This is a genomic window from Verrucomicrobiota bacterium (assembly GCA_016200005.1).
Lineage (GTDB): Bacteria > Verrucomicrobiota > Verrucomicrobiia > Limisphaerales > PALSA-1396 > PALSA-1396.
Map to the genome: position 1 here is coordinate 1 of JACQFP010000046.1, position 57,671 is coordinate 57,671.

Consider the following 57,671-nt stretch of genomic DNA (forward strand, 5'->3'; position numbering starts at 1 on the left):
TCCCCGCAGAGCCCTATCCTCCGCTGAAGCGAGGACACTTTGCGCCTCAGCAACGCACCCCTCAAGTAAAACAGCAGCGGCGCCCTCATCATTCCAGCTTTGCTCGCACAGCCCTCTCCAACTTTGCTCGCACCACGACAAACATCCCCATATCAGCCTTCGGCAACGGAGGCTGCTTTTTTATACGCAATCAAGAACTGGCCGCAACACGCCAAGCACACCCCGGTTTACAAAAAAGAACAAAGCCTTGACCCGGGGTTCCCGCGCCGTAACCTTCAAATGTTATGACCCAGGAAAGGCATTTCCAGGTTTGGTTTCCAAAAGTCAATCGCAGGGAAATCTTTCGATCTAAATGAATTGTTAGGCGCAAGTGCGAGCCTATGGCATTCACAATCAACGGAATCGGGACGACGTTTTACGGAAAGCGAGACTTTCGCACTGATGGCTCCTTTTTGACGACAGAGTGGGTGTCATTTCTTTACTTCCCCCTTTTTCCATTTCGCAGCCTTCGTGTTCGATATCAGGGGCCAGCAGAGCGTCGCTTTCCCATAGGCGTTGGGTCAGCCGAGAGTTACGCAATCTATGAGAAGACAGCACCAAATCGGAAGCAGGTGCTTTATATTTATGGCTACGCTTTCTTCGTAGTCGGTTGGATGCTGTCGGTTCTTACGCTTTGCGTTAGCACCAAAGAGGCGGCTCTGGCATTGACAGTGTTTTTCGTTGGCTCTTTGTTGCCCGTACCCATTCCTTGGATTTTGAGATATTATGCGAGACGAAAATTGTTCGCCTAAGAGGCTCGGTCGTTGATATGGCGTTCGGTTCTATGCGTTATCCTCATTGGCAGTTTTTTGAGTCGTTGGACGATGATCTGCATTCGCTCTCGCGCATAATCGAGTTCGACCGGAACAATTTCTCGACCCATTCGGTTCTGCTTGCTCGGCTGTATCTCTCCGTCTGTTCCGAGATCGACGTGGTCGCCAAGCTTCTTTGTGCGCGAATTGATCCCGCTAAGTCTCCAGCCAACATGGATGAATACAGGTCTTTGATTGCAGGCCGCTATCGCAATTTCTCAGTTCTCAAGATAGAGATGCCAGCGCACGAGTTGGATTTCCAACCATGGTCGACTTGGAGTTCAGGGACAAATCCACCGTGGTGGGGAAACTACAACAAGGTTAAGCATCAGCGGAACACGTACTATCGCGAGGCCAATCTTGGAAATGTCCTCGAATCAGCCAGCGGTTTGCTTGTCATGCTTACGTATTACTATCAACCGGAACTCTACGCGTTGAAGGCCCCGTTTCAGCCTCTTTTTAAATCTATGAGGATTGAGGCTCAGTACGCTCGCACTAATCGTTTGCCTACTTATTATTCGCTTCCGGACTTTGGCAAAGGTGCCACAGGATGAGAACCTGAATAGCTTGAAAGAATAAGTCAAAGTATCTCCCGCAAAGCCTTTCCAGTGTGGCTCGCCCGGCAAGCAACAATTTATCCGTCCTAGTGCCCGCTCATTCGCGAAGTTGCCATTTCCCTCTGTTCTGGTGATGATTCGCCATCGCATGAATACTTCGTCGCGCTGGTTCGCCACGTCAATGCTGGCCGCAACGTTCGCTGCCGCCGCTGCATGCGCCGCAGATTTTCCCGCCGTTTACAACAGTGAGCCGGACACAAACGCTGCGCCGCCTTCGCCAAAGGAATCGTTGGCGAAACTAAAACTCCCGCCCGGTTTCAAGGCCACCGTGTTTGCCGCCGAGCCGGATGTGCAAAATCCCATCGCCATGGCCTGGGATGCGCGGGGCCGGTTGTGGATCGCGGAGAATTACACCTACGCCGAGCGCGCCAAGAGGTTCGATCTGCACTTGCGCGACCGCATCCTCATCTTTGAGGACAAAAACGGCGATGGGCATTTCGATTCACGCAAAGTTTTCACGGACGAGGCGCAAATGCTCACCAGCGTCGAAGTCGGTCACGGCGGCGTGTGGGCAATGTGCCCGCCGCAGTTGTTGTTCATCCCCGACAAGGATGGCGACGGAGTTCCGGACGGCCCGGCCGAAGTCGTGTTGGACGGTTTCACCGTGCCCGCGAACAATTATCATAACTTTGCTAACGGCCTGCATTGGGGGCCGGATGGCTGGCTCTATGGGCGCTGTGGCGCGTCAGCGCCCGGCAAAATCGGCGTCCCCGGCACGCCGGACAGCGCGCGGTTGCCGGTCCCGGGAGCGATCTGGCGCTATCATCCGAAGCGAAAAGTTGTGGAGGTGCTCACTTCCGGTCCGATGAATTCCTGGGGCCACGATTGGGACGCCTATGGCGAAGCCTTCTGCATCAATACGGTCAACGGCCATCTCTGGCACGTCATTCCCGGCACGCATTATCTCGTCGGGCACACGATTGATCCCAACCCGCACACTTACGAGTTGATGGACATGCACGCCGACCATTGGCACTTCGACACGGCAAAAGGCTGGTCGAGATCGCGCGATGGTTCGTCGGATTCTCTCGGTGGCGGCCACGCGCACGTCGGGGCGATGATTTATCTCGGCGACAACTGGCCCGCTGAATATCGCGGTCATCTCTTCACGCTGAATTTGCACGGTCACCGCGTGAATCAGGAAATTCTCGAACGCTCCGGCTCCGGCTACGTGGGCAAGCACGGCGACGACTGTTTCTTTTTCGGCGACGGCTGGTTTCGCGGGCTGGAACTGGGCTACGGTCCTGACGGCGGCGTGTTCGTGCTCGACTGGAGCGACACCGGCGAATGTCACGAAGCCGACGGCGTCCATCGCACGTCGGGCCGCATCTACAAGATTACTTACGGCGATCCGAAGCCGTCACCGGTCACAGACCTCACGAAGCTGAGTGTGAGCGAGTTGGTGAAGTTGCAGTTGCATCCGAATGAATGGTTCGTCCGTCAGGCGTGCTTGCAACTCGCCGAACGCGCAACTGCTGGTCGCGAATTCGAAACCGCCAAGATGCAACTTCGCGAAATGTTCGCGCGTCAGACGAATTCGGTGATGCAACTCCGCGCGATGTGGGCGCTTTACACCATCGGCGCGGCGGATGAAGATTTTCTCCGTGCCCAACTGCGTCATCCGGACGAGCACGTTCGCACCTGGGCCATCCGCCTGCTCACAGACTTCTGGCCGCTGGACACCGTGATGTCCACGCGCGCAGTCGGTAGGGCCGACCTGCCGGTCGGCCAGACTTTGAAGGAGTTTACTCGCCTCGCGAAAACCGATTCATCTGCCCTGATCCGTCTCGCTTTGGCCACCGTGCTGCAACGCCTGCCCGTGGCGCAGCGCGCTGAACTTGCCGCGCCGTTGCTCGCTCACGTCGAAGATGCGAATGATCACAATCTGCCATTGATGATTTGGTATGGCCTGATTCCCGTCGGCGACGCCGCGCCGGCTACGCTAGCTGCTCTGGCTGCGGATTGCCAGTTACCGCTGACGTTAAAATATATCGCCCGCCGGCTCGGCGAGGACATTGAGAAAAATCCCGCGCCGCTGAACGACTTGTTGAAGTTGACCGCAAGCAAACCGGAGCAATTTCAAACCGACATCCTGGCCGGCTTGTCTGAAGCGTTGCGCGGTTGGAGCAAGGCGCGGAAACCGGCGTCGTGGGAGGCGTTGCAAAGGGAATTGGCCGAGCCGCCAAACACTCGCCTGCGCAATCAAACCCGGGATCTCAGTGTTCTCTTTGGCGATGGCCGCGCGTTGGACGAAGTCAAGCGCGTCGCGCTGGATCGCAAAGCCGACCTCGCTTTCCGCCGTTCAGCGTTGCAGACGCTGATTGAGAACAAGCCCGCCGACTTGCGAGCCATCTGCGAGGAATTGTTGAAGGTGAGGTTTCTCAACTCGACCGCGGTTCGCGGTTTGGCCCTCTTTGACGATCCGGTGATCGGCGAAAAGCTGGCCGAGAGTTACCAGGAGTTTCATCCCTCGGAACGCGGGGCGGTCATGGACACGCTGGTTTCCCGCCCGTCGTTCGCGCGGCCGTTGCTCGAAGAAATGGCCGCCCGGCGAATTCCGCGCGCGGACATGACGCCGTTTCACGCCCGGCAGGTGCGCAGCTTCAATGACGCAACGCTCAGCAAACGACTCGCTGAAGTTTGGGGCGAACTGCGCGACAGCCCCGCCGATAAGAAGCAATTCATCGCGCAGTTGAAAACGAGACTCACGCCTGCCGCTCTCGCCGCTGCCGACAAGAGCGCGGGCCGCCAGGTGTTCAATACCGCGTGCGCCGCGTGCCACACGCTTTACGGCCACGGCGGACAAACCGGTCCAGACCTCACCGGCTCGGGCCGCGACAATCTGGATTACCTGCTCGATAACATCGTTGATCCGAGCGCGGTCGTGAACGCGGATTTCCGCATGTCGGTCCTCGATCTCAAGGATGGCCGCACGCTCAATGGCCTGATCGCCGCAAACACCGAGCGCACGCTCACACTGAAGACTTTGACCGAAACCTTGACACTGGAGCGCGCCGGGGTTCAAAGCGTTCAGCAATCTTCGCTTTCCCTGATGCCCGAAGGTTTGCTCGAAGCCTTGAACGAGACGCAGGTGCGCGATCTCATCGCCTACCTCATGCATCGGACCCAGGTGCCGTGAGGCGGATCGGCATTGAATTTTGCAAGCGCACGTCGCGAAGCGCGCTGGTCTTCTGTCGCAGGTCATCCTGTGACGCGGCGACGACTAACGGAATTAGAGCCTTGGCGGCGCCGGTTTGTTTGGCACATCCCAAGCGTTCGCGCCTCTGACTTTTAGTTTCCGCTTGAAGACTTTGTCGCCGCACGTGGCGAAGAGCGTGTCGAAGTTCTCGCCGCCGAAGCAGAGGTTCGCGATTCTTCCGTTCGGTGTCGGGATGATGCAGTTCACGCGGCCCGCCTGGTCGCAAACCTGGATGCCCATGCGCGTGGCGACGTAGAGGCGACCATCTCGGTCCACCTTCATGCCGTCGGCGCCGCTGTCGTCGGCAGTGTCGGGCACGTGCAGATGAAAGTATTGCTGCTTGTGGGCGAGTGAACCGTCGGACTGGATTTGGTAGCTGTAAACCCAGTGCGAGCGACTGTCAGCGACGTAGAGCAGCGTCTGGTCGGGCGAGAGTGTGAGGCCGTTCGAGAAGCGCAGGCCGCTGTCCACTTCCTTCTTTGTGCCGTCAGGCTTGATGTGCCAGACGCGGCTGGTGTTGGTGTTCGCGCCGGTCCAGTTGGGATTGGTGGCGTAAATGTCGCCGTTGCGTGCCACAACGATGTCATTGCCACGAAATCCTTCCGCCATGACCGTCGCTTTGGCACTGGCGTCGTATGCGAGAACTTTTTCCTCGCCGCCCGTGATTGTGTAGAGACGACCATCCGGTCCGAATGCCTGGCCACTCCCGCTACGGGTCTGCTCGGCAAAAACCGACACCGTGCCATCAAGACTGATTTTGTGGATGCGGTTGTTAGGAATGTCCGTGAAGAAAATTTCGCCTTTCGCGTTGACCGCCGGGCCTTCGGTGAATTTGTAACCTTCAGCAACCAGTTGCCAACTCTCGCCGGGCAACAGGATTTCCTTGAGTTGCGGTGAGCCGGCGCCCGCTTTGACCGGCGTGGGCCAGTCCTTCCAAAGCCAGCGCACCGCGTCGGGGAAAATGGCGGCGGCGTGTTTGCCGTTGTGACCGCCGTCGCCCCAGACGTGATTGACTTCATAACCGGCGAACGTGAGCGCGCGTTCCATCTCTTGATTCGCCATCCACCAGTCACCGGCATAGATGTTTTGATCAGCGCTGCCGTCTTGAAGAAACACACGGATGGGCTTCGGCTCGAATTTGCGAATGAGCGTCGGGTAATTATTTCCACCGCGCAGGCCGACGAACGTGCCGACGGTGCTGAAAACGCGACTGAACGCATCGGATCGCTCCCACGCCGCGGTGAACGCGCAAATCGCGCCGCTGCTCGAACCGCCAATGGCGCGGTCGTTGCCATTCTTTGACAAACGAATCGGTCGTCCATCGGAAGTCGTCTTCTTCTCGACCTCCGGCAGGACTTCTTCGAGCACGAAGCGGGCGTAATTGTCGCCGAGGCCATCATATTCGTAGCTGCGATTGAAGCGGTCGAGCGCGTTAGTGGACGGTGCTTTCACGCGCCCGTGCATTATGAAGACGCCGATGGTCACGGGCATTTCCTTTTTGTGGATGAGATTGTCGAAGACGACCGGCGCGTTATATTGCACGCCGTCCTGATTCACGTAAACGCACGCCGGCGTGGCGGGATCGTATTGCTTCGGTACATAGATCCAGTAATCCCGCACCGCGCCAGGAAAGATTTTGCTGTGCTCGAACGTGAATTTCGTCACCTCGCCCTTGGGCACGCCGGGTTGTTCCTTCGAGTCGGGGCCGGGCTGGTAGTCATCGGCTGCGCGGGAAGAAATGCTTTGAGAGAGTAGCCAAAGGATTACCGTGCCGCAACGGGTGAAGGAATAAAGTGATTTCATTGGCTGAGGTTTTTATTCGTTGGCGAGCGGGATGTCAAAGTCAGTCAACGTGCCCGTCGTGTTCGTAGCGGTCGGCCAGGAGCGCGGACAGCCTTGTCCGCGAGTCTTGTTGATGGCTTCGCGTTTTCGCGGACAAGGCTGTCCGCGCTCCTGTTTGTGCGCAGTTGCGGTCAGTCTTGATTACACCTTTCTAGCGACAAACACCATTAGTGCCTCGACTAAATCATCCAGTTGCTTCCGGCTGTGCTCGCTGGAAATGGTGAAGCGGAAGTAGCCATTCTTCGGTCCTCCCGGATAGCGAATGAACGACGGGAAAATTCTGTGGGCTAGAAGTTGCCTCTTGAGGCGGACGCCATCGGCGGCGCGGCGCGGGATGATTGCGACGATTGGACTGTGAGTTTCCCCAACTGGAAGCCCGACTTTACGCAGCGCCAATTTCACATACTGAGTATTGGTTGCAAGACGCCGAAGCAAACTTCGATCGGTTCTGAGAATCTCCAATGATTCCAGTGCCGCGTTTGCGAGCGGCAAGGGCAGGGGAGTGTTGCCGACAACCACACGGCTACGGGCGACGATCTTCTTCCTTAGCGCAGTCGTTCCCAACACCGCGCCGCCGTAAACACCAAATGCCTTGCTCAACGTGATTGTTTGAATGATTCGGTCTGTGGCAATGCCCGCGTGCTCCGCTGTCCCGCGTCCGTTCTTGCCGAGAACTCCCGCGCCGTGCGCGTCGTCCACCAGCAAGGCGGCGTTGGCGGGGAGCGTGTCCAAATAGGATTTGAGCGGGGCGATGCTGCCGTTGTGAGAAAACATTCCATCGGTCAGCATGATCAGCTTGGTGTTCTTTCCTAGCCGACGAACGTGTCGCGCGACATCGTTTGCATCGCGATGTTTGAATTTCACGATGGGGCAATCGAGAAACTGAGCGGCATCAACCAGCGAGCCATGCGCCAGTTCATCAATCAATGCATGAGAAAATTCTCCGGCCAGCGCTTGCGCGACCATCAGGTTGGGCAGATAACCGTTCGAGGCGAGCAGGGCGCTTTCAACACCGAAGAATTGTGCGAGCTTCGCTTCCAGCAATTCGTAAAGGCGATGGTTGCCGGTGGTCAGGCGCGAGGCCGCCACGTTTAATCCGTAGCGCTGCAATCCCCCGCGCAGCGCGGCCAGCACTGCCGGATGACTGCCAAGCCGGAAATAATCGCAGCCGCCGAAATACGACAGCGTGCGTCCGCGCTGACAGACGTAGGTGCGGTTGACCTGCTGGAGAGGCGCGGGTTCGGTCATGCACGACTACTTTAGCCGCGTTGTAGCAGATGAGGCGAGGAAAGTTTGGATAGACGCGAGACAGTGGACTAGGCGCGAACAATTGCAGCCTATCTCTATATCAGGCCATCGTCTCAATGTGCACATTCTTCAACTCGGACAAATGGTCGTGAATCGGGTACATCTTCCAAGAATCCCTCGGCATCGTATGACAGTTTATCCTCCTTCCGGAAGAGGACATCCTCGATTGGTATGGAATAACAAATTACGACGCGATCATCCCCCGGCAGAAAGTGTCTTAGTTTGATGTTCAACGCCGCCTCCTGACAGGAGACCCAACACTCAAACCCGATGTATTTCAGGCGAAACCGACGCTCCGAGCCGTCCGGAAGGATGTAATAATAATCTTCGCGATCATCTCGCATGCCGACTAGCGGTCCAGCCACGAAGTGATCAGGCTCAGTTGATGTTCTGACGCGGCTACCGGCGGCAGGCCAGAGGCTATGAGAGCCTACAAATCCACGATACAGCCACAACTTGCTTTCGTAGGAAAAAGTGAACTCGATTCCCAAGCGCCCCTGAACTTCGTGATGGAATACTCCAAATGGCCATGTCGAAGCAAAAAGACGCAAGTCTCCTGTCAAGGAAGTTCCCTTTCTCAGAATGAAATTTCGGCGGATCTGATTTTGGAACGAATGGTCCCGCTCTAACTTCAGCATGATGTTCATAGGGTGTTGACCTACTTTAGATCAGTTGCGGGATTTGCGGCCTAACATCTTTCACGGTTGAAGCGTATTCTGGACGTAAGTTTCTGTCCAGCGCAGTCTTCATTACAGCATGAGCCTCGCACAGTCACCGACAAAGGCGGCAAACTATCTGCACGATAACTGAACCCTCAGCCGGACGAAATGTATTGACTCACTGCTGAATCTCAATCGTATCGCCTGGCTCCAACGGCGGGTCTTCTCTGCCTTTGAGCAACTGCTTGACGTTGACCTGAAATCGCTGGCCATTCCGAATGATGGTGATCACACGCGGGTCCGAAAACCCCTGGTATTCGGCCGCCACCAACGCTTTGGTCAGGGTCATTTCTTCGGACCACGGAACAATCCGGTTCCTGGCCATTCCCACGAAGTTTACGACCGGACCCTGTTGCTGTTGGGCGAGCGCTTGTTGTTGTCCAAGCAGGAAGGCGGTGCGCGCTTGAGCTTTCGCCTTCGAGTTGGTCGTGCAGCCGGAAGCAGCCAGCACAAACAGCAATATACCGGGAACGAGCGTTCCAAAAATCACCGCGTAATTCTCCATGAACATAAGAAGTTCCGCAAGGTTTTGGACTGCGGCAGTCCCCTGCCGCTTTCCCACCGGTGGCGCACTCCCAAAAGCGGCAGAGGACTGCCGCAGTCCAAGACGCTGTCGCGCTGTTCGAAGCTCTCTGGCTTCGAGGGCTCAAGGGGCGAAACCATGTTTGGGAGAAATTTCTTGCGTCGGAAGTGGAGGGGGCTGGGCGAAGGCCGGGTGAGGGGTAATTCGCTTTTCTTTCTGAAACACTTTCATGGCAATCACTCTCGTGCCCACGGTCAATGCTCCGGCTTTTTCAGAATTTTTCCGAACTCGGCCACCGGCTCGATCTCGATTCGTCGCTCACGAGAATCTGCGGGAGTTGGACTCGTCTTCTTTTCCGCGCCTTTGATTTCAGTTGTCTTGGTAGCGGACAACGGCGGCAAGTTGGAAGAAGCAGTTGGCGGAACGGTCGCGGGTTCTTCTGCGGGCAATTCGGACTTTTGCGGTGGGACGTAAAAGTTTTTCCGTTTTTGCAGGTACGTCTGATAGCGCTGGAACGTCCACATGCCGTGGTCTGCGCCGGTTTCGAGCAGAGACGGGATTTTGAAGAACTCGCGGTTGCGCACGAAGTTTTTGACGGGATGCGTGGAGACGAGCACTTCACATTCAGGCACGCGAATGTTCAGATCGGCGCGAAACTGAAACCGTTGGGCGATGACGGCAACAAGACAATCCGCGAGTTCAGCCGCAACGCTGCTCTGGATTTCCGAGGGGAATGCCGAAACGATGCGTTGCAGCGCCTCGGCGCAATTCGAGGAGTGGACGGTGGCGAGAACGAGATGGCCGGTTTCGGCGGCGTTCAAAGTCAACCGCATCGTCTCCGGCTCGCGCATTTCGCCGACCATCAGCACGTCCGGGTCTTCGCGGAGCGCGTCGAGGAGCGCCTGTTCAAAACTCGGCGTGTCGCGTCCGACTTCACGCTGGCGGATGTACGCGCGGCGCGGTCGGAAGGAATACTCGATGGGACTTTCGATGGTCACGATGTGGCGCGGCTCGGCTAGATTTATTTCCTGGATCAATGCCGCCAAGGTCGAGGTTTTCCCGCTGCCGGTCGGCCCGCTGACCAGAATGAGTCCGTTGGTATGGGCGATGAACTTCTTGAAATCGGGATGGAGATTCTGTGTTTCCAGTGTGGCTTCGGAGGTCGAGAGCAGCCGGATCGCGAAGCCGACGCCGCGCGAACTCTGAAGAATGTTGATCCGGCAACGCACGCCTTGAATGACTTTGGAGAGGTCGAACGAACGGCGCTCCAGAAACTGCGGCCATAGGTCGTGATCAATCACGCCGCGCGCGAAGCCGAGGATGGTTTCGGCGGCAACCGGTTCACCGATGGTCCGGAGCACGCCGCGGACGCGCAGCGCGGCAGGGAGGCCGGCTTCGAGATGGAGGTCGCTCGCGCCGCTTTCCTTGGCGGTGGTTATCAATGATTCCAAAGTCATAGGTTGAGAGTTTTTACCGAGAGTGAATGATTCTCAGGCGATTCAATTGTTCCCTCACCTGGTGCCCGGCCTGCGCGACAGCGTTTGTAGTACGGTGACTTGTCACCGTTGTTGAAAGCGCCGACAAGTCGGCGCACCCCAAACGCTCCGCGCGGTGCAGAGCATTCTCCGAAGTGATAGCATCGCTTCTGTCTTGGTACATGGGCACGCAAAGGTGAGGGGTCGCCTCTTGACAGCAAAGTTGTGATTGTGCTGGCTATCATCTCAAATCGAATTAAACATGCTTTCCGTCGTTCAGTTCCTTTGACAACGAATGTTCCCGGTCGTTAGCAACTTGTCGGTACTTCCTGCAAAACCTCGACGCAATGCGGAATCGCGCCGACGACGAAGCCGAGGCATTCAACGGCACCGCTCGGTTTGCCGGGCAGACAGATCACCAGCGTCTTATCGACGACGACGGCGAGATTGCGCGACAGAATGGCGTTCTTGGTGATCTTCATGGATTCGATGCGCATGATTTCGCCGAAACCGGGCAGTTCACGGACAGCAATTTCGCGGACGGCTTCCGGCGTCACATCGCGCAGCGCCACGCCGGTGCCGCCGGTGGTCAGAATCAACTCGCAGCCCTTGGTGATCTGTTCGCGGACGGCGCGTTGGATGTCCTTCTTCTCGTCCGGCACCAGCGACTCGGCGGCGACCTTCCAGCCGTAACCTTCCGCCGCCTTCTTCAGCGCTGGCCCGCCGAGGTCGTCGTAGAGCCCTTTCGACGCGCGATCCGAAACCGTGATGATTCCGACTTGAATTTGCATAAATGAATGAAAATCCGAGTGAATCCTAATTACCGTGCTTCTCTTTAGGAATACTTGGGCGAAAGAAAAGTCGTTTTAGTGCATGAGGTTCTACCTTGGGGTCCAATTCGACAAATCGAAGCTCTGTTGGCGATGCCTCCAAATAGCATTTGTAACCAGACCCACTTTCAAACACCCACCGGCCTTCGTGTTTGTAGTATCTGCCCATCTCATTTCGAACGTCAGGTGTCACTAACCAGACACGCCCCTTGTCGAATTCCATATAAGAAAACCACAAGTGCGCAACTTTAGGTTCATCAAATATTCCGTCAGGTGTGGAGTAACGGGCGATTAGCGCCCCTAGAAGAAGGAGCACACCAAAGAAGAGGCACGCAACTAAGAGCTTTTTTCTCGTCATCACTTTTTCGTCTTGGAAACTAGCTTAATGTCAGTGATTCGCATCTTCTTGTCCACCGCTTTGCACATATCGTAAATGGTCAGAGCTGCAACACTGACTGCCGTGAGCGCTTCCATTTCGACGCCGGTCTGGGCGGCGATTTTCGCCGAGGCGGTGATGAGAACGCGATCCTGACTGTTCGGAATCTCAAACTTCACCTCGCAATGGTTGATGGGAAGTGGATGACAGAGCGGAATCAGTTCGCCGGTTTTCTTCGCAGCCAAAATGCCGGCCAATCGCGCGGCAGCAAAAACGTTTCCCTTGGCGATCTTGTTCCTTTGAATCAAGTGGATTGTGTCGCGGTGCAGACGGATTTCGCCGGAGGCCACGGCTTCACGCAACTGCGTCGGCTTGGCGGAGACATCCACCATCCGGGCTTCGCCTCGATCGTCAATGTGAGTGAGTTTTTTCACTGGTTGAATTGCCGAACATTAAATCGATTTTTTCCACTCGACAAACACGTCGCGCATCAGCTCGGCGGAGTTGAGCCTGGGTTTCACGAACCCGGGCGTGAACCACGGAAACGTCCCGATCAAATCCTGCGTGACCAGAATCTGCCCGTCGCAATCCGGTCCGGAGCCAATACCGATGGTTGGTATGGGGATGCGTCGGGAAATCTCCCCGGCGACGGGAGCAGTGACGAGTTCGAGCACCAGGGCAAATGCGCCCGCCTCAGCCAGCGCGACGGCGTCGTTGAGCAGCTCTGCATGGCCTGCGTCATCGCGGCCTTTGATGCGGTATTTGCCGCCTTCTTCGAGCACGTGCTGCGGCAACATGCCGAGATGTCCGCAATAGGGAATGCCTGCCGCGACGATCGCGCGGACTTGATCGAGAATCACACGGCCACCCTCGGCTTTGACCGACTCCGCGCCGGCGGCGATTAATTTTCTGGCGTTGACCACGGCGGAGTCAACGGAGTCATAGCTGTGAAAGGGCAGGTCTGCGCAGACGAGCGCGCGGGGTTGTGCTCGTGCCACCGCGCGGACGTGATGCTCCATCTCTTGCATCGTGACGTGCGTGGTGTCGGGATAGCCGAGCACGACCATGCCCAGCGTATCGCCGACGTGAATGAAAGGGATGCCCGCTTCATCAAGCAACTTCGCCATCGGAAAATCGTAGGCCGTCAGCGCGGCGATTTTTTCGCCACGCGCTTTCATGGCGCGAATGGTGTCGGCGGTGATTTTGGAAGAATTCATTTTGAAACCTCGGTCAATGAATCGGCGAACGTTGGAGTTCACGCTTTAGCGTGCCGGCCGGACAAGCTGAAGCCCTGTCTATGCAGTCAGAAACATTGTCCGCCCTCACCCTCTCCCCCAGGAGAGGGAAATCACAGCCGCCAGGCGGGAAAAAGTCACTGGACGAGGAACATTTTCCAGTGCTGAAAAAGTCTCTCCCTCTCCTTGGGGGAGAGGGCCGGGGTGAGGGCGAACGTTTCATTTTACTGAATTATTACGGCTAAAGCTTGAACTTCAACAAGTTCGTGCAATTCGCGGATGAAAACCATGTTCATCGGTGACGAAAACTCGCCAACAATTCCTCCGGTGCCACCGTGGCCGTGCCAACTTTGCCGACCACGATGCCAGCGGCGTGGTTGGAAATGATGGCGGCCTCGACCGGTGACGCGCCGGCGGCAGTGGCCATCGTGAACGTCGCAATCACGGTGTCGCCTGCGCCCGAAACGTCGAACACTTCCTGCGCGACAGTGGGAATGTGGAAAGGCTTTTGTCCGCGCTGACAGAGCAACATACCTTGCTCGCCAAGGGTGACGAGCAGCAACGCCGGACGCAATTTATTGAGCAATCGATCCACCGCGCGCAACAGATTGACATCCGCCAGCGGACTGGTGTCGCGGGTTTCATCGGGCAGGTTTGCCAGTTCAAACGTCTCCTTCCGATTGGGCGTAATCAACGAAAGGCCGGTGAGATTGAGTTGATGCACTGGCTTGGGATCGAGACTCAACCAGACACCATGCTGCCGGCAGAATTGTTTGATCTCATCGAGCAACGATTGAGTGACGACTCCCTTCCCGTAGTCGCCGATAATGACAGCACCCGCCGACGCAATTTTGGGTTCCAGCGAGGCGAGAAGTCGACGGGTCGTCGCGGCGTCCAATCCGGTCCGGGTTTCACGGTCAACGCGCACCATCTGTTGCTTGTGGGCCACGATCCGGGTCTTGACGCTGGTTTGTCGCGACGAATGCGGCAGCAAGCCGTCGCAACCGATTCTCTGTTCACGCAACAATTGTTTTAATTGCCTGGCTGCGCCGTCCCGACCCGTCACACTGAACAGTTCCGTGGGGATGTCGAAGGCGGTCAAATTGCGCGCCACGTTGGCAGCGCCACCGGGCATGAAACTTTCGCGTTCCAAATCCACGACCGGCACCGGGGCTTCCGGAGAAATCCGACCGACCTGTCCCCAAATGAAATGGTCCAGCATTACGTCGCCGATGACGAGCACGCGGGCTTTACGCGCCGCCGCCAGCAACCGGTGAACGCGCGGCCTGGAAATCGTTTTGTGGTTCATACTTGATTGAGGAACGCGGTTAGCGGACTCGTCGGACTCGCGGCTTCCTGTGGCACCGCCAAGCCGGATTCATACGCCGCGCGGCCGGCTTCCACTGCCATCTTGAACGCCACGGCCATTCGATTGGGATCGCTCGACACGGCGATGGCGGTATTCACGAGGACTGCATCTGCACCCATCTCCATCGCTTCCGCCGCGTGGCTCGGCGCGCCGAGTCCGGCATCCACGACCACGGGCACCGTGGCTTGTTCGATGATGAGGCGAATCTGGTCGCGCGTCTGGATGCCACGATTCGACCCGATGGGCGAACCGAGCGGCATTACGGTGGCGACGCCGACGTCCTGCAAGCGTTTCGCCAGGACCGGATCGGCATTGATATAAGGAAGCACAGTAAAACCTTCCTTCACCAAAATTTCCGCGGCTTTGAACGTCTCCACTGGATCGGGCAGCAGATAGCGCGGATCAGGATGGATTTCGAGCTTCACCCATTTGGGCAAGCCGGCGGCGACGGCGAGGCGGGCGAGTCGGACGGCTTCCTCAGCGTTCATTGCGCCGCTGGTATTCGGCAGCAACAGATATTTCTCCGGGTCGATGAATTCCAGGATGTTGGCGAATGGGTCTTTCTTGCCAGTGAGATCGGCGCGACGCAGCGCAACCGTCACCAGTTCCGTCTCGCTGGCGGCGAGGGCGTCGCGCATCGCTTCCGGGGAAGAAAACTTGCCCGTACCCAGAATGAGCCGCGAGTGAAATGTGCGCCCGGCGATGACCAATGGACGATTCGCTAATAACATCGCCGGCAGTCTAGCTGGGAAGGCAGGGTCTTGTCGAGCCAAGCGGGAGTGCAAAAGGCGGCTGGGTTCAGCGATACACGTCACGCCGGTTTCCCACTGTAACGATCAAAATCTGTTGAGCCCGATCATGGATTTCGTAAATCACGCGATAATCGCCGACCCGGATTCTCCATGCGCTGCGGCCTTTGAGCTTTTTTACGTCGGGCGGGCGGGGATTGGATTCGAGTGCGTCCAAGCGCGCCAAGACGCGGCTCTCGATGTCATCCGGCAGGTGGTCTAATTCTTTCTGGACCGATTTCGGCAGGATGACGCCGTATTTCATTTTGATTTTCGCGTGCGGATGGCGTGGTATTTCGCCAAAGACACAAAACGGCCGCCTTCGACTTCCGCTTGCACGGCCGGCCGCGCGGAATCGTAGGCGCGAACATCCGCCAACTCTTCTTCGGCCTCGCGCAGGCGCTCGTATGTTTTCAAGTCGAGAAGCACACCCACGCGTTTCCCATTTCCATTTGTGATGAACTGTTCTTCCTTCAATGTCGCCGTCTTCATGACTAGGAATATGACGGTGTCTTGATAGATTCGCAACGTGAAAGAAAAACCTGCACCTGATCAGTGCCACTGGCATCAAGAATATCGGGCCTGTCTCCAAAATCCATCGGGAGCGAAACGTGCGCCCGGCAATGACCAATGGACGATTCGCTAATAACCTTGTCGCCAGCTTAGGCGGGGAGGGGGCGGTTTGTCGAGAGTCGAGGGATGTCCTCGGCAGGGCAAACGGTGCCCTCACTAATCCAGCCGCAGATCAAGCTTCAAATGTGAATTGACTTTCCGCCATCGACCACGGCTTGATGGAATGGCTGAACGACAGATTATGTGATGAATGTGGGTGGAAGTGTCGTCAAAGATTCGATCCGACAATTTCTATGGCTAAACTTAAAGGTGACCTGACTCTCTCGAAACTCATTTGTTGTCTGGTTTTCGCGTTTCTGGCGGCAGCGGATGCGCCGGCGTTGACTCTCAAAGTGGGCGACATCTTTGTGGCGAATTTCGGCGGCAACAACATCCTCAAGGTCGATCCCAAGTCTGGCGCGTTGCAAAATTGGGGTGCGGTGGCTCAACCCACCGACGTGGCACCGTCTTCCGACGGGTTTATTTACATCACCAGCCTCAACAACACGGTCAGCAAACTGTGCATCGGCAATGGTTCGGTCACGCCGCTGAGTTCCGGCGGGTTGTTGAACCAGCCCTACGGCATTGTACTGGGGCCGTCCGGGGATTTGTTTGTCACGTCGTTTGCCAATAGTGTGGTGGTGCAGGTGGATCACGTCACGGGCGCGCAGACACTCGTGGCTTCCGGTGGGTCCTTGTCTGGCCCGCTCGGTATCGCGTTCAACGCGGCAGGCAATCTGGTGGTGGCCAATTACAACACCAGTTCGATTCTGCAAATCAACCCGACCAACGGGACGCAAACGGTCATTCTCTCCGGCAACGGTTTGAATCATCCGCACCACCTGATTCTTGATGCTTCGGGTGCGATCTTTGTTGGCAACGACGTGCTCAATGCCGGGAACATCATTCAAAGGGTCACCCCGGGGAGCACCACGGTTACGAACATTTCCGTCGGCGGCAAATTAAAATCCCCCAGAGGCATCGCCATCTCCGGGAGCGGCAAACTGATTTCTGCGCAGTTCGACAACCGGCAGATCGTAAGTGTGGATTCCACCAACGGCATCCAAACAGGCATTACTTCCGTCGGCGGGTTGTTAAACCAGCCCTATGGCGTGGCGGTTTACAACTTCCCCGCCGTGCCGCCGGATGTGTGCAGTCCGGATTTAAACATCGCTCAAGGTGGGCCAAACGTGGTCCTCTCCTGGCCAACCAATTCAATGGGGTTCACTTTGCAGACCACCATGGATCTTTTGTCACCTGATAGCTGGACGAGCGTCACCAACGCGGTCCAGGTTGCCGGGACAAATTATTTGGTCACGGTGGATGCGAGCGGCGGTCCCAGTTTCTTTCGGTTGAGAAAGTGACGGCGGCCGCGTGGCCTCGCACCATTCGGTTCCGGTTTGAATAGCACTCGACACCCGCGGCGCGACGCTCGACAATTCCACCATGTTCAGACCGTGCATCGATCTCCACGAGGGGAAGGTAAAACAAATCGTCGGCGGCACGTTGAGCGACGATCCGAAGACCCTGCGCACGAATTTTGTCTCCGAGCGTCCGGCGGCCTGGTTTGCGGAGCTTTACCGGCGCGATGGTTTGAAAGGCGGTCACGTGGTTATGCTTGGACCGGGCAACGAAGCGGTGGCCCGGTCGGCGTTGGCCACCTTTCCCGGCGGCCTGCAGATTGGCGGCGGCATCAACATCGACAACGCGCGCGCCTGGCTGGAGGCTGGGGCTTCGCATGTCATTGTGACTTCCTGGGTGTTTTCGGCAGGACGTGTGAATTGGGAGCGGCTCGAAAAACTGGTGGCAGCGGTCGGGCGGAATCGGTTGGTGCTGGATCTGAGCTGCCGCCGTCGCGGTCAAGAGCATGTCGTTGTCACGGATCGCTGGCAAAAATTCACGGAGTTAACCATCAGCCGCCAGACTTTGAAAATGCTGGCCGACCATTGTTCGGAGTTCCTGGTTCACGCGGCGGATGTGGAAGGACTCTGCAAAGGGATGGATCTGGAACTGATCGAAAAACTCGCGCAATGCTCGCCGCTGCCGACCACTTATGCCGGCGGCGCACGCTCGCTGGCCGATCTCGAAGAGGTGACCCGAATCGGGCACGGAAAAATTGACCTGACGATTGGGTCGGCGCTCGACATTTTCGGCGGCGATGGCGTACAGTACGCGCAAGTCGTCGCTTTCAATCGCCGACCATCCGTCGGCGGTGCGAAGCAGGCGACCCGTGGGTTTGGGGTGACGGACACCAACAACTGAACTGAATCAATCCATGAACGTCCGCGGCTGGCTGCAACGACATTCACTGAGACTGCTGGCGATTGCCGATACTCCGAATGCCATCGCGGGCGGGGTGGCGATAGGGATTTTCTTTGGCTTCACGCCGTTGTTTGGACTCAAGACGCTGCTGTCCATTTTCTTTGCCTGGCTGATGCGCTGCAACATTCTTGCGGCGGTCATCGCGGTGACGTTGCATGACATCGCCATTCCCTTCATGCCGGTGCTGTACCGCTGGGAATACAAAGTGGGTTACTGGATCTTGAGCGACCCACACGAATGGCCGCCGTCGCTGGCTCAAACGCACTGGGATTTCCATGCGTGGCGAAGCTGGACGAAGTTTTTTACCGTTGGCAAACCGCTGTTGGTGGGGTCGCTGGTCATGGGTGCGCCAGTGGCGTTGCTGGTGTTCAGCCTGACAAAGGGCTTCATCATCCGCCATCGGAAAAAAGTGCACGCGCGGGAGCACCCGACACCCGACTACGATCAGTTGTCCGATTGATTCCGGTTCAGACCGGCGCTGGAACGGGACGTTGACCCGTGTCACCGGAGGAATGCTCAGGGCACTTTCTGAATCCGAAAGTATTGTCTGGGCAAAGCGCTGTTGAAGAATCCCGTGGCCGTACCCGTGGAAGTGGTAGGCAGGATGGGATTGAGCACGCGCGTCCAGGTCGTCAGGTTCGTGGAGCCCTGCAATTCGTAGAGTTCGTACGGCTTGGCTTGCCACTGGAGTGAATTGGAACTTAACAAAGTGATGCGTTGGGCGGAACTCCCGGAAGTCGGGTCCATGCCGGCGATGTATTCCTGCAGATTGGTCAATCGGTCGCCGTCGTTGTCCTGATTTGCGCCGCGATTGGCGCCGGCGGCTGGATCAGGGTTGCCGAAATAGGTACTCATCCAGTTGTCTGGAACGCCGTCGCTGGTTGGGAACGGATGGCTGTCCGCGTTGAAAGAAAGAATGCGCACAGATACATACGGGGAGGCGTTCGTTCCGTCACTGTAGCGAAAATCTATTTGATCCCAATAACTGCTGCCGGCTGGGTCAAGACGACCGGAGTCAGAGAAGAACCCCGACGGCGTATATTGAAGGCGGTTCCCCGCCCTGGCAAAGGTGCCGTTGCTCGCCGTGTCGTTGGTCGTGGCTAGGCTCAGGTTGGTCGTCTGCAAATCGTAGCCACGTGGCTCGACTTCGTTAATGCCTTCGACGCTCGGCGTCGTGCTGGCTGAGGTGATGTCCAAGACTCGCGGGTAGGTGTAAGGCGGCGTATTGGCCTGCGGATGCGCCTGTTGAATGACAGGCGGATCGTAGCTGCCCAATGTTGCGCCGCGCCCGTCGGCATGCGCCAGATAATACATGATGGACTCATACAGCGGCGAGCCCGTGGGTTCATTCGGGTCTTCGCTGGAATGCGCCATCCCCAGCGAGTGGCCGATCTCATGGCACAGCACTTCCGTGAACGTCGAGAGCGTTTGCATGGCGGTGTTCGTGCGTTCCAATACGACAAATCCTTTGGTCGTCAGATGGAATTCTTCGCCGTCCACATTTCCGCCTCTGCCCCAACCGGCTGTGGCGAGCAACGGCCCGGAAGTGCTCTGACCGCCAATCCCCAACGTGCTCGAACTGTTGATGAAATTGTAATTGTCATGAAGCTGGATATACAAACGCCCATCCTTGTTCGTCAGGTTGGCCGCCGCCACGCCGAAACTTTGCAGGCCATCAAAGCTGTACTTGAGGCTCGTCACCGCCGTCCAGGCCGCGAGGGCATTTTGCACGGCTGTGACTGCCTGGGTTTGAGTGATGCCGGCAGGCAGTGAATCCGCATCAATCACATAGTGGATCGGTTCGCCTCGGTCGCATTGGATGAATCGTGCCGGCACGCCGCTGCCATCGACGATCAACCCGCTGACGCTCGCGATGTGGATGTAGTCGCCACCTTGAGGTTTGACGCGCGCGCCTGCCGATGTGTCCGCGGCCTGGTCTGTGACGTCACTTCCTCCAAGCGTATCGCCCTGCGTCAACCGGAGCACTTCCGCCAGCAGGAAACGATGCCGCGGTATGAAGTCGGCAGTCCCGTCCTTGGTGATGGAACCGTTCGCACTGGCGCGTTGCAACTTGATCGCGCTGGTGCCGCCCTGTGTTGCGAACAGAGTTCCGTCGCTCCGCCGTGACACGAACAGCAAGCGCTCCTCGCCCACTTGGAATTGCGGCGCAGAACTGATTGTTTCACCTTCATCGTCCACCGTGCCGCCGCGATGAACCAGTTTGACGGCGGGTGGGAGCTTTCCCTTGAACGTCTCGTCAACCCGGACGACGGTGCGCGTATAAATCTGGCCATCTGCGGGATTCCGGTAGGAAGACACATTCACGACCGTTCCACGAAAAACTGCAGCAGACGCCTTTATATGCTCCTCCGTTGTCAGCGGAAGAACTGAAGAGGCAAGCACTGGAGTGCCCCGAGCGAGCGCAAGCGAGACCATCAATGTCAACAGACTGAATTTAGTCATAAGCTTTGGCCTTCAGCGTTTGAATCCGAAATGTTTCCTAATTGCTCTTGATTGAATTCAACCTGACACAAACAGTTTTGGAATGAAAGGGAGAAAAGGCTTCCGCGAATTGATTTCCCCGCCGCACAATCCGGTCTTGATTCAAAACTCCGGGTTCACTCCTCCGCGTCCGGATTTTCCCATTCCGGATAGACTTCTGGCTTGAGCTGGCCGCGACGAATCAACTCCTGCAAATCGCGGATAATGGTGCGGCGCGCCACGGCAAATTCCCGGGCCAATGCGGAAATGTTCGGACGCTCCTTGGATCGGGCGAGCGACTGACGGATTTGATTCTGACGGCTCAACCGGTCGGTGGAACGGCTGAATAATTCCTGGGCGTCGATGCGTTTGGAGCGTTCCAACGCCTCGAACTGGCGAACGACTTCGGCTTCGCCGCATTCTTTGAGCGCGGTGGCCACGGTTTGTTTCAGTTCGCGCACATCCACCGGCTTGGTAATGCAATAATGAGCGCGCCGCGGCCCTTGCAAGGCATGAATCTGCTGGTGCACCTCCAGCGCACCGGAAACCACGATGATGGGAACGAAAGGCAGAAGTTCCTTGAACTGCGGCAAAAAATCCAAACCGCGCTCACCTTCGGCCAGCACGTGATCGAGAATCACCACGTCCGGCGGATTTTTGGCGATGAGGTCGAGCGCCTTACTGCCAGTCTGGGCGCGCACCAGTTTGTGTCTGGCCAGCGCCTCCTCGTAAATCTCGTATTGCAGATCGTCGTCTTCGATGATGAGGATTTGTTTCTCTTTCATGCGTGGCCTCGGGTCACAATTAAACTCATCAGAGGCCGGGTTTCAAGGAGTCGCCTCGGGCGCCAAATCGCGGATGGGAATCAGGATCGTGAACGTACTGCCTTTGCCCACGACGGATTCCACGGTCAACCCGCAACCCGTTTTCCGCGCCAGTTCATAGACCATGGACAGACCCAAGCCCGTGCCGCGGCGCGCGGAAAACCCTTTTGTCGTGAAAAATGGTTCGAAGATGCGTGGCATGATCTCTGGCGCGATGCCGCAACCAAAATCCGTCACCGCAATAAAAAGGTAATCCGTTGCTTGAGCCGGCGACAAAGTCAGATTGCCGGGCAAGCGCGCCAGTTTTCCAGTCCGCAGAATGATTCTGCCCGGGCCGGCAGAGGCGTCGGCGGCATTGAAGATGAAGTTCAGCAGCATTTGCTGGATGAAATCCTTGACGGTGGGAATCTCCGGGAGGCCGGGTGTCGGTTCAAAGTGAATCTGCACTTCGCGTTGAAAACGGTCGCCCAACAATTTAATGGTATCCTCCACCACCGCATTGAGGTCGCAGAGCGTCGGCTTCTGGTCGGACGTGCGGCTGAAACCGAGCATCGCCTTGACGATGCCCGCGCCCTGGTCCACGACGGTTTTGATGCGGTCGATGCGGGTCTGGATTTTTTCGCGGTTCTCCAAATTGTCTTCGATGATCTGGGCCGAGCCTTTGATGATGGACAGGATACTGTTGAAGTCATGGGCGATGCCGGCGGTCAACGTGCCGAGCGCGGTCATCTTCTGACTCTGCATCAATTCCTGGTTGGCCTTCTCCAATTGGCCGGTTCGCAGCGCCACGATTTTTTCCACTTCCGCGTAGCTTCGGGACAGTTGACGATGGCGGTTGAACGCGAGCACGGCAAAGAACAACGCGATCCCCATGCCCGCGGCCGAGATGAGCACGAGCCGGGTTTCCTTGTACCAGGGCAACGCAATGGCAAATTCCCGGAGCGCGGGGTTGGGATCCACGTTGCCGTTGCGATCCATCGCGCGCACCTGGAAATAATGCCGGCCCGGCTTCAACTCATTTAAGGTAACGCTGGTTTCGGCCTGGTAGGGTGACCAGTCCTGCTTTTCGAGGCGATATGAATAAAGCAGCCGTTCCGTCGGCGTAAATCGCCACTTGTCCCGTCCGCCGAAAACCAGCGTGACGGTTGGTTCGGTGGAGGCGTCCTTTTCGTTGATTACTTTTCGGATGAAAGAGCGCGGCGGATCGACATCCGCTTCGGGATGGTAAAGGCTCACCCCCCGCGACGTGCCGGCCCAGATGCGTCCGTGTCGGTCTTCGTAGATTTCGCTGACGGTCGCGCCGGGCAGGCCCTCCTCAACGGAGTTCAGAATCCATTCGCCCTTGTGATAGCGGTGCACCCCATTGTTGTCAGCCGCCCAGATGTCACCATCCCGGCTTTTGCGCAGGGTGTTCACCACGTCAAAATCAAACCCGACGATGGACCATTTTTTACCGTCGAATTCCCGGACTGTTTTTCGTCCACCGCACCAGATTTTCCCTTCTTCTATCTCGGCGATGCAAAACGCGCCGTCCGGCGGACTCCCCTCCAAACGATCAAAGGTCCGCCATTGTGCGTCATGAAAGCAAGCCACGCCGCCGCCGCCGCCCAGCCAGAGATCTCCGTTGCGGGCGGTGAACAGGGAAAAAAGTTCGCGACCGAGATCCAGGTCGGCAGTCGGGTGAGGAAACGGTCGAAAATGTTTGCCATCATAAACCTCCAGATGGTAGGCCGCGCTGTTTGCTTCGCGAGGAAAAGTCCGCACGCACACGGTTCCGTCATCGAGCTGGCCAATCAATTTGAGCTGTTCCGCCATCGGGTGCGCCACTTGGCCGAATATTTCCGTCCGCGGATCGAATCGCATCATCTTCCCTCCGCCCTCGAAGATCAACGTTCCATCGGGAAGACTGAAGAGGGCGTCGGTCGCCTGAAAACTGAATTCCAAATTCTCCGGTATGCGATGGACCTTCCAGCGGTCGTCCTCCAGTGCAATCAGCGAATTTGCATTGGCAAACCAGAGACGACCCGCGCGATCTTCCCGAATTGAATGCACGAGCGAATTCAGATGGCGAACGGCGACCGGCGTGCGCCAGGCCAGGGGCGCATAGCGAAACAGCCCCTCGGAAGTCGCCAGCCAGAAAATGCCGCCCGGCTCCGTGGCCACGTCGAAATACGAACCAGCCGAGATTTCCTCATCCTCGATGACTTGCGAGCTGTCAGGTTCGAAGTGGAACAGTGAATTGATGGTGGCAAAACGAAACAGGCCATCCGCATCGCGCCAGGCATGACGAATCCTTTCCCCGCGCCCTTCGCGGATCGTCCACTGCCGTCCGTCGAAATACGCCACCGCCTTTTTGCGACTGACCGTCGATTCAGCGACGGCAGTAATGCCGCCCTGATCATCTTCAGTCAGCGCTTGCAAATCCCGGACCGGGAGCTGGGCGTCCAGAAGGTGTTCCTGCCATTCCGTTTCCGGTTTTACCACACGCCCGGTGACGGGTACGCGCGCCAGGCCGTTGGCGCCGCTGACCCAGATGGCGCCGTCCCGCGCCGCAATCACGTCCCAGAATTTTCCAAGGCCGGTTTGGCGTACCTGGCGGATGACATTGATCTGCGTTTGAAACTCATTGTCGAATTCCATCAAACGATCCGTGAGCAGGAACAGCACGTGTCCCTGTTTCATCGGCACCAACGGAATCGGCCAGGTCTGCCGCAGCGCGTTGGTTTGATACTCGGCGCGAATTTCCCGGATCGGATGACGAATCCACTCGCCATCGCGATATTCCTGCAAGCCTTCCGGATAAACCGTCCAGATTTGTCCGGCGCGCCCTTCGTAAACCCGGTAATTGCCCACGCCCGGCGAGGGGATGGATTTTACGTCGTAGCCATCAAGCCAGTTGATCGAGTTCGCCTCGAAATGCTTCGCCCAGACGTGGCCGCGCGGACTGACCATGACGGAAGTCGTGAACGATTCGGCCAGGCCATCAGCGGCTTTGAAGGAGCGCCAGTTCGATGCCTTCTGCGCCCAACTCAATTCCGGCCTGAGCAAGAGCGCAACCAGCAACATCGGAAACCAGCGTGCAGGCGACATTTATTTAGCGAGGTTAGGACAACCGTTCAGTGATAAAACGATTGCCTGAGCGGGGGCCAACATCAAGTCTGCTTTTGACTGTGCGACCAGACGCACAGGGTGTGCCTCCAGACGCACACTTCCCGCACCCTCGCTTTGGTGTCATCTTCCATCCATCAAGCAAACCAGCGTCGAGGAATTACACTCGGCGCCTGGGAAATTTCGAAATGCTTTCAAAGCAACAAGAATTTACGGCCGCTGACAATCAACGCTTGCTTTCGGTGCGCGCAGGAATACGGAAACCCCGCTTCAACTTCAGTCGCGCGTCATTCTCACGCAACTTGCGTGAAGATTGCGCACAAATCGCTGACAGACATCTGCGACTTCGTGGAAACAGCCGGACAATCGACGCGGCATGGTCATTGCTGACCAGTTTCCCAGTCAGCTTGATTATTGTGGAAGGTGGTCAACCGTCGTCCGGTGTTGTGCCGAAAGACGATGTGCAATTTCGGAAGGGTTAAGCTTTTGTAACGAACGGAGAAGAGAATCATGAAGACGAACCTTAGTTTCCGTCGGTTGATGATCTTATTGATCGCGGTCTTGGCCGTTTGCTTTCTATTCTTAACGCATTCTCATCTTTCACCTGCGGATCATCACCCCACCACGATTCCACAAACGGCGGCCATGCCATCTGCAAAGGTCGGGGTGGTGGCCGTACGAAAAGAAACGATCAACTCATCCAGCGGGTCGGCCGCGCCCCGGCGTTTCAGTTCAAGTTCGCAGCGCACGTTTCATTGCTGGCAACACCCCGAAGACGCGCCCACCTGGACTGTGGCTTACGGGAAGGAATTTTGGCGGCAACGCCAAACCCAAAATCTTCGGTTGCAACCCTCGACGAAGGCGACAGAGGCTGCGATCAAACTTCCGTCGTCCGTCAATTTGGGTGATGTAATTGAGCGCGTATCCCACGCTTTGGCTGCGGACGCGGACGAAGGCTATCCGCACGTCCGGGCAAAAACATACGCGGCCAGCTTCGACGAGCATGGTTTGCGCTTTTCCCCTTACCGCTCCGCGACCACCTCTGGCGAAAAAGCCCCATTTGCCCGCGGCTTTCCTGAGCCAGACTCATCAACCGAGGCTGTGTTCAGAACCGTTTCCATTCACCGAGAGAATCAGTCGTTCTATTCTCCGGGCGCATCAACGCTGGACTGGTCAGTGCTGGGCAACACGGCGCAGGCGTTGCTCGAACCTGGCTTGGATTTGGTCGAGCACTTCGAGGCCCGCAGCGAAGGCGTGGCGGTCACCTGGGTGGTATCGAAACCCCTGGCGGGAACAGGGCCGTTGCTCGTGGAAGCAGAACTCAAAGGGCTGGACTACTGCGGCCAAACGGAAAGCGGTCACCACTTTGCCGACGCGACCGGGACCGCGCGCTTGCGCGTGGGCAACGTAAAAGTCGTGGATGCGGCGGGAGCAAGTTGGGACGCGGCAATGGAGGTAAACGAAAATCAACTTCGTTTTACTGTGCCGGAAGCCATCCTAGCCCAGGCCACTTATCCGTTGGCGATTGATCCGGTGATTGGAACTGAATTCGGTATTGACGCTCCGGTGTTCGTTCCAGCGGCGGGCAATCAATCAACGCCTGCGGTGGCCAGTAATGGGAGCGATTATTTGGTGGTGTGGCAAAACGTTCCCACTCGTACGTTTATCCTCCAAGGGTCGCGAGTGAACAGCGTTGGAACTCCTCTTGATCCCGCCGGCATAACGATCAGCAGCACTGCCACTGTCAGTCAGGAGGCGTCTCTTGGCGTTGCTGCCAATGGGAGCGACTATTTGGTGGTGTGGCAGGACTCGCGGAATATTTCCACCAACAGCCAGGACATCTATGGTGCCCGAGTGAGCAGTACTGGACTACTGCTCGATACAAACGGAATCGCGATCAGCCGGGCGATGAATACTCAGAGTTATCCCGCTGTGGCTGCCAGTGGGAATGGTTATTTGGTCGTGTGGCAGGACGCGCGCAATGGTTTTTCCAATACGGACGTTTACGGAGCAAGAGTGACAGCATCGGGCGTTTTGGTTGAGACCAACGGGATCGTGATCAGCAATGCACCCAACAACCAAAATGCTCCTGCCGTCGCCGCGAATGGCGGTGATTTCCTGGTGGTGTGGGAAGACTGGCGCAACTTCGCATCGAGATCGGACATCTACGGCGCGCGCGTCAACAATTCAGGTCTAGTGCTTGAGTCCAACGGGATCGCGATCAGTCAGTCGCCGGTCTTTCAAAGTGTTCCTGCGGTGGCGGCCAATGGAACCGACTATTTGGTGGTTTGGCAGGATTATCGGAACCTAAACAATTATGACATTCACGGTGCGCGTGTAACCGCCTCTGGAGACGTAGTGGAGACAAATGGAATCGCCATCAGTCGGGCGGCAAGTGCTCAACTCGCCCCGGCTGTCGCGGCCAGCGGAACGGACTATTTGGTGGTCTGGCAGGACTTACGCAATGGTGTCCCAGACGTTTATGGAACACGGATAACGAATGCCGGAATAGTAGTCGAAACCAACGGGACTGCCATCAGCCGGGCGATCAACACGCAAAGCGCTCCCGCGGTGGCCGCTAATGGAAGTGGTTATTTGGTCGTGTGGCAGGACGCGCGCAATGGTGAAGCCAACACTGAAATCTTCGGTGCGCGGTTGACTCCCTCCGGCGCGTTGATCGAAACAAATGGTCTCGTGATCAGTTCCATCGTAAACAACGAGGCAGTTCCCGCTGTGGCTTTCAACGGAACCAACTATTTGGTGGTATGGACGGACTCACGAAATTGGACGAATAAACTCTTCAACCTCGACATTTACGGCGCACGGGTGAGCAACGCCGGAACAGTATTCGACCCGAACGGCATTGCGATTTGTCGCGCGACAGCCGATCAAGCAGCTCCCGCCGTCGCAACCGATGGCAGCAATTTTCTCGTCGTCTGGCAGGACTTGCGCAATCAGTCCACGACGGCTACGGATGTTTACGGTGCGAGGGTGACTGGCACGGGCGCCCTGATGGAAACTAATGGGATTGCAATCAGCCGGGCTGCCAATAATCAAACTTCTCCAAGTGTGGCTGCGAGCCGGAGTGGGTTTTTGGTGGTATGGCAGGACATGCGGAACGCTTCCATTGGCTCTGATATCTATGGTGCACGCTTGACCACTGCAGGGGCAGTACTTGATTCGGGCGGGATTCCCATCAACAGAGCGAAGGATGACCAACGTTTTCCCGCCGCGGCGTTCAACGGCAATAACTTTCTGGTGGTTTGGGAAGACTGGCGAAATTCCAAGCCCGCAACCACGAACGGTGCTGACATTTACGGGACGCTCATCACCATGGCCGGCACAACGGTCGACACGAATGGTTTTGCCATCAGTCGGACGGAAAAGAATCAATTGTTTCCTGCGATCGCTGCGAACGGTCTGCCCTCTAATATGAACGGGTACCTTGTTGTTTGGCAAGACGCTCGCAATACATCTACAAGTGGGTACGACATCTATGGTGCGCGCGTGAGTTTGGCAGGCGATATTCTCGACACCAACGGGATCGCTATCAGCACCGCGACCAACGACCAGACGTTTCCGTCTGTTGCCAGTGATGGCAACGATTATCTCGTAGCCTGGCAGGACGCTACTTATTCAGGTACTACGAGAGCAGTTACCAATCTAAACATCTATGGTACACGCGTGACCAGTGGCGGAATTGTGTTGGATAAATCTGGCTTGGCAATAAACACCAACGCCTTCAACCAACAACTTCCCGTGATTGCTTTTGGCGGCGGCGAACAATTTCTGGTGGTCAATCAAGGCACGCGCTTCGGAACGAACCGCACCGTGGGTAATTTTGTTTTCCTCAATGTTCCGCCCGTGGCTCAGTCGCAGTCGCTCTCCGTCAATGAGGACACGCCACTAACCATCACGCTCACTGCCTCCGATGCGGATGGTGACCCGTTGACCTACTCAGTCGTGACTCCGCCGACCCACGGAACGTTGACCGGCACACCACCCAACCTGATCTACCTCGGCTTCACCAACTACAATGGCACGGACAGCTTCACGTTCAAAGCTAACGACGGCAAAGTCGATTCTGGCATCGCCACGATTCACATCACCGTCCTTCCGGTGAATGATCCGCCTGTGGCAGTGGCCAGAGCCTTCCCGTTGATATCGCTCTCGCCTGACGACACGAACGACTTTGTGATTTCGCGGAACAATACCAACGCGGTCGTCTATTTCGACGGCTCGCTTTCCACGGACGTGGAAAATGATCCGCTGCAATTCTTCTGGTTCGAGGATGGCGCGACCACGTCCTTCGCGACCAGTGTGGTGGCGAGCAATATTCTCAGCGTTGGCTCGCATACTATCATGCTGGTCGTGAGCGACGGAATGGACGCGGGCACCAACCGCATCGTGGTGAACGTGATTGCCGCCAGCGAAGCCGTGCAGAAACTGATCGACCTCGTCAATGGTTCTCGCCTTCCGCACCAGGACACTCATCCATTGATTGTTACTTTGAACGCGGCGAGCAACTCGTTTGACCGCGGCAACGGGACGGCGGGCATCAACCAACTGGAGGCGTTTCAAAACAAAGTGCGCGCCCAGATCAGCCCGGATGATCCAGCGCTGGCGGATTTGCTCATTCAAGCCGCGCAGAACATCATCGACGCTTTCGGGGAGTCGAGCGAACAGCCGGGAATCGTCCGATTGGGCCGCCAGTCTTTGGGAGGCTTCCACCTCCAGATTGCCGGCAACCGCGGCCGGGTTCATCTGCTTCAGGCCTCGACCAACCTTGTCGATTGGGAAACGGTGGGAGTGGCGCGTGACACTGGGAATGGGAAGTATGAATTTGAAGACCCGGAGGCGAGTCGTTTCGTCAGTCGCTTTTACCGCGTGGTATCGCCTTGAGCGGGACCATCAAATCTTCATCACTTCCATTCCCACCAGGCAGACGTCGTCATCAAATTCCCGCTTGAGGGCGAAACGTTGGATTTCTTCCAGCAGCTCATCGAACAATTGCGAGGCGGGTTGATGGATGCGTTTGGTCACGGCCGGCAGCATTCTTTCCTGCCCGAAGAATTCCTGATTTGGGCCTTCCACTTCGTAAAGACCATCGGTGTAGAGCATGATGAGATCGTTAGCGGTAAGTGGGCATTGGGACGTCGTATAGACTGAATCCTCGATCAAGCCGAGCGCCGGGCGGGATTTGCGCTCCGTATTTTCCAGGAGTTCCACCTGGCCGGTGCTGCGGCGCAGGAGCAAGGGTTTCGGATGACCGGCGTTGGCAAAGCGCAGCGTGCGGGTTTTCAGATCGGCCACGAGATAAAACGCGCTGGCGAACATCGGCGAGCCGGTTTGTTTGAGGATGGCATTCAGATCATGATTGATTTGCGTCAGCAATGCGCCGGGGTCCTGGGCGAGGTGAATCAATTCTTCCACCAGCGCGCGCATCATGGCGGTGATCAACGCCGAGCGCACCCCGTGGCCCATCACGTCGCTGATGAACACGCCGGCCTGCGTGTCGGACAACGCCAGCACGTTGAAAAAATCGCCGCCCACCGTTCCGGCGGGCAGATAGCGATGGCAAAAGCTCAACGCGCTTTGTTTGGCATCGACGCCCGTCGGGAAGGTCGGGTATTGCTGGGGAAGGAAGGCCAGTTGAATTTCGCGCGCCATTCGGAGACTTTCCTCCATCTGGTCGTTCTTTTTGCGAAGCTCCGCCTGACTGCGGGCCAGTTCGGCTGTGGCCAGACGTTCGCGTTCCTCAGCTTGTTTGCGCGCGGTGATGTCCCAGAAGATTCCTTGCAGCCCGATGATTTTGCCCTGGGCGTCGTAGATCGGTGTCTTCATGACTTGAACGTACAGCTTCTCCTTGCCGGGGGGCTGATGTTCTTCCACCGTCTCAAACATTTTTCCGGTGGCGATGACTTGCCGGTCGTCCTGTTGATATTTTGCGGCCAGTTCGGGCGGGAAAAAGTCATAGTCGGTCTTGCCGATGATCTCCTCCAATGGCCGCCCAAGCGTCTGGCAAAAACGTTGATTGGCGAAAGTGAACCGTTCGGACAAGTCCTTGCGTAGAATGTTTTGCGGGAGATTTTCCACCAGGGAATGATAAAGCGACTCTGAATCACGCAGGCGTTCTTCGGCCCGCTTGCGTTCAGTGATGTCCTCGACGGTGCCCTCATAATACAACAAGCGGCCCTGAGCATCGCGCACGACGCGGACGTTTTCAGAAATCCAGATCACCTTCCCGTCTTTGCGATTTACCTGGGACTCGAAACCGGTGACGATCTGGTTTTCCTGCATGAGGCGCACGAATTCTGCGCGCCGGTTCGGGTCCACGTACAAACTTCGCGCGATGTCCGTGATGGCCCGCATCAACTCCTCCGGTGAATCGTAGCCGTAGATGCGGGCCAGCGCGGAGTTGGCGCTCAGGTAATGGCCATCCGCCGTTGTCTGAAAAATGCCCTCGACCGTGTTCTCAAAAATGCTGCGATATTTTTCCTCGGCCTGCAGCAGCGCCAGTTCCGCGCGTTTGCGTTCGATCGCGTAGCGAATGGTGCGAAAAAACAGATGCTTGTCCGTTTGTCCCTTGACCAGATAATCCTGCGCGCCGGCCGCCAGCGCCTCTACTTCGAGCGTCTCATCATCAACTCCGCTCAAGACGATGATCGGCAATTGCGGCACTTGGGTCTGGACTTTTACGACGGTGTCCAGCCCGTCGCTATCGGACAAGTAGAGATCCAGCAGCACCAGGTCGATGCCACCCGCCGCCAGCCGCGTCAGCGCCGCCGCCAGGCTCGCCGCGGATTCACATTCGAAACGATGTCGTTTCGTCGCCCGCAGCATGTCGGCCACGGCGTCGGCGAATTGCGGCTCGTCCTCGACGATCAGCACCTTGACTGGTTTCTCATCCATGGTATGCCACCGGCGAAAATGTAACCAACACAACCGCCAGCGCCAGCCCAAACGTCGCGCCGCAAAAATCCAATCGACGATCAGAGGAAATCCGGTAAGGTTTCATCACGTTGCCCACTGTGAAACTATGAAACAGAAATCTGCGTTCGCCCTCGCACTCCTGCTTTCCCTCCTCTCTCTTCCCGCCCAACCCGGCAAACCGCTGCGCATCTTCATCCGCGCCGGTGAGAAAACGCACGGTCCCGCCGGCAATGGGCAGCACGATGGACCCTTATTTCTCAAGGAATGGAAGGCGATGCTCAATCAACGCGGCGCAACGTGCGATGGCGCGATTGGTTTCCCCACCGCCGAACAGCTTGAGAACACGGACGTGCTGTTGATGTATTCAGCCGAAGGGGGAACGATCAAGCCAGAAGACCGCGCGAACCTTGACAAGTTTCTGAAGCGCGGCGGCGGCGTTGCGGCTTTGCACGATTCGGTTTGTGGCAATGACCCGCAGTGGTTCAAGACCATCATCGGCGGCGCGTGGGAGCACGGACATTCCAAATGGTTCGAAGGCGACATCTCCTTTTACTACCTTGATCAAGAACATCCCATCACCGACGGCTGTTCGAACTTCGATTTCGATGACGAAGTCTATTGGGACCTGCACCTGATGCCGGAGGCCAAAATCCTTGCGGCGTCCTGGTCGCCGGACAAACGGAACACCAAGAGCGGACGACCGTTCCCGCACATTTACGATGTCATCCCGCAAATGTGGACTTACGAAAAAGACAATTACCGCGCGTTCGTCTGCATCCCCGGCCACAATTACAAATCCTTTGGCCTCCCACATTTTCGCGCGGTCATTCTGCGCGGCATTGCGTGGGCCGGCAAACGCGACGTTAATTCACTTTGCAACCAGGAAGAACTGGCGAGCCTGCGTTATCCCGAAGGCGGCCCGACGGCTCCGGAGAAAGCCGCTGCGAAACTGGAAGTTCATCCCGACTTCACCATCAAACTGGTCGCCGCCGAGCCGCTCATCAACAAACCCATCGCACTCGACTGGGACGCCGCCGGACGTTTGTGGGTCGCCGAGACGCCGGAATATCCCAATGGCCGCCGTGGCATCAAACCCGACCAGAGCGCGGCGGCGTGGAAGGATCACGGTGGACTGTACGACACGCCCGGCAGGCAGGAACGTCCCGCCCATGACCGCATCAGCATCCTCCGCGACACGAACGGCGATGGACGCATGGACAAAAAGGACGTTTTCTACGAGGGGTTGGAACTGGTCACCGGCTTTGTCTTTTACCGCGATGGAGTGATCGTGTCGCAAGCGCCCGACATCCTTTGGTTGCGCGATACGAACGGTGATGGCAAGGCCGACAAGGTTGAGAAACTTTACACTGGTCTTGGCACGTTCGACACCCACGCCGTGATCAACAACTTGCGCTGGGGTTACGACGGCTGGATTTACGCGACGCACGGTTACAGCGGCAGCGACCACGTGAGGAACGGCGTGGGCGACAAGGATTTAGGCCGCATCAACTCCGGCGTCGTGCGCTTCAAGCCGGACGGCAGCGCGTTCGAGCAGTATTGCTCGAAGGGCGGCAACACGTGGGGGCTGGACTTCGGCTGGGACAACGAACTTTTTTTCACCCAGCCAACCAGCGGCGATTTGCTCATGAACGTCGTCCTGCCGGAAAGCGTCTTGGCGCGTGGGAAAGTCGGCAACACAACGAGTTTCAAGGTGGTGAAGAAAAGTCCGAAATCCTTTCCTTTGATGAAATCGGAGAACCTGGCTTATGTGCAGATTGATTTCGTCGGTTCGTTCACGGCGGCAGCCGGTTGCGCGATCTACGATGGCGGCACGTGGCCGGATGAGTGGCGCTACAGCTATTTCACGACCGAGCCGACCATCAACATCGTCCACCACGAAGTCGTGACGCCGGAGGGCGTGAGCTATACCGCGAACAAAACCCGCGAGGCGGAGTTCATTGGCTCGCACGATCTCTGGTTTCGCCCGATTGAGACACGCATCGGGCTGGACGGCGCGCTTTACATCCTGGACTTCTATAATCAGGCCGTCATCCACAACGACACGCGCGGGCCGAAGCACAACAACGTCAACGCCGCCGTGCGCCCGGACCGCGACCATTACTTCGGACGCATCTGGCGCGTGGACCACAAGCTGGCGAAGACGATTTCGGTTCCACGCCTAGATAAACAGGCCATTGGCCAGTTGATTGGAAGCCTTGCGCATCCCAACAGGAGCGTCCGCGGCACTGCCGCTCGCCTGCTGCGTGAGAAGGGTGTTGGTGAAAAATTGGTTGCCTTCAAAGGGATGACGAAAGCATCCAGTCAAGGTCCGCACGCCCAGATAGCTGCGCTGAACACGCTCGGCGTTCTCGGCAAACTGGATGCCGAACAACTCATCGCAGCGATGAATGACAACGATCCGATGGTGCGAAAGAATGCCCTCCAGATTGCTGCTGAGAATTCCACTCGGTTTGTAGATGCCTCCAAACTTACGCTGTCGATCTTTGGACACTTGAAGGATCCGGATCATCGAACACGTCTGGCGGCAATCACGGCTCTCGCTGCGTTCCCAGTGACCTATGAAATCGCGCAAAAGCTTATCGGCATCTACCCGGAATTGGAAGACCCGTGGTCGCAATCTGCGGTGGTCGCCGCTGCCTTCAAATCCCCCGTCGAATTCATCGACGCAGCAATGGCGGTAACCAATCCTGACGCGATAAAGAGCTTGGTGGTCGAGTTGAGCCGGCAAGTTGCCGCGAAACAGGACGCTGAGCTTGCCGCACAACTGGTGCTCTTGATGGCCAACAAGCCGCCGTCTGCCGACGCGCTCAAGGCATCCGTGTTCGAGACTCTCGTCAAAGGTTTGAAAGCGGAAACAGTGCCCGCGTGGACTTCGGAATTGCAGAAGGCGTTCCAATCCTTGCTGGCTTCGGGCAATCCCACGGTGCCGGGCGCCGCGCTGCCGCTCGTTGCCCGCTGGGACAGGAACGGCGCGCTGGCGGGCGATGTGAAATCGCTCGTCGCGAAGCTTACTTCCCAGTTAAACGACTCCGGGCAACCGGATGAACAACGCGCCCAAGTCGTCACCAGTTTGCTGGCCGTGCGTCAAATGAACGCGGAAGTTCTGCCATCGGTTGTCAAAATTCTCGGCTCGTCCAGTTCGCCGGCGCTGCAACGCCGGGTCATTGAATCGCTCGGCGCCACTGCTGATCCGTCGGTTGGCTCATTGCTCGTCGAGGCTTATCCGAAACTGGCGACCGCGGAGCAGGATGCCGTGTTCGGCCAGTTGATCAAACGCGCCGATTGGTCGGTGGCGCTGGTCGAAGCACTGAAGAAAGGGGAAATCAATCTTGCCACGCTTGGCCCGGCAGCCATTCACCGGTTGCGGACGCATAGCGACAATGCGGTAGCGCAACGTGCCAACGCCGTCATTGACGAATTGCGCGGGCCAGAAGTGAAAGAGAAGAATGAACTCATCGCGAAATTCACGCCGCTGGTTGAGAAGCCCGGCAATGTCGAGAACGGCCACAAACTGTTCACGCAAAACTGCGCGACCTGTCACAAGTTCAATGGCGAAGGCAAAGACGTCGCGCCCGATCTGACGGGGATGGGTGCTCACGGTGCGGCGGAGTTGCTTGTCCACGTGCTCGATCCAAATCGCGTGGTCGAGCCGACGTTCATTTCTTACAGCGTCGAGACGAAGGACGGCGAATCGTTCGACGGCATCATTGCGCGCGAGAACAAGACAGCCGTGATGCTCCGTAACGCCAGCGGCGACGTGGAAGTCAAGACCACCGACATCAAATCGCGCCGCAACACCGGGCTCTCGCTCATGCCGAACGGATTCGAGGCGCTGGGCGGTGACGGGTTGCGCGACCTGCTTGGTTACATCTGCGCTGGTGAATCGAAATATCGCTTGCTCGATCTCAAGCCCGCGTTCACCGCCGACAGCCGGAAAGGCATTTACATCACGCAGGAAAGCCTGGCCGAAACGCTGGAGTTCAGAAAATTTGGATTGATCAAGGTCGGCGATGTTCCGTTTGAGATCGTCAACCCGGCCAAAACCACGACCGGCAATAACGTCATCGTTCTCAAAGGCGGCAGTGGTTTCGCCAAGACGCTGGCCCAGAAAGTTGAAATTTCGAATGTCGGCCTCAAAGCGAGCAAGTTGCATTTTCTCGGCGGCGTCGGTGGCTGGGCGTGGCCGTGTTGTGGCGACAGCAAGAATGAGAATGTTCCAGTTGCCAAAGTTGAAGTTCAATATGCCGATGGCCAGAGGGAGGAGATCATTTTGAAAAACGGTGTGGAGTTCGTGGATTATATCAACGCGAGCTACGAAGTGCCGGGCTCCAAGCTGGTGCCCGACCTCGTAACGCACGGCCAGGTGCGGTGGTTTACGAAGCCGCTGCAGCATCCGGCTATCATCCAGAAAATCACGCTGGAAAGTTTTGACAACATTGTCGCGCCGACGTTTGTGGGAATTACGGCGGAAGTGAGCGATGCAGCCCCCGACGTGAGGAGGGGGAAAACGTCGGAGTCTGCGGTTGAACCCACCCGCCTCGTCACCTCGGCGGCTACGAGCGGAAATAACATTCGCGTCCTCCTCGTGGGCGGGGGGAGTTCGCACGATTTTGGCAAATGGTTTAATCAAGCCGACACCGCCACGTTGGCTGCGAACGGAAGCACGTCGGTTAACTACACGGAACAAATTCCGACGGTTTTATCCATGCTCAAAGACCTGGATGTACTTTACCTAAGCAACAATCAACCGATGGCCGATCCCGCGCTGCGAAAAGGAATCTTCGACTTTGCCGACTCAGGGAAAGGCCTGCTGCTGGTTCATCCGGCGCTTTGGTACAATTGGAACGATTGGCCGGAGTACAACCGCGTGCTGGTTGGCGGTGGCGCGCGAGGCCACGATAAGTATGGCGAGTTCGAGGTGACGGTGACTGAACCTGATCATGCACTGATGGCGGGGGTGCCGAAGAATTTCAAAATCGCCGACGAACTTTACAACTTCATTCCAGACGAGCAGGGGACGCCCATTCAAGTTCTGGCGACGGGCACAAGCCCGATCTCGGGCAAAACTTTTCCTGTCGTTTGGATTACAAAGCATTCCAAGGCGCGCATTGTTTGCATCACACTTGGCCACGATGGCAAGGCGCACGAACATCCCACTTACAAAGCTCTTCTAAAGAACAGCCTGAAGTGGGCGGCGGGAAGGTAACCATTAACAAATAACTCTCCTGCGTCCCGCCGGCAGAGGCCAAAGAAAACAAAGGGAGATTTGAAATTCCAGCTTAGCGTTTAACGCTTGTTCGTTCCCAGAGCCAGTTGAAATCCTGCCTTCCCAAAGCGTCGAACCCCGGTCCGCCAGAATAAGCGCGATTTGGAATCTGCTTGATGGTGGGGAAATTGATCCAGCCACCGCGCCATTTGTGGATTTCAGAATGGCCGTCGGCGAATGAAATGCCGCAGGCGCCGTCGTGGTAGGTGGCGGGCGAGTCGCCCCAACCACCCGAGTTCCCGGATGTGTTAAGATAAAAACCATCGTTGATGCTGTTAGGGTGCTCGTCCAGCATCACGAAGATTTTCACCGGTTGAGGAATGAGGGCGACTTTACGGAACTGGCGATAACCGCTATCGAAAGTGTTGACGGTGGCTTGTTGATCGGCAGCCGAGGGTGAGAACGGCCCCATGTAAGCATTCATCGACAGACTCCGCGTGCGTTCCTTCCAACCGGCCGCCCTCTGGCTCGGATCGAGGAAATGATCTGCCGGACATTTGTAAATGCCGAGGTTTCGGGAACTGTACGGAGCGATCAGGCCGTTCTTGATCAGATCGGTATTGGTAACCGATTGATCCAGGCTCCAACTCATATTGTTGTTGACCCAATTGCGATAAGTCTTGCCGGCGATCTCGGCAGCGGTTTCGCTGACGCCGAAGTTGTTGACGCATTTGTCGTTGTTGTCGTCGGCGTAGAGCAGCCAGGCGAGCATCAATTGTTTGCCGTTGCTCATGCACAAGGTGGCTTGCGCCTTGATCTTGGCCTTGCCGAGCGCAGGCAACAACAAGCCAGCTAGAATGGCAATGATGGCAATGACGACGAGCAGTTCAATCAAAGTAAATCCGTGCCGCTTGGCTGCGACGCAGTAATTTTCCGTGGCAGCAGTTCTTGAGTGTTCTTTCATAACGTTCGGCTGGATGCTTTTCCTTCCGTCCGGCACACAACCGGAGTCCAGCATCTGCCTGAGCGTAGTACGGTGATCAGACCCGGTCAACTGTGCGTCTGACTGCACAGGTTCAGGGTGCGCCTGGACCAACATGCAAGACTTGACGGTGCCAAGGAAAAACCAAACACTTTCCGCACTATGCAACCAACACGACTGTTCATCCTATTCGTCACGGCATTTTCTCTCGCCGCCAACGCCCAGTTCCTTGAGCAGAAACCCAACGATCCGTATTTCGCGAAATTCAACCCTAGGTCCGGGCCGCAACCATCGCGTCGCGTGCTACAACTGGGAGATCGCCTTGCGATCTGCGGCGATTCCATCACGGAGCAGAAAATGTATTCACGGATCATGGAAACCTACCTGACCGTTTGCGAGCCAGATTTGGCTGTTACCGTCCGCCAATACGGCTGGGGTGGTGAGACGATGCCGGGCTTTCTGGCGCGCATGACGAATGATTGTTTGCGTTTCAGACCAACCATCGCCACGACTTGTTATGGCATGAACGATCACGGCTACCGTGCTTACGCCCCGGAGATCGGCCAGCGCTATCGCGAAGCTTCCCTTGCCGTCGTTCGCGCGCTCAAACACGCGGGCGCGAGGGTGGTACTCGGTTCGCCGGGTTGCGTCGGACCAAAGGTGCCATGGGCCAAGGGGTCAGCGGAGGAGTTGAATTTGAACCTGGCTGAACTGCGCAACATCGACATTGAAATCGCGATTGCTGAGAAGATCGGGTTTGCCGATGTCTTTTGGCCGATGTTCAAGACTGAATTTGCCGCGCACAAAAAATACGGGCCGGATTATTTGATCGCGGGCAAGGATGCCGTCCATCCCAATTGGGCTGGTCATCTTGTCATGGCTTACGCGTTCCTGAAAGCGTTCGGTCTGAATGGCGACATCGGCACCATCACGGTTAAACTCGATGTTGACAGGGCAAGCGTCTCGCGCGGGCACGAACTCCTGGCGTTCAACAATGGCGTGGCTCAGATCAAGAGCCGTCGCTATCCGTTTTGCGCCGCCGGTGGCGACTTGTCGAAAGATGACAACATCCGTTCCGCCATGACGTTGATTCCATTCAATCAGGATCTGAACCGGTTTACTCTGGTGGCGAAAGGAGGCATGGCGAAGAACTACAAGGTGACCTGGGGCGAAGAAACCAAATCGTATTCCGCCGAGCAATTGGAAAAGGGTGTAAACCTGGCCGATGACTTCCCGATAAACCCGTTCTCCGAAGCGTTCGCCAAAGTGGATGCTGCTGTGGCTGCCAAGCAAGCCTACGAAACGAAGCAAATCAAGCAATTGTTTCACGGCGAGGAGGGCAGGGCGGACATGGCGGCAACGGTGGCGTTGACGGAGAAAGCTCGCGCTCCTTTGGCCGCTGCTATTCGGATCAACTTCGTGCCCGTGAACCACACGATCAAGATCGTTGCCGAGTGATTACCAATCGCGGGTAAACATCGGTGGAAGAAAGACGACCCCTCACCCGGAATTCGTTCTCCCTCTCCCCATCCGATGGGGAGAGGGATGGGGTGAGGGGTGTTCGACTCATTTTACCAACTATCACGGGCAATTACTCTATTCGTACCGCAGCGCCTGAATGGGATCGAGCTTCGCGGCTTTGAAGGCAGGGAACAAACCGGCGATGATTCCGACGCCCGCGCTGAAGAGCATCGCAATAATCATGACATCCGGCGTGATGACCGGGGCGTTTTGCGACGGTGCCATCAAGGTCACAAAGTCCACGACGTTGTAGGAAGCGACCAATCCGAGCAAAGCACCCACCACGGCTATCACCACCGCCTCCACGAGGATTTGCAGGAAGATGGCGGTGCCCGTCGCGCCCACCGCTTTGCAGATGCCGATTTCCCGGATGCGTTCGTTGATGCTGGCCAGCATGATGTTCATGATGCCGATGCCGCCCACCAACAGGCTGATTCCCGCGATGATGCCGCCGCTCCATCGCGCCTTGTGAATCTGCGCGTTGATGTTTTCGATCTGATTTTCCTGCGTGCGAAAACTGAAATCCTCGATCCCTTTGTGCGTGACGAGGAGTACGTTGCGCACCTGTTGCAAGGCCGGCTCCAACAAGTCCAGACTGGCGACCTTCATATCGATGTCCGTCAAGCGTGGATCGGGAATGCTGGTGCTGCCGGTGGCGGAACGAAATTTGATCCACATCGTGTTGAGCGGAATATAAATCGTGTAATTCTTGGAATAAAACGCCCAACCACCGCGCCCGCCGCCCCAACCGCGTTTGCGCGCCGGGCCGGAACGTTTTTCCTCCGCCCGGACTTTCTTCGACAGTTCGCGCTCCTTCCTTTCCTGTTCCCCTTCATAATGAGTAAACATGCCGACAATCGTGAACGGTTGACCATTGATGTTGATGATTTCGCCGATGGGCACGATTTCCTGCCCGGTTTTTTCCGGTGAGCCGAACAATTCGTCGCGGATGCCGGTGCCGATCACGCATACGCTGTTGGCATTCTCCTCGTCAATCTCGTTGAAGAAGCGGCCGTGCTCCACCGTGTGCAGATTCATGTCGAGCACCGCCGGCCAGACGCCGACGCATTCGGAGGGATTGACCATTTTGTCGCTATGCGTGAGCGTGACATTGTCTTGCAACGCCATTTCCGGCGAGATCAGACGGAGGAGCGGCGCGCTTTTGCGCAACGCCTGCACATCCGTCATCGTGCGTCCGGACGCCTGGTCGGCCAGATGTTCCTGGTAAGCGGGCACCGGCTGTTGATCCAGCAGCACCTTGTCCGCGCCTCCCATGGCGATCATGGTTTCCTTCATGCCCCGCTCCATTCCCTTGACGACCGCCGCCATGGCGACGAGGCTCGCCACGCCCAGGATGATGCCCTGCATCGTCAGCAGGGAGCGAAACTTGTGCGCCCAGACTTCCTTGAACCCGATCACAATGGTGTTCAGAAGATTCACAATCTGAGCTTACCAGCGGAATTGACTCCGTGCCAAACAGATTCTATGCAAAGCACGGCACTCTCTTCTCAACGCGCCGACTTCTTTAAAAAAGGTTCGGCGCGGACAAAGAGTAATCGAGGCGGCGCCCCTTGTGCCGATTCAGTATTTCGTAAAGAGGTTAATCTCCCGATACAAGGATTTCTCGATTGACAAGGATTGTTGCGGGGAGATGCTCGCGTGCATGGCAATGAAATGATCACAGCGGGTTACACCGCCAACAGTGTGCGCCTTAGATGAGAAAGGAAAATAATGCAAAGTGCGGGACTGACCCCTTTACGGTCACGAACAAGTGGAAGAGCGAGTTTACGTATGACGGCAAAATGCGGAGACGGATTCGCAAGGAGTACACCTGGAATGGTAGCTGGGTGCAAACCAATGAAGTTCGTTATATCTACCAAGGCAACGTTGTCATTCAGGAGCGCGATGCCAGCAATCTGCCGACGGTGAGCTACACCCTCGGACGCCGTCTGCGGGGCGGCAGTAGCGGCTTGCTGGCGCGCACCGATCACGGAACACAACTCACCGCTTACTATTATGCCGATGGAAATGGAAATATTACCGTCTTGGTCAACGCGCAACAACTCATAGTCGCGAAATATCTTTATGATTCTTTCGGGAACATTCTCTCCATGGCTGGGCCGCTGGCGGATGCCAACCTCTATCGCTTTAGCTCCAAAGAATGTCATCCGAGCTCCGGGCTGATTTACTTTGGACGCCGCTTTTACGATCCGAACTTGCAACGGTGGATCAACCGCGACCCCATCGCGGAAAAGGGCGGTGCCAATCTTTACGCCTACGTGGGCAACAATCCCATCAAAGTGAGCGGCAACCAACAGCAAGGCAAATGCCTCCTGTTTCAATAACGATTCCAGACGAGCTTCTTGGAGTTCGCGGCCTTGCAACGCGGCAGGTGCGCCATCTCATGTATTCATCCGAACGCCCCAAGACACGGGCCACCCACATCCAGTCCTGTCCAGGTCAACCACGGAAACTCCATCGCGGGCTCTTTCACCGTGGAGCTTCCGGCCAACCGAGTTAGAGGCGCGACTACATCCGGTTCTGTAAACAATTTATCCCGCAAGCTCAGTTTGTCTGTCAATTACTCTATTCATATCTCAGGGCCACAATCGGATTGAGTCTGGCGGCTTTGAAGGCGGGAAACAAACCGGCGAGGATGCCGATGCAAACGCTGAAGCTGAACGCCACCGTCATGGCTGTGACCGTGATGACGGGATCGTTGCCCGAAGGCGAAAACGAACTCATTGATCGCACCAGCCCATACGAAGTCATCAGTCCAACCAGTCCGCCCACCACTGCGATTACCACACTCTCAATGAGGATTTGAATGAAAACGTCGCTTGTGCCGGCGCCCACCGCCTTGCGAATGCCGATTTCGCGAATGCGCCCGGAAATACTGGCCAGCATGATGTTCATGATGCCAATCCCGCCCACCAATAAACTGATGCCGGCGATGATGCCGCCACTCATCCGGGCGTTGTGGATGAAGATGTTGATGTTCTCCGCCCACTCCTCCTGGGTGCGAAAGGAAAAATCTTCGATGCCCTTATGCGTGCTCATCAGCACATTGCGGATTTGTTGCAGCGCGGGGTTCATTTGTTCGACCTCGGCGATTTTCACATCCAAGCCGGACAAGCGCGGATCGGATGGACTGACCATGGCGCCCCAACCCCCCTGGGCGGCACCGCCGCCGGCGCGGAATTTGATCCACATCGTGTTGAGCGGAATGAAGACCGTGGCGTTCTTGAGTCGGAAGGCCCAATTCCGGTTGTTGCCGCCCCAACCACGGCTGCGCACGACACTGGTCTTGTTGGTCTGCGTTTTTTGGGCGGCCAGTTCGCGTTCCTTCCGATCCTGTTCGCTCTCGTAATGTTGAAACATGCCGATGATCGTGAGCGCCTGGCCGTTGAGGTTGATGGTTTCGCCCAGTGGAATGATTTCGTGGCCAACCTGTTCCGGTGAACCAAACAGTTCATCGCGCACGTCCGTGCCGATGACACAGACGCTGCGCGCCATCTCGTCATCAATTTCATTGAACATGCGACCGTGTTCGACAACGTGTTCGTACATCTCCAGCGCCACCGGCCAGACGCCGGTGCAATTCCACGGACGATACGTCTTCGTGTTCGCCGAAACGGTCGCGCCGTATAACCGCATTTCGGGAGAAACGCGCGCCGCCAGCGGGGCGCTGGACTGCAAGGCATAAACGTCGTTGATGGTCACGCCCACGGCCTGGTCCAGCAAGTGCCGTTGATAGATGGGAACTTTCTGTGGCTCGACCCGGATTTTTTGCAGCCCGCCAATGGCGACCAACGCCTCCTTCGCGCCATTCTCCATGCCTTTGATCATGGCCGACATGGCGACCAGGCTCGAGACGCCGAGAATGATCCCCAACATCGTCAACAACGAGCGGAATTTGTGCGCCCAGATTTCCTTGAACCCGATGACAATGGCGTTCCAAAAATTCATGCGACCTGCGGGGTAACGGCGACCGCCCGATCGAGTCCAGCCAACCGGGGATCAACTTTCTCAGCAATCTTGCCGTCGCGGATTTCAATGCGACGCGGTGTGACGGCGGCGATTTCCGGATCGTGCGTGACGAGGATGACGGTGCTGCCTTCGCCACTCAACTTGCAGAATAATTGGAGAATGGCTTCGCCCGTGTTCGTATCGAGATTGCCGGTCGGTTCATCGGCGAAAATGATTTTGGGTGAGTTCACGAGGGCGCGGGCGATGGCCACCCGCTGCTGTTGCCCGCCCGAAAGTTGCGAGGGGCGGTGCTTGCTGCGGTTTTCCAAATCGACCATCTTAAGCGCAGCCATGGAGCGCTCGCGTCGTTCGCGGCCGGACACGCCGCTGTAAACCATCGGCAGTTCCACGTTCTGCAGGACGTTCAGTTTCGGCAGCAGATTGAAGAACTGGAAAACGAAACCAATCTTGCGGTTGCGAATGCCGGCCAGTTCACGCGGCGACGCTCCTTGGATCATGGTGCCGTCCAGTTTGATCGTGCCCTTGGTCGGCGTGTCGAGACAACCGAGAATGTGCATCAAAGTGGATTTGCCGCTGCCGGAAGGGCCGATGATGGAAATGAACTCGCCGGTTTCAATGTCGAGGGAGACATCGTCCAGCGCGCGAATTTCCTCCCCGCCGAGCAGGTAAATTTTGCTGACGTTGCGAAGTTCGACCAGTGCCATAAGTCAACGGGCGTGTCAGCGGGTGCGAGGAACCGTGGCGGGAGCGGCCTTGCCCGTGCCGCCGGTTTTTGAAGTGCTCTCCGACTTGCCGGCGCTGGCTTCAACCTTGTTCGTGTTGACGCCCAGCGGCGACTTGACGAGCCGGGCCAGTTCTTCCTTGGGCAATTCCAACGCGACGACTTCACCGGACGACAACCCCTTTTCCACCTCCGCATAAAAAAAATCAGACACACCAATAAGGACGGGCCGGCGTTCATAACTCTCATTCTTCACCACGTAAACAAACCTCTCGTTCTGTTGGGTCTCCTCATTCAGCTCGGTGAAAACGGCTGACAAAGGCACCGCCAAAACATTGTCGGCGGCGGCAACGGGAATCTTGATGTTCGCGGTCATGCCGGGCCGGATGCGCTTATCGACATCTTTCAGCAGGATGCGAGTGGCAAAACCTTTGATGTTGTTTTTGATCGTGGCCTGCGGCGCGATGCGTTCCACCTTGCCGTTCACTCTCAGCCCGGGCACCGCTTCCACCTGCACTTCGACTTGCTGTTGCGCTTTCAGCCGGGCGACGTCCGCCTGGTTGATGTGGGCGTTGATGACCATCTCGTTGAGGTTGGCGATGGTCAAAACCTCCGTGCCGCCGGCAACCCCGCCGGAGCCGGACACTGCCTGTCCGACTGAAACCGGGCGCGTCAGAATTGTGCAATCAAATGGGGCGAGGATTTTTGTCTTCGTCAGTTGATATTCCACCAAGCCGAGATCCTTCTCGACTTTTTGGAGAGTGTTCTTGGCGAGGTCGTATTCGGTCTTGGTATCATCGAACAACTCCTGGGAAATCAGCTTGTCGTTGTAGAGTTGCACGCTGCGTTCATAGTCGCGCTTGGTTTTCTCCAGATTCAGGCGCGCCGCCTCGATGGAGATGAGCGTCAAGGAACGTTGCGTCTGCAGGTCTTGATCGTCGAGTCCAAACAACACGCTGCCCTTCTTGACCTGATCGCCAAGGTCCACCAACAAAGAATTGATCTTGCCATTGATTTCCGGGCGCACGGAGACCTGGTCGGCCGGTCCGATTTCACCGGCGGCGTTGACCGCAAAATGGATGTCGCGGGATTCAACAATGGCGGTGGTTGGTCGTCCGGGGTTCCCGTTCGTGTGGTTGGTCTTGTCCAAACCTTTCCAAACATAAACGCCGCCGCCACCCACTGCCACAACTGCCATTACCACAAAGAAAGTTTTCATTAATCAACAACCTGCAGAGTATTCTTTCCGAAAGCCGCGTGCAAATGCGAACTTCAGGCGAAAAAGCGAACACGCTTCAGCCATTTAAACGATTTGAGGCAGGCCAAAGTTACCTTTGGCGCAAGAAACCACGCGCCAACGGTGGCGCGTGGAATGTACAGAGATCGCTCTTGAGTCGGATTTGTGAAACAAACCTCGTCACTTCTTGGCCGTCTTCGGCACAAAGGTGTAAGGCAAAACGTCGGGGACCACGCTCACTTGCGTTGTGAATTTAAACGGGGCCGGTCCGCCATTCTTGTAGGTCAATTCAACAAAAAATGCCGTCCAGCCTTTTTCCGGTTTGGGCACTTTGCCGACATACATGCCGCCACCTTCGTCCGTCAATTCACTGCTGTGATACGCCGGTCCAATCTTTTCGAGCCGGAAATCGCGGGCATTCGGATCGGTGGCCTGCCAGAGTTTAACCGCCGCCGGCTTGTCGATCGTCTTCACACGCAGAGAGCCGTCCTTCTCCAGCGCCCAAGTAAACTCCGGAAGATGTCCCCCGGTCAGGACCGCGTTGTAACAGGCGAGCAATGTTTCCCAGGCGTCTGACCCGCGCAGCGAGTGATCGGCATTGGGAACGTAGCGAAGATATTTCGTGCCCGGCAAATCCTTGAAGTAAAACTGCGCCGAGTCGGGCAGGAAGAATTGATCGCCTCCGGCGTTGATGATGAACTTGGGCATCGTCAGTCGGTCACGGTATTCATACGGCTCCTCAATTTTCATCAGCGCCCGGTATTCCGGCGTGCCGTTCCAGTCCATGAGGCCCATCGCCACATAATCGCCCACCGCCGGCGCCCAGAATCCGTAGGCCTCCCAGTGATGCTTGAAAGAGGGTTCAATGTTCAGCAGATCAATCACAAATGGAACAATGGCAATGACGCGCTTATCCACTGCCGCCGTCGTCCACGTTGTCCAGCCGCGCTTGGAGCCGCCCGCGACCACAAACGAATCAACCTTTACGTTGCCACCCTCCGGGCTGCCGAGAAACGCGGTCACGGTATCCATGGCGCGCACGGCGCTCTTGGTCATCGGCAGACGTGCCGGCCATTTGGGGTCGCCGGTGTGAAGGAACTTGTTCCAGGTATAAGCAATAAAAGAATCCTCCGAACGACCAAACGATTCTCCGACGAAGGTCAGCGGCTGGTTCGGCACTTGTCGTAATTCCGTGACGACGGATTTCGTCTCGACGGCGACCTTGACCATGTTGGCCTCGGCTGATTTCGGCGGGCCGCCGTTGTTATTGCCGCCGCCAATGAACAGGAGCGACTTGGAGCTCTCAACCTTGTCGGGCTTGACCATGACCATCCAATGTTTCCAAAGCGGTCGGTTCACCTCGTTCGTGGTCAAGTAGGCTTGCGAGGTCATTTCCAAAATGTAAGTGGTCTGGCCCTCGCCCTTGACGGTGTCCACAAGATGATAACTGTAATTTGGATCGGGTGTGGCGACGTATTTGTCGAGCGGAGTGGGCGCGGCGCCGGCCCTGGAATAAGACGCGACTTGCGCGTAACCGGTCAGAGAAAGGCCGATGGCCAAGGCGAGAAGCAGGTGCCGCCAGCCCATGAGAATGCGATTGGAACGATCTAATTTCATAAATTGTGAATCAAAATGTTTTTGCCTTAATTAACAGTTAACGGAACCACGCCGCTTACAAACGCTGGTTTTGTCTCTTCTGTCAATCCGGTTTTTGCTTTTTCGGAACTGAACCGAAATGGAAATGCCACGTCAATCGGCTGTGTTTGGACGCCACTTCGCGGGATTGGATTCAAAAAGGACGGTTTATTTTGCCGGAAGTTTCACCTTTGCCAGGTAGATGCTCGCCTTGCCTTCGTGCGAGGAATAATAGCTGACCCAGAGCAGGCCATCGTGCCAGGCGAGGCCGGGATAACTATTGTCGCCGCCGGAAGGAAGTTTAAGAAACTCTGTGAGTTTGCCGGAGTCGGCATCCACCCACATCAACGCTGTGCGCGCCCCGCCGTCGTAGAGCCGAACCGCGGCCACAATCCGCCCATCCGCCAAGCGAAGCATGTGTGGTCCGCCGATTTTGACACCGAGGTCTTTCCACTGCCATTCTTTGTAGGGCGGCCTGGCAAGGCCCAATTGGCCGGATGCTTTTTCGCCATCGCGACGCAGCAGGCACAACGCGGTATCATCGGGCAGAAAGACAATCGACGTTTCATTCGGATGACCTTCATCGAAAAGTTTCGGCACAAGTGTCTCGAACCTCTTGCCGTCCTTGCTGGCGTAAAGCCGGATGAAGTTTTCTGCCGTCGTGTCGTAGCCGACGCTGTAAGCAGTTTTCTTGTGCCACGTCGTCCGCCACAGCCAGAAGTTCGGGTCACCGATTTTGACCGGCTCACTCCAGTTGTGTCCATCCTTGGAAAACCAGGCGAGCGATTGATGCTTGAACTCTGCCGGCTGGTGCAACGCCGCCGCGCCGCTGAGCATCAACTGACCGCCCGGCGTGATCGTGATCTTGGCGTCGCGCAAATCGCTTTTGTCACCAGTGATCAACGCGGCGGAGCTCCAGGTCTTGCCGTCACTTGAGGTAATGATTCGCAACGCGCCATCGGGCGAGACGTGCGCCTGGCCTTCACGAAACACGCAAAACCAGTTGCCTTTGAACCAAACCAAATCAGTGAAGGCATTGTGCGGGGCTTGGTCCCAGATTTTGCGGACTTCAACGACTTCCGACTCGTTCCGTTGTCGGATTGAATCTGGTTGTCCGCCGGCGTGCAACAGAGCTTTTGTTTCCGCGACCGTGTGTGTGTACTTTGGATTGTTTGCCAGGTTGGTGAATTCATGAGGGTCCTTGTCATGGTCGTAAAGTTCCACGCCAGCTTTGCCGTCGTCCCATTCGGTGTAGCGCCAGCGTTCGGTGCGAACACTGCGGCCCATGATTTGGCGACCGTTCTCCGTCCGGGTCACTTGCGTGTAGGCCGGTTTGGTCCATCGAGCGTTCGGGTTGTTCAACAGCGGACGCAGACTTTGGCCAGCGAGATTTTTTGGCGCGGGCAGGTCGCAGAGATCCGCCAGCGTCGGGTATAGGTCCACAAACTCCACTGTGCGCCCGCTGCCCTTGCCTTGCGCTTTCTGGCTCGGAGCAGCAATGATCAACGGGACGCGCGCCGATTCCTCAAACAAACTCATCTTCATCCACTGCCGGTGCTCGCCGAGCAGGTAACCGTGATCTCCCCAGAGCACGACGATGGTATTCTCCCAGAGCTTCAAGCGATCCAGCGCCTCGAGCAGTTTGCCGACCTGGGCGTCCATGAACGAAATGGCGGCGAAGTAAGCGCGCATGGCTTCACGCTGTTGTGGCTCGGTCAAACCCCAGTCCGGCGGCTTGGTGTAAAGCGCGACCGGCGGGATGTCGGCGAGATCGTTCGCGGGGTTTTGCGCCAGTTTTATCTTTTCCAACGGATACATGTCGAAATAGTTTTTCGGCGCAATGTAGGGACAATGTGGACGGTAAAACCCAACCGCGAGGAAGAACGGCTTGTCCTTGTGTTCTTCCAACAAACGAACCGCCGCGGCCGCGCCCTTGCCATCGGTTTGTTCTTCATCCGTGCCGTCCGCGGCGAGAAACGCCAGGGCGCTGCCAAGACCGCGCCTGGGTGTGTAGTTGGTGAGTTTGCCTTCCTCGTCCTTGTCGCGACCACGTGGATTCACCACCTCGTCCCACGATTGCGGATCGTCCAGACCGTCGGTGCCGATTTGTCCGGGGACGCCATAATGAAAAATCTTCCCGACTCGTGCGACGAAGTAACCATGCTGACGAAACAATTGCGGCAGCGTGACGACATCCGGCAGCGTCGATTTACGAAAATCAACCTTGAGATCAAAGATGCGCGTCGTGTCCGGACGCAAACCAGTCAGCAGTGAAACGCGACTCGGACTGCAAAGCGGGAATTGGCAATACGCGCGGTCGAAACGAACACCACGCGCGGCGATCCGGTCGATGTTCGGCGATTTCACCAGCGAATGGCCGTAACATCCGAGCGCATTGTTCAGATCATCAGCGGCGATGAAGAGAACATTCGGTTTGCGTGATCGTGTCTGGGCGGATTCAACTGCCGGAGAAATCGCAGCCGTGAGACAACAGCAAACCAGAAGGATGGAGAATTGTCTTTTCATTTTCGCCAGAGTAATTGTCAGCGGAAACTTTTAATAGGAAGAAAGAACTGGAAAGTGGGACGCGGGTGCGGCGTTTGTCGCGACTTGCTCTTGAACCCAAACACATGAAAAACAGTACGAATGTTTTGCGTAGTGTCGAAGACTTCTCATCTGATTCCCCCACATCTTGTGTCTGAAATTAACGGTCCCACTACATTCTGTGGGTTGATTTTGTTTCATAATGTCCGCATAATACGCCTGTTCGTTGGCTGAATTCTTACAAACGAAATTATGTCCAGTCGTGGAGAAAAGTTGGGGGGTTCTCGTCGTGTCTTTCTCGAGCCGATGGCGATTTTTATTCTCTGCTGTTCGATTCATGCGCAAACGAACGAAACCCAGCCAGCCGCTACGACACCTTCTTCAAACCTTGACGCGAGCCGCGTGTTCGCGCTGGGCATGATCGAAACCGGGAATGATGATCGCGGCGTAGGGCGCGCCGGCGAAATCAGCCGCTATCAAATTCATCCCGCGGTCTGGAAAGCGTATTCAAACTCGCACGAGTATCAGAATCCCGAAGTCTCGCTCGAGGTGGCGCGGCAGCATTGGACGACGCTGAGCAATTATTTTAAAGAGAAAGCCGCGCGCGAGCCGAGCGATTTCGACATGTATGTTTTATGGAACACGCGCTACGGGTTTTATGCCGCAAAAGGATTTGATCCGCTGCGCTTGCCGCGGTTTGTACAGGACCGCGCTCAAAGGTTTGTGAATCTGGTCAACCGCAAGGGTTGAACGTTTGCCAAACTTCGCGGGCAGGCTCGCCAGCCTTTGCCCATCGCTTATGCTTCCGCAAGAGCCTTGTTTTGCCCACAGGCTGAATATCGGCAGGTAAAAGATGAGCAGACGATACAACCGCCGTGAGAGGTTGGGCTTCCCGGCCAGGCAAACGCCCCTTGAACAACATGTGCCCAAAAGTTGTGCTGCGCGATGAGAGGCCGAAGGCGGCTTTGGGCGGCGCTGGCGGACGCAAAATTCCCAACGCCATCTTTGGTGTCCAGACTGGGTATATTGGACTCGGAAGGTCGATGGAGGGCGCGATTTCCGCGCCGCGCCGGCACAGTATTTCAAAATGCCCGGTTACAAGATCGGTGCCCGCGCCCTGGTGAGTGTGGTGACCTTCAATCCCAAGTCAGGCGAGGTTCATGGCGCGTCACGCTAACGTCACCGGCAGATGCCTTGCCGATCACGAACGCGCATGGGCGAGCGCCGGTGTCTGGGTCGCTTGAGGTGCCATTGCGGGAGATGCCGCGTCTGGCTTGGGACTGGCGACTGGGTTCGCATTGTCCGGACCCATCTTGCTGTTCCGGAGCAGTAAATGGATGAGGGCGACGTAGGCGCCAACCATTACACAGACTCCAATGAAGATCAGAATCGACTCGATGCCAATCATAGCGTTCTCCTGTTCGTTTCGGAATAATGACCATCATTATTCCTGCGTTTGGTTAAAAAGTAAGTCCGACGGTGGTTCTGCACTCCACGAATGTTGCCAAATACCAGGCGGATTTTGTCCGCGATTGATCGGTTTTATTTGCCAAGCAGAGGGGCCGACAGTTAAAAGCAGCACATGCCAATTCACCTTCCGCCAATCACGCGCCGGCAATTTCTGACGCGGTCAATCGCCGTTGGCGCGGGCTTGTTCATTAGCCCGCGGCCCGTGTCCGCTGAAGCAAGCGACCCGCACAGTCTGATTCTGCTGGCGGACACGCACATCGCCGCCGACCGAAACAAAAGCGCGCGCGATGTGAACATGACGGATAATTTGAAGACCGTCGCGGAAGAGTTCATCGCGTTACCCAAGCGACCGTCGGGTGTGCTGGTCAATGGCGATTGCGCCTTCAACACGGGCGAACCAGGCGACTACGCCACATTGACGGAGTTGCTCAAACCGATCCGCCAGGCGGGACTGCCGATTCATCTGACCTTGGGCAATCACGACGCGCGCGATCATTTCTGGGCCGCCTTGACCGAGGTGAAGGCAGTGAAGCGTCCGCTCGCCGACAAGCACGTCGCCATGTTGCGCACGCTGCGGGCGAACTGGTTTCTGCTCGATTCACTAGAAACCACGAACGTGACGCCCGGTTTGCTGGGCGATGCGCAACGCGATTGGCTCGTGAAAACTCTCGATGAGAACGCCGACAAACCGGCCGTTGTTTTTGCTCACCACAATCCGCAAAAGGACAACGCGCCTTCCGGCCTTAAGGACACGGAAAGATTCTTTGAAGTCATCGAGCCGCGCAAACAGGTCAAGGCTTACATTTTCGGCCATACGCACAATTGGAACGTCACAAAGACGGACGGCGGCATCCACCTCATCAACCTCCCGCCGGTCGCTTACGTTTTTGAAAAGGGAAAACCCAACGGTTGGGTGCAAGCGATGATGCAGCCGGACAGTCTCCGCCTCGAATTGCATTGTCTCGACCGCATGCACAAGGACCACGGCCAAGTGCTGAATTTGAAATGGCGTGCCGGTTAAGGGACGAATGCTTCAACACTGCCGAGCGCGACGACGACCGCAGGCGGAAAAACTTTTTCCACATCTTCTTCAATTCGGATCGTGACTTGGGGCAGCGCGTCATGCTCGGTTTCACCGCGATTGATGATGACGTAGGGCACACCGTTTCGCGCCGCGAGCAGGGGAATTTCCGCCGCCGGATAAACAGAAAGTGTGGAACCAAGCGCGATGACGAAATCGGCGCGGCTCGCCGCGTCCTCGGCGCGCGACAAATCTTTCGGGCGAAGGTTCTGGCCGAAACTGATGGTGGCCGGTTTCAGAAAGCCACCACATTCACACAACGGCGGGCGTCGTGACTTGCGGAAATGATCGAAGTGCGCTTCCGGATCGGAGCGTCGCAAACAAGTCTGGCATTCCACCTCGCTGTTCGTGCCGTGCAATTCCACCAGACGTTCTGCGGACGTTCCAGCGCGCGAATGGAGGCCGTCGATGTTTTGTGTGACGACCATGAGCAGTTTGCCGGCGCGTTCGAGTTGCGCGACGGCTTCGTGCGTGGCGTTCGGTCGCGCGTCCCGAAAGGCGTTCCAGGCTTCGAGTTTGTAATCCCAGTGTTCGATGCGCGCCGCTTCCGACGCCATGAAATCCTGGTAATAGACCGGTTGGCGTTTTTTCCAGACTCCGTTTGGCCCGCGAAATTCCGGAATGCCGCTGCCGGTCGAGATGCCCGCGCCGGTGAAGACGAGAACGTTCTTTGACGCGCGAAGCAGTTGAATCAATCGCTCGATCTCGGTGCTTGCTTTGGCCATGACGCCATTTTGGTTCGCCGGTGCGAAAATGCAATCCGGTGGTTTGCTGTTTACGGGAAGGAATTTGCCGGTAGGCTCAAGCCGTCATGCGACAGATCGGCCATCTCGAAACTGAATCCGCCGCCCGCACCTTTGGCGACTATCTCATTGTGCAAGGCATCAAGAACGAGATTGAGATGGAGAAGGGACTGGGGTGGGCGGTCTGGGTTCACGCGGAAGAGGAGATGGAGCGCGCGAAGCAATTGCTGGCCGACTATCGCGCAAACCCGAAAGACGCGAAGTTTCGAGCGGAGGCAAAGGCGACGAAGCTCCGCGAACGGGAAAAGGAGGAACAGAAAGCCTACGAACAACGCATTCGCGGTCGGCGGCATTTGTTTCGTCCGCTTCGAGAATACGGCTTTGGCCCGCTGACGTTTGCGATGATCGTCATCAGCGTGGTCGTTTTTGTGCTTTCGAAAATGGGCGACGATCCGGAAGCGATCATGGGTTTGTTTGTCACGAAGTTCGACATCAGTGGCGGTTACATTCAGTGGGAACGCGGTTTGCAGGAAATCCGGCACGGTGAAATCTGGCGGCTGTTCACGCCGATGTTCATCCATTTCGGTCCAATTCACATCCTTTTCAACATGCTTTGGCTGCGCGACTTGGGCAGCATGATCGAAGGCCGACAAAGCACTTGGCATCTGGCCCTTTTCTCACTGACAGTCGCCGCCCTTTCAAATCTGGGCCAATACCTGGTCAGCGGGCCTCATTTCGGAGGAATGTCTGGCGTCGTTTACGGTTTGCTCGGCTACATATGGATCAGAGGAAAATTTGATCCAGCTTCAGGCCTGTTTGTGCACAAATCCACAGTCACGATGATGATCGTCTGGTTTTTTCTGTGCTTCACTCCTTTGCTGGGGCACATCGCCAACACCGCCCACGCCGTCGGCTTGGGGATGGGCATGGCGTGGGGTTATCTCAGCAGTCTCAAGTATCGCTAACCCAGATCAAAGCAGTCGAATTTGGGGAGCGCAGCCGCCCCGGCTGTGGTTTGGCGCGCCCTCGCGCCAAACGTTTCTCGCGGCATCAGAACCAAATGGTTCGCTCGCACGCGGCACTCGAATGCCGACGACGAGGGCGTCGTCGGTTGCGCCCGGGGCGGTCGCGCTCCCCTTTTCCACTGAATGGTTTCGGTTAATACTTCAGCACTTTGGCAAGAAATTCCCGGCTTTGAGGAAAGTTCGGATGGTCGAAAACTTGTTGCACCGGCCCGGCTTCCACGATTCGTCCGTCTGCCAGCAACGCAACTTGATCGGCGACCTGCCGCGCGAAGCCCATCTCATGCGTCACCAAAATGAAGTCGCGCCCTTCCTCGCGCAGTTCCTTGATCATATCCAATACTTCAGCGGTCATCTCCGGATCGAGCGCCGAGGTGGGTTCGTCGAACAATAGCAGGCGCGGCTTGATCGAGATCGCGCGGGCGATGGCGACGCGCTGACGCTGGCCGCCGGACAATTCCGCCGGTCGTTTGTGCGCGTGGTTGGCGAGACGAAATCGCTCCAGCAATTGCCGCGCAATTTCCTGCGCTTCGGCCAGTGGGTGGCCGTGCACTTTTTCCAACGGCAGCGTGATGTTTTGCAACGCGGTCAAGTGGGGAAAGAGATTGAATGCCTGGAAAACCGTGCCGATGGTTCGGCGATGTTTGAGCAGGTAATTCTCCTCGAACACCACGCGTTCGTCATTGATTTCAACCGCGCCCGTATCGAGGTATTCCAATCCGGCGATAACGCGCAGCAAAGTCGTTTTGCCGCCGCCCGACGGACCGATGAGCGCCAGCGTGTGAACTTTCTCGAGCGCGAGCGTCACGGCGTCGAGCACAAGGTGGCCGTCGAAGCGCTTGGAAATGTGATCGAGCCGGAGTTTCATGGCGCGTCAAAGCGGTTGCATCGTTGTATCATGCATCACGTTTCAAATTTGACCCGTTGCTCCAGATGCCGCGTCCAAAGCGAGATCGGCAGCGTCAAAATCAGATAACCCACGGCAAGGGGAATGTAACTTTCCAGCGCGCTGAAGGTGTAGGCGTTGACTTCGCGCGCGTTTTGGGTGAATTCGTTCAGGCTGATGGTGGAGAGCAGCGACGAGTCCTTGATGAGCGAAACGAACTGCCCGGCGAGGGGAGGCAAGGTCTGGCGCAGTGCCTGCGGAAAGATGACGTAACGATAAGTCTGTGCGCGCGTCAGGCCGATGGCTTTGGCGGATTCCAACTGGGATTGTCCCACGCTTTCGATGCCAGCACGGATGACTTCGGAGATGTAAGCGCCACTGAAGCAGGAGAGAATCAGGACACCGACGAGAAAACGGTTCTCGGCATGGAACGCCGGCGCGACGACGTAGAAGAAAATCAAAATCTGCACCAGCAACGGCGTTCCGCGCACGGCCTCTACATACACCACGCTGAAATAACGCAACGGTAGAAAGTGCGCGCGCCGCGCCAGCGCAAAGAAAAGACCGATGATCGTGCTCGAGCCAAGCGCGATGATTGAAATCAAGACTGTCGCCAGCCAGCCTTGGAGAAACTTTTCCCGATATTTGTAAACCGAGGCCCAGCCCCAGTGATAGTTCAGTTGGTCGAAAGCAAAATAGAACAGGAACGCCAGCAGCAGGAGTACGGCGGCGAAATTGAGGATTCGAACTGGCCACGTTGGTGCAGTTGCCGGCGTCGAGCTGGGAGCGAAGAACAATTCCTTCACGTTCAGAAGTAGAAAGGAATGCCCATTTTTCCGAAAGCTTCTTTTTGCTCCTTTAAGTAGCGCTCGCCGAGTTCGTCAAACCCTCCCCTGGCTTTGAGGTCCTTCAGAAATGCGTTCACCTGCAGTTTCAACGCGGGGTTGCCTTTGCGAATGCCAATGGCCCAGGACTCCTCCTGAAACGGTTTCAACAGCGCGCGCGTGGTGTCAGGATTGCGCTGCCAGTTCTTGAAGGTGGACATTTGATCGTAGATGAAAGCGTCCGCCTTGCCTTGGACGACTTCCAACACGCAGGCATCTTCCTTGTCGAGCACCAGCACTTTTGCGTTCTTCACCTTCGTGGCCGTGTAAGTGTGGCCGGTTGTTCCTTGTTTGACAGCCAGGATTTTTCCCGGTTGGTCCACGTCTTGAATGGACTGAATGTTGGAGTTTTTCCCGACCAACAGACAGAGGCCCGTTTTCAAGTAGGGGACGGAGAAATCAATGGACTGAGCGCGCTCAGCCGTGGCTGTCATTGACGAAACGATGAGATCGATCTTGCCGGTCTTCAGGGCGGGGATCAGCCCGTCGAACGGAAGGTTTTGAATTTGGACTTCTTTGCCGAGAAATTGGCCGAGCGCCGTGGCAATATCGACGCTGACACCAGTGGGGCTTCCACGTTCATCCGTCATTTCAAACGGCGGATAAGATAGTTCCATTCCCACAATCAACTTGTTGCTGTCTTTGGAAGAACAGCCAGAGAGCAGGCCGAGCAGCGGCGAGCAGAAAAGAATGAACGCCGACGCAGGCCAGTCCGCCAGGGTCGAAGTCAGTCGCTTTTTGGAAACGTATTTCATTAGCATTGGATAAGCTGGCGTCACAGTTTGGGCAACGATTCTTTACTTTCTAACCCATACACTGGCTTCCGCCACGCTCCATTGAAACTTGCGCGCATGTTCGCGAATCAAGAACGGAAGGTCTTTGGTGAACGAGAATCCGAAGTCGTGACCCAGGATGATCTTCAGCGTATCGAGTGTTCTAATTCGTTGACCGTCGTGTTCAAAACCGCCGAGCCAGTTTTCTCGCGGCGTGTATTCCTCCAACCACGTGTAGGGCGAAGTGATGATGAGTTGACCGCCAGGTTTCATCAAGGCGGGAAGTTGTTGCAGACAACGACGCGGGGCGCTCAGGCGGTCGATGAGGTTCGCCATGAGCACAACCTCAAACGTTCCGAAATCGTCGCGTAGATACATGGCATCACCGCGCTCGAAGTGCACACGTTGGCGGTCAATGTCGCGAGGAACGACCGCTTGACTGCGACGAGTGCAGTCACCTTCCTCGACGTATTCAAACTCGATCGATCCACATTGTTGTAACGTGCCGGCGGCTTCGATGAATCGTTGTGAGTAATCAATGCCACTCACTTCGCGGCAGTGGCGTGCCAGTTCGAACGTTGCTCTGCCGACCGCGCAACCAAGGTCCAGCGCGCGCGCGGCCGACGACAATCGCACGGGTTCAAGGCATTCGCTTATGCACCGCGCCGGAAAGTTCAACGCATTCAACGGCCCGAAGTCATACGGCAGCACCTCTTCCGGCGAGCCATAATGAAACAGGAGATATTCGGCGACGGCGCGGTCAGTTTCGTAAAAGTTCATTTCAAGCCGTCAAGAGGCTGCGCAGATAGGCGGAAGGTTGATAATTCTCGATCACGACTTGCGTCTGCTCATCACGATACATCCGGACCTGCGGCACGTTGATTTCCGGCGTCTTGGTGGAGGAGAACAGGATGTCATCGTGCGTCGCGTTTTTGGCGGTGGCGAATTTGTCCGGGGTCAGGTGACCGCCCAGATGATCGCTGCGTCCCGTCGCCACGTGGAGCGTGCCCAGGATTTTTTCATCCTGGATGTCGCGTCCGGCGGGCGGCAATTCCTGGGTGCCGAAACCCAGTTCACCCAACTCGCCCGTAACCGGATCGTTTTTGAGCTTCAGGTTGTGAGCATCGACAACGCTTTGTTTGCCGAAGAACAGCGCGGCCTTTTGAATCCGGCCACCCGCCACTTCCATCAAGCCAAGCGTTCCGTCTTCGTAGCGCAACGGGAAGCGGCCTTCCGCGCCGGTGGGAACAAAATAAACTTCGCCGGCGGGCAGATTGGCCACGTCGGGTTTTTCGCCACGACAAAGACCGTGGCTTTTCTGTGCCTCCTGGCGGTCACAATAGAGTTTGAGCATCTCTTTGTGTCCATTCATGTCAAAATCAATTTCAAACCTTTCGGCGCGCGTCAGGCCGAGCCGCAACTTTTCGGCGTTGCGACTGACTTCGTTGTAATCGACCGCCAATCCGGTTCTCAAAATGATTTCATTCAGGCCGTGCAGCGTCGCGCCGCGAAAGCCAAAACGCTTTGCGAACGCGGTCAGCGG

General features: G+C 56.7%; 42 protein-coding genes (1 of these 42 running past the window's edge). 13 read left to right on the forward strand and 29 right to left on the reverse strand.

Translation table 11 applies throughout. The features are described 5' to 3' along the window. Window positions 1-823: 823 nt before the first annotated feature. Both HY298_16015 and HY298_16020 read left to right on the forward strand, forming a co-directional pair. Window positions 824-1,405, forward strand: a complete 582-nt coding sequence (locus HY298_16015; GenBank protein ID MBI3851760.1) for a hypothetical protein — start codon at window positions 824-826, stop codon at window positions 1,403-1,405. Window positions 1,406-1,556: 151 nt separating this feature from the next. After that, window positions 1,557-4,607, forward strand: a complete 3,051-nt coding sequence (locus HY298_16020) for a c-type cytochrome (GenBank protein ID MBI3851761.1) — start codon at window positions 1,557-1,559, stop codon at window positions 4,605-4,607. A gap of 93 nt (window positions 4,608-4,700) precedes the next feature. Here HY298_16020 and HY298_16025 read toward each other — a convergent pair whose 3' ends face one another. The 12 genes from HY298_16025 to HY298_16080 form a co-directional block, all read right to left on the reverse strand. Next, window positions 4,701-6,470, reverse strand: coding sequence for an SMP-30/gluconolactonase/LRE family protein (locus HY298_16025; protein MBI3851762.1), 1,770 nt, complete (start codon window positions 6,468-6,470; stop codon window positions 4,701-4,703). A 180-nt stretch (window positions 6,471-6,650) separates the two neighbouring features. After that, complete coding sequence (locus HY298_16030) at window positions 6,651-7,757, reverse strand: aminotransferase class I/II-fold pyridoxal phosphate-dependent enzyme (protein ID MBI3851763.1); 1,107 nt, start codon at window positions 7,755-7,757, stop codon at window positions 6,651-6,653. Between the two features lie 113 nt (window positions 7,758-7,870). Next, window positions 7,871-8,464, reverse strand: a complete 594-nt coding sequence (locus HY298_16035; protein MBI3851764.1) for a hypothetical protein — start codon at window positions 8,462-8,464, stop codon at window positions 7,871-7,873. A 190-nt stretch (window positions 8,465-8,654) separates the two neighbouring features. Beyond that, a complete protein-coding gene (locus HY298_16040; GenBank protein ID MBI3851765.1) occupies window positions 8,655-9,047 on the reverse strand; it encodes a hypothetical protein in 393 nt (130 codons plus the stop codon). A 266-nt stretch (window positions 9,048-9,313) separates the two neighbouring features. After that, on the reverse strand, window positions 9,314-10,516 hold the full coding sequence (locus tag HY298_16045) for a PilT/PilU family type 4a pilus ATPase (protein ID MBI3851766.1): 1,203 nt from the start codon (window positions 10,514-10,516) through the stop codon (window positions 9,314-9,316). A gap of 326 nt (window positions 10,517-10,842) precedes the next feature. Next, window positions 10,843-11,325, reverse strand: coding sequence for a MogA/MoaB family molybdenum cofactor biosynthesis protein (locus tag HY298_16050; GenBank protein ID MBI3851767.1), 483 nt, complete (start codon window positions 11,323-11,325; stop codon window positions 10,843-10,845). A 396-nt stretch (window positions 11,326-11,721) separates the two neighbouring features. Beyond that, window positions 11,722-12,174 carry a cyclic pyranopterin monophosphate synthase MoaC gene (gene moaC / locus HY298_16055; protein ID MBI3851768.1) on the reverse strand — a complete coding sequence of 151 codons (453 nt, stop codon included), beginning with the start codon at window positions 12,172-12,174 and terminating at the stop codon, window positions 11,722-11,724. A gap of 18 nt (window positions 12,175-12,192) precedes the next feature. Then, on the reverse strand, window positions 12,193-12,957 hold the full coding sequence (panB, locus tag HY298_16060; GenBank protein MBI3851769.1) for a 3-methyl-2-oxobutanoate hydroxymethyltransferase: 765 nt from the start codon (window positions 12,955-12,957) through the stop codon (window positions 12,193-12,195). 310 nt (window positions 12,958-13,267) lie between these two features. Further along, window positions 13,268-14,284 carry a D-glycero-beta-D-manno-heptose-7-phosphate kinase gene (gene rfaE1 / locus HY298_16065; GenBank protein ID MBI3851770.1) on the reverse strand — a complete coding sequence of 339 codons (1,017 nt, stop codon included), beginning with the start codon at window positions 14,282-14,284 and terminating at the stop codon, window positions 13,268-13,270. Next, window positions 14,281-15,075 carry a thiazole synthase gene (locus tag HY298_16070; protein MBI3851771.1) on the reverse strand — a complete coding sequence of 265 codons (795 nt, stop codon included), beginning with the start codon at window positions 15,073-15,075 and terminating at the stop codon, window positions 14,281-14,283. Before HY298_16070 ends, rfaE1 begins: the two co-directional genes overlap by 4 nt. Before the next feature lie 67 nt (window positions 15,076-15,142). After that, window positions 15,143-15,397, reverse strand: a complete 255-nt coding sequence (locus HY298_16075) for a type II toxin-antitoxin system RelE/ParE family toxin (protein ID MBI3851772.1) — start codon at window positions 15,395-15,397, stop codon at window positions 15,143-15,145. Next, window positions 15,394-15,624, reverse strand: coding sequence for a hypothetical protein (locus HY298_16080; protein MBI3851773.1), 231 nt, complete (start codon window positions 15,622-15,624; stop codon window positions 15,394-15,396). The genes HY298_16075 and HY298_16080 overlap by 4 nt, the downstream gene beginning before the upstream one ends. 374 nt (window positions 15,625-15,998) lie before the next feature. On the opposite strand from HY298_16080, the gene HY298_16085 reads away from it, so the two are divergent. The 3 genes from HY298_16085 (at window position 15,999) to HY298_16095 (ending at window position 18,526) form a co-directional block, all read left to right on the forward strand. After that, window positions 15,999-17,108, forward strand: a complete 1,110-nt coding sequence (locus HY298_16085; GenBank protein ID MBI3851774.1) for an NHL repeat-containing protein — start codon at window positions 15,999-16,001, stop codon at window positions 17,106-17,108. 82 nt (window positions 17,109-17,190) lie between these two features. Then, window positions 17,191-18,006 carry a phosphoribosylformimino-5-aminoimidazole carboxamide ribotide isomerase gene (gene hisA / locus HY298_16090; protein MBI3851775.1) on the forward strand — a complete coding sequence of 272 codons (816 nt, stop codon included), beginning with the start codon at window positions 17,191-17,193 and terminating at the stop codon, window positions 18,004-18,006. Window positions 18,007-18,019: 13 nt separating this feature from the next. Continuing rightward, window positions 18,020-18,526: a DUF2062 domain-containing protein gene (locus tag HY298_16095; protein ID MBI3851776.1), complete on the forward strand. Its 507-nt coding sequence runs from the start codon at window positions 18,020-18,022 to the stop codon at window positions 18,524-18,526. A gap of 56 nt (window positions 18,527-18,582) precedes the next feature. Here the strand turns inward: HY298_16095 and HY298_16100 are convergent, their stop codons facing one another. The 3 genes from HY298_16100 to HY298_16110 form a co-directional block, all read right to left on the reverse strand. Beyond that, window positions 18,583-20,529, reverse strand: coding sequence for a hypothetical protein (locus HY298_16100; GenBank protein MBI3851777.1), 1,947 nt, complete (start codon window positions 20,527-20,529; stop codon window positions 18,583-18,585). Between the two features lie 155 nt (window positions 20,530-20,684). After that, complete coding sequence (locus HY298_16105; protein ID MBI3851778.1) at window positions 20,685-21,332, reverse strand: response regulator; 648 nt, start codon at window positions 21,330-21,332, stop codon at window positions 20,685-20,687. 42 nt (window positions 21,333-21,374) lie between these two features. Further along, the gene (locus tag HY298_16110) at window positions 21,375-24,461 is read right to left on the reverse strand and encodes a hypothetical protein (protein ID MBI3851779.1); all 3,087 of its coding nucleotides are present in this window, start codon (window positions 24,459-24,461) and stop codon (window positions 21,375-21,377) included. A 663-nt stretch (window positions 24,462-25,124) separates the two neighbouring features. On the opposite strand from HY298_16110, the gene HY298_16115 reads away from it, so the two are divergent. Further along, on the forward strand, window positions 25,125-29,381 hold the full coding sequence (locus tag HY298_16115) for a cadherin-like domain-containing protein (protein ID MBI3851780.1): 4,257 nt from the start codon (window positions 25,125-25,127) through the stop codon (window positions 29,379-29,381). Window positions 29,382-29,390: 9 nt separating this feature from the next. Here the strand turns inward: HY298_16115 and HY298_16120 are convergent, their stop codons facing one another. Further along, window positions 29,391-31,391 (reverse strand): SpoIIE family protein phosphatase, encoded by a 2,001-nt coding sequence (locus HY298_16120; protein MBI3851781.1) that lies wholly within the window; start codon window positions 31,389-31,391, stop codon window positions 29,391-29,393. A 127-nt stretch (window positions 31,392-31,518) separates the two neighbouring features. On the opposite strand from HY298_16120, the gene HY298_16125 reads away from it, so the two are divergent. Further along, a complete protein-coding gene (locus tag HY298_16125; GenBank protein ID MBI3851782.1) occupies window positions 31,519-36,639 on the forward strand; it encodes a ThuA domain-containing protein in 5,121 nt (1,706 codons plus the stop codon). A gap of 73 nt (window positions 36,640-36,712) precedes the next feature. Here HY298_16125 and HY298_16130 read toward each other — a convergent pair whose 3' ends face one another. Further along, complete coding sequence (locus HY298_16130) at window positions 36,713-37,603, reverse strand: prepilin-type N-terminal cleavage/methylation domain-containing protein (GenBank protein ID MBI3851783.1); 891 nt, start codon at window positions 37,601-37,603, stop codon at window positions 36,713-36,715. Window positions 37,604-37,783: 180 nt separating this feature from the next. Between HY298_16130 and HY298_16135 the strand changes: the two genes are divergently transcribed. Beyond that, complete coding sequence (locus HY298_16135) at window positions 37,784-39,079, forward strand: SGNH/GDSL hydrolase family protein (GenBank protein MBI3851784.1); 1,296 nt, start codon at window positions 37,784-37,786, stop codon at window positions 39,077-39,079. Between the two features lie 138 nt (window positions 39,080-39,217). Here HY298_16135 and HY298_16140 read toward each other — a convergent pair whose 3' ends face one another. Then, window positions 39,218-40,582 carry an ABC transporter permease gene (locus HY298_16140; protein ID MBI3851785.1) on the reverse strand — a complete coding sequence of 455 codons (1,365 nt, stop codon included), beginning with the start codon at window positions 40,580-40,582 and terminating at the stop codon, window positions 39,218-39,220. 275 nt (window positions 40,583-40,857) lie between these two features. Between HY298_16140 and HY298_16145 the strand changes: the two genes are divergently transcribed. Then, window positions 40,858-41,487: an RHS repeat-associated core domain-containing protein gene (locus HY298_16145; protein MBI3851786.1), complete on the forward strand. Its 630-nt coding sequence runs from the start codon at window positions 40,858-40,860 to the stop codon at window positions 41,485-41,487. A 241-nt stretch (window positions 41,488-41,728) separates the two neighbouring features. Here HY298_16145 and HY298_16150 read toward each other — a convergent pair whose 3' ends face one another. The 5 genes from HY298_16150 to HY298_16170 all read right to left on the reverse strand — a co-directional run bounded on the left by HY298_16150 (window position 41,729) and on the right by HY298_16170 (window position 49,251). Then, window positions 41,729-43,111: an ABC transporter permease gene (locus tag HY298_16150; GenBank protein ID MBI3851787.1), complete on the reverse strand. Its 1,383-nt coding sequence runs from the start codon at window positions 43,109-43,111 to the stop codon at window positions 41,729-41,731. After that, window positions 43,108-43,830 (reverse strand): ABC transporter ATP-binding protein, encoded by a 723-nt coding sequence (locus HY298_16155; protein ID MBI3851788.1) that lies wholly within the window; start codon window positions 43,828-43,830, stop codon window positions 43,108-43,110. The genes HY298_16150 and HY298_16155 overlap by 4 nt, the downstream gene beginning before the upstream one ends. A gap of 21 nt (window positions 43,831-43,851) precedes the next feature. After that, the gene (locus tag HY298_16160) at window positions 43,852-45,072 is read right to left on the reverse strand and encodes an efflux RND transporter periplasmic adaptor subunit (protein MBI3851789.1); all 1,221 of its coding nucleotides are present in this window, start codon (window positions 45,070-45,072) and stop codon (window positions 43,852-43,854) included. A 198-nt stretch (window positions 45,073-45,270) separates the two neighbouring features. Next, entirely contained in the window at window positions 45,271-46,677 is a 1,407-nt protein-coding gene (locus tag HY298_16165; protein MBI3851790.1) for a PhoPQ-activated pathogenicity-related family protein, read from the reverse strand. A gap of 216 nt (window positions 46,678-46,893) precedes the next feature. Continuing rightward, window positions 46,894-49,251 (reverse strand): sulfatase-like hydrolase/transferase, encoded by a 2,358-nt coding sequence (locus tag HY298_16170; protein MBI3851791.1) that lies wholly within the window; start codon window positions 49,249-49,251, stop codon window positions 46,894-46,896. Between the two features lie 270 nt (window positions 49,252-49,521). Between HY298_16170 and HY298_16175 the strand changes: the two genes are divergently transcribed. From HY298_16175 to HY298_16185, 3 genes are all read left to right on the forward strand, one after another. Beyond that, window positions 49,522-50,019, forward strand: coding sequence for a hypothetical protein (locus tag HY298_16175; protein ID MBI3851792.1), 498 nt, complete (start codon window positions 49,522-49,524; stop codon window positions 50,017-50,019). A 170-nt stretch (window positions 50,020-50,189) separates the two neighbouring features. Next, on the forward strand, window positions 50,190-50,393 hold the full coding sequence (locus HY298_16180; GenBank protein ID MBI3851793.1) for a gamma-glutamyltransferase: 204 nt from the start codon (window positions 50,190-50,192) through the stop codon (window positions 50,391-50,393). A 458-nt stretch (window positions 50,394-50,851) separates the two neighbouring features. After that, entirely contained in the window at window positions 50,852-51,760 is a 909-nt protein-coding gene (locus HY298_16185) for a metallophosphoesterase (protein MBI3851794.1), read from the forward strand. Here HY298_16185 and HY298_16190 read toward each other — a convergent pair. Then, on the reverse strand, window positions 51,757-52,545 hold the full coding sequence (locus HY298_16190; GenBank protein MBI3851795.1) for a Sir2 family NAD-dependent protein deacetylase: 789 nt from the start codon (window positions 52,543-52,545) through the stop codon (window positions 51,757-51,759). The genes HY298_16185 and HY298_16190 overlap by 4 nt on opposite strands. Before the next feature lie 86 nt (window positions 52,546-52,631). Between HY298_16190 and HY298_16195 the strand changes: the two genes are divergently transcribed. Next, window positions 52,632-53,528 (forward strand): rhomboid family intramembrane serine protease, encoded by an 897-nt coding sequence (locus HY298_16195; GenBank protein MBI3851796.1) that lies wholly within the window; start codon window positions 52,632-52,634, stop codon window positions 53,526-53,528. 193 nt (window positions 53,529-53,721) lie between these two features. Here HY298_16195 and HY298_16200 read toward each other — a convergent pair whose 3' ends face one another. The 5 genes in view from HY298_16200 to HY298_16220 are tightly spaced (at most 42 nt apart) and all read right to left on the reverse strand, a layout consistent with a single transcriptional unit that may run on beyond the window. Further along, complete coding sequence (locus tag HY298_16200) at window positions 53,722-54,453, reverse strand: amino acid ABC transporter ATP-binding protein (protein MBI3851797.1); 732 nt, start codon at window positions 54,451-54,453, stop codon at window positions 53,722-53,724. A gap of 35 nt (window positions 54,454-54,488) precedes the next feature. Continuing rightward, a complete protein-coding gene (locus HY298_16205; protein ID MBI3851798.1) occupies window positions 54,489-55,268 on the reverse strand; it encodes an amino acid ABC transporter permease in 780 nt (259 codons plus the stop codon). Between the two features lie 11 nt (window positions 55,269-55,279). Further along, complete coding sequence (locus HY298_16210) at window positions 55,280-56,110, reverse strand: transporter substrate-binding domain-containing protein (protein MBI3851799.1); 831 nt, start codon at window positions 56,108-56,110, stop codon at window positions 55,280-55,282. Between the two features lie 42 nt (window positions 56,111-56,152). Further along, window positions 56,153-56,908: a putative 4-mercaptohistidine N1-methyltransferase gene (locus HY298_16215; protein ID MBI3851800.1), complete on the reverse strand. Its 756-nt coding sequence runs from the start codon at window positions 56,906-56,908 to the stop codon at window positions 56,153-56,155. Between the two features lies 1 nt (window position 56,909). Next, window positions 56,910-57,671, reverse strand: partial view of a hypothetical protein gene (locus HY298_16220; protein MBI3851801.1) — the 3' portion only. 387 nt of this gene lie beyond the right edge of the window; only the last 762 of its 1,149 coding nucleotides appear in the window; its start codon lies off the right edge, out of view — the gene reads right to left on this strand; it ends in the stop codon at window positions 56,910-56,912.

Bases quoted from the DNA above. Each gene is read 5' to 3' on its own strand.
- HY298_16110 (MBI3851779.1), bottom strand. From the start codon at position 24,461: ATGTCGCCTGCACGCTGGTTTCCGATGTTGCTGGTTGCGCTCTTGCTC.
- HY298_16030 (MBI3851763.1), bottom strand. From the start codon at position 7,757: ATGACCGAACCCGCGCCTCTCCAGCAGGTCAACCGCACCTACGTCTGT.
- hisA (MBI3851775.1), top strand. From the start codon at position 17,191: ATGTTCAGACCGTGCATCGATCTCCACGAGGGGAAGGTAAAACAAATC.
- HY298_16080 (MBI3851773.1), bottom strand. From the start codon at position 15,624: ATGAAGACGGCGACATTGAAGGAAGAACAGTTCATCACAAATGGAAAT.
- HY298_16165 (MBI3851790.1), bottom strand. From the start codon at position 46,677: ATGGGCTGGCGGCACCTGCTTCTCGCCTTGGCCATCGGCCTTTCTCTG.
- HY298_16125 (MBI3851782.1), top strand. From the start codon at position 31,519: ATGAAACAGAAATCTGCGTTCGCCCTCGCACTCCTGCTTTCCCTCCTC.
- panB (MBI3851769.1), bottom strand. From the start codon at position 12,957: ATGAATTCTTCCAAAATCACCGCCGACACCATTCGCGCCATGAAAGCG.
- HY298_16215 (MBI3851800.1), bottom strand. From the start codon at position 56,908: ATGAACTTTTACGAAACTGACCGCGCCGTCGCCGAATATCTCCTGTTT.
- HY298_16015 (MBI3851760.1), top strand. From the start codon at position 824: ATGCGTTATCCTCATTGGCAGTTTTTTGAGTCGTTGGACGATGATCTG.
- HY298_16175 (MBI3851792.1), top strand. From the start codon at position 49,522: ATGTCCAGTCGTGGAGAAAAGTTGGGGGGTTCTCGTCGTGTCTTTCTC.
- HY298_16075 (MBI3851772.1), bottom strand. From the start codon at position 15,397: ATGAAATACGGCGTCATCCTGCCGAAATCGGTCCAGAAAGAATTAGAC.
- HY298_16025 (MBI3851762.1), bottom strand. From the start codon at position 6,470: ATGAAATCACTTTATTCCTTCACCCGTTGCGGCACGGTAATCCTTTGG.
- HY298_16120 (MBI3851781.1), bottom strand. From the start codon at position 31,391: ATGGATGAGAAACCAGTCAAGGTGCTGATCGTCGAGGACGAGCCGCAA.
- HY298_16150 (MBI3851787.1), bottom strand. From the start codon at position 43,111: ATGAATTTTTGGAACGCCATTGTCATCGGGTTCAAGGAAATCTGGGCG.
- HY298_16045 (MBI3851766.1), bottom strand. From the start codon at position 10,516: ATGACTTTGGAATCATTGATAACCACCGCCAAGGAAAGCGGCGCGAGC.
- HY298_16040 (MBI3851765.1), bottom strand. From the start codon at position 9,047: ATGTTCATGGAGAATTACGCGGTGATTTTTGGAACGCTCGTTCCCGGT.
- HY298_16145 (MBI3851786.1), top strand. From the start codon at position 40,858: ATGAGAAAGGAAAATAATGCAAAGTGCGGGACTGACCCCTTTACGGTC.
- HY298_16070 (MBI3851771.1), bottom strand. From the start codon at position 15,075: ATGTTATTAGCGAATCGTCCATTGGTCATCGCCGGGCGCACATTTCAC.
- HY298_16050 (MBI3851767.1), bottom strand. From the start codon at position 11,325: ATGCAAATTCAAGTCGGAATCATCACGGTTTCGGATCGCGCGTCGAAA.
- rfaE1 (MBI3851770.1), bottom strand. From the start codon at position 14,284: ATGAACCACAAAACGATTTCCAGGCCGCGCGTTCACCGGTTGCTGGCG.
- HY298_16210 (MBI3851799.1), bottom strand. From the start codon at position 56,110: ATGAAATACGTTTCCAAAAAGCGACTGACTTCGACCCTGGCGGACTGG.
- HY298_16200 (MBI3851797.1), bottom strand. From the start codon at position 54,453: ATGAAACTCCGGCTCGATCACATTTCCAAGCGCTTCGACGGCCACCTT.
- HY298_16180 (MBI3851793.1), top strand. From the start codon at position 50,190: ATGTGCCCAAAAGTTGTGCTGCGCGATGAGAGGCCGAAGGCGGCTTTG.
- HY298_16195 (MBI3851796.1), top strand. From the start codon at position 52,632: ATGCGACAGATCGGCCATCTCGAAACTGAATCCGCCGCCCGCACCTTT.
- HY298_16085 (MBI3851774.1), top strand. From the start codon at position 15,999: ATGGCTAAACTTAAAGGTGACCTGACTCTCTCGAAACTCATTTGTTGT.
- HY298_16020 (MBI3851761.1), top strand. From the start codon at position 1,557: ATGAATACTTCGTCGCGCTGGTTCGCCACGTCAATGCTGGCCGCAACG.
- HY298_16100 (MBI3851777.1), bottom strand. From the start codon at position 20,529: ATGACTAAATTCAGTCTGTTGACATTGATGGTCTCGCTTGCGCTCGCT.
- HY298_16135 (MBI3851784.1), top strand. From the start codon at position 37,784: ATGCAACCAACACGACTGTTCATCCTATTCGTCACGGCATTTTCTCTC.
- HY298_16035 (MBI3851764.1), bottom strand. From the start codon at position 8,464: ATGAACATCATGCTGAAGTTAGAGCGGGACCATTCGTTCCAAAATCAG.
- HY298_16115 (MBI3851780.1), top strand. From the start codon at position 25,125: ATGCCATCTGCAAAGGTCGGGGTGGTGGCCGTACGAAAAGAAACGATC.
- HY298_16185 (MBI3851794.1), top strand. From the start codon at position 50,852: ATGCCAATTCACCTTCCGCCAATCACGCGCCGGCAATTTCTGACGCGG.
- HY298_16160 (MBI3851789.1), bottom strand. From the start codon at position 45,072: ATGAAAACTTTCTTTGTGGTAATGGCAGTTGTGGCAGTGGGTGGCGGC.
- HY298_16170 (MBI3851791.1), bottom strand. From the start codon at position 49,251: ATGAAAAGACAATTCTCCATCCTTCTGGTTTGCTGTTGTCTCACGGCT.
- HY298_16105 (MBI3851778.1), bottom strand. From the start codon at position 21,332: ATGAAAGAGAAACAAATCCTCATCATCGAAGACGACGATCTGCAATAC.
- HY298_16190 (MBI3851795.1), bottom strand. From the start codon at position 52,545: ATGGCCAAAGCAAGCACCGAGATCGAGCGATTGATTCAACTGCTTCGC.
- HY298_16130 (MBI3851783.1), bottom strand. From the start codon at position 37,603: ATGAAAGAACACTCAAGAACTGCTGCCACGGAAAATTACTGCGTCGCA.
- HY298_16095 (MBI3851776.1), top strand. From the start codon at position 18,020: ATGAACGTCCGCGGCTGGCTGCAACGACATTCACTGAGACTGCTGGCG.